This is a genomic window from Streptosporangium heterodermiicola, from assembly GCF_051390675.1.
Classification (GTDB): Bacteria; Actinomycetota; Actinomycetes; order Streptosporangiales; family Streptosporangiaceae; genus Streptosporangium.
Map to the genome: position 1 here is coordinate 286,659 of NZ_JBPJSR010000009.1, position 56,997 is coordinate 343,655.

Sequence of the window (56,997 nt, forward strand, 5' to 3'; positions counted from 1 at the left end):
GACCCCTCCCTGATCTCCCGCACCTCGTCGGTGATCACCTCGACGTTGTCTCTGCCCAGCGCCGGATAGTAGTCGCTGGAGATCAGGACGCGCTTGCAGCCGATCGTGTAGCCGGGGGTGAGCCTGGCGCGCAGCGCCGGGTCGGGGACCTGGGCGGCCAGATGGCGCAGGGCCAGCTCCCGGTGGGCCCCCATCAGGCGCGGGTCGACGGCGAAGCCCAGCGCCCGGCTCTCCAGGGCCCAGTAGATCGCGTCGCGCAGCGCGCGGGCGGCGCCGGGCAGGCCGAGGATCCGCTTCGCCCGGGGGGAGAAGGGGAAGTCGGGCTTGGGGTGGATCCAGGGAGGCGTGCGCTGGAAGACGTGCAGCCTGGAGACCCGCCCGGCGATCCGCGGGACGAACTGGACCGCCGACGCGCCGGTGCCGATGACCGCGACCCGTTTCCCGGTCAGGTCCGCCGAGTGGTCCCACTCGGCGGAGTGGAAGGACGGCCCCGCGAAGCTCTCGCGGCCGGGGATCGCGGGCAGTGACGGCACGTGCAGCGCGCCGGTGCCCGAGACCACGGCGTTGGTGGTGAAGGTCCCGCCCCCGGCGACGTCCACCCGCCAGTGGCGCGCCGCGTCGTCGTACTCCAGCCCGGCGACCTCCTCGCCGAACCGCAGGTGGGGGGAGAGGCCGTACTTCTCGACGCAGGCCCGCAGGTAGTCGCGGATCTCGGCCCGGGGGGAGAACATCCGCGACCAGCCGGGGTTGAGCTCGTACGAGAAGGAGTACAGGTGCGAGGGTACGTCGCAGGCGCAGCCGGGGTAGGTGTTGTCACGCCAGGTCCCGCCCACGTCTCCGGCCTTCTCCAGGATGACGAAGTCGTGGTATCCGGCTTCCTTGAGCTTGATCGCCATGCCCAGCCCGGCGAAGCCGGAGCCGATGATCGTGATCCCGGGGTGCGTGCTCATCGGGCCTCCTCGCTCCCCGTCGCCCTCCCGCCGGCCTCTCGGGCTCTCCCGCCGGTTCCTCGCGGTTCTTCGTGGTCCCCTGCCGGTTTCGAGCCGGTGGTGGCCCTCGTGACGGCGCGGGCTTCTCTTCGGTGCGGGCTTCTCTTCGGTTCCGGCCGCGGTGACGCGGGCGTTCGTGATGCTCGTTTCTATTGGATTATTGGTCCAATGTAATGAGCGGGGAGCGCGTCGTCCATCCTCGGGAGGTGACGGAGCGTTCCGGGCCGACCGGTCGGTATCCTTCCGTGCCCGGAAGAGTCCGGTAGTTCGGGAACGCGAAAAGCGCCGAGGGCGATGCCGTCGGCGCTGCGGACACTCCGGTCGTCAGTGCAGGTTGTTCGGAGCGGGTCGTTCAGAGCAGCAGGTACGCGGCCACGGCGACGACGACCAGCACCGCGACCACCACCGCTGCCGTGATCGGCAGGGCGAGCGACCGCTTCTCGGGAACGGCCTCCGGGTCCTTACGCTGGGCGAACGCACGGAACGCCTGGGTGTTGCCCGCGGGGTCAATCGGCTGAGGATCAGACATGGGGATGACTTTAGCGATACGGGATACCCTCCAACACTGATTTGTCCACTTTCACGGGAAGGATGTCCCGGTGCCTCGCCAAGGGCGGGTGCTGGGGACCGGACCGCCGACAGGGGCGGATAGCGTGGTGTCATGCTCCGGATCCTGTTCTCCGCCCGCGTGGTGGCGCTCCACCTGCTCGCGGTCGGAGCCCTCGTCGTGTGCGGCCTGCTGGGCAGGTGGCAGCTCGGCGTCTTCGAGGAGTCCGGCAAGCCCCAGTCGCTGCTCGACCCGGCCCCCGTGGCGGTCGCCACGCTCACCGCGCCAGGGGAGCACCTGACGACCGACAAGGCCAGCCGCCGGGTGACCGCCGAGGGCACCTTCGACGCCTCGAAGCAGATCCTGGTGGCCGAGCGCGACGGCGGCCTGTGGCTGCTCGCGCCGCTCGACCTCGGCGACGGCACCTCCATCCCGGTCGTACGCGGCTGGGTGGCCACGGCCGGGGACCCCGCCGTCACGGCTCCGGCCGGGGGCAGGGTGACCGTGAGCGGGCGCCTGCGGCCCTCGGAGGCCACCGACAGCGTCCAGCGCCGGGTCCGGCAGCTGCCGCCCGGACAGGTGATGACCGTCTCGTCGGCCGAACTGATCAACGTCTGGCGGGGTACGAGGCTGCGCGACGGGTTCCTGGTCGCCGCCACCCAGTCTCCGGCCCCCGAGGTCGCGGCCAGGCCGGTGAGCGTCGCCCCGCCGACCGAGCCGGGCGGGCTCACCTGGCGCAACCTCGCCTACGCCGCCCAGTGGTGGATCTTCGGGCTGTTCGCGGTCTTCATGTGGTGGCACTTCGTCCGCGACGCGCTGCGCGGCCGCACCCGGGAACGCGACCCCCATCCCTCTTCCCCCGCCGGTCCCGCCCCTGGGAACGCCGACGCCGGTCCCGGGGGCGACGCCGATCCCGGGGCGGGTCCGGGAGCCGAGCCGGAGATCCCCGCCCTACCAGCCCGCACCGCCCCGTGAACCGAACCCCAAGACCGAGGTAACCGACCGTGGAATCCGCTCTCAAGCCCTTTCGCATCCTGGCCTACATCGTCGGCGTGATGCTGCTCGTCCTGGTCACCTGCATCGTGCTCAGGTACGGCTTCGGCATCGAGGAGCCCTCGAAGATCGTCTCCCCGATCCACGGCTTCCTCTACATGCTCTATCTCGTGGCCACGATGAACCTGGGCATGAAGGCGCGCTGGACGTGGCCGTACATCGTCGGGGTGATGCTCGCGGGCACCGTTCCGCTGCTCTCGTTCGTGTTCGAGCGCAAGGTCACCCGGCGGGTGGAGTCGGAGCTCGCGACCGCTACCGCCTGATCCGTTCGGCCCGGTCCGGCCGGGCCGGGATGCGCGGGTCCGCCCGGAGCCCGTCACCGCCGCCTGACCGGTCCGGCCCGGAGACGCGGGTTCGCGTGGCCGGGCCGGACCGGTCGTGGCGGTCACGTGTGCCGCGTCAGCGGCCGAGCCCCCGGCGGCGCGAGCGCTTGAGGCGCTCGCGCTGGGACGGGTCGAGCATCAGGTAGCCGACGACCGGGGCGGCGACGACGCCCAGGAGGACCAGCAGCGTCACGAGACCTGGCAGGAACAGCCACGACAGGAACACCACCGCACCGGCGCCGATCGCGTACTTCTGGACGGGCGACATCCTCAACATCCTCCGAACGCGGGGCGGACGCCCCGTCTGTAGTTCATTGTGCGTCGCCGTTCCAACGTGTGGACCTACCGAGGTGGTTCCAACCGAGATATATCGTGATTTTGCCGTCGGATTTCGCTATCCGGCCAGTGCCCTGAGCGTCGCCACGCCGCCGGGGTCGGCGTCCGTGCTGACCGGGACCAGGGCCACCTCGTCCACGCCCGCGTCGGCGTAGGCGCGCAGGCGCTCGCGGGCCGCGTCCACGTCACCGAGCAGGGCGACCGACTCCAGCAGGCCGTCGGGGATGGCGGCCAGCAGCTCGCGGGGGTGCGGGCGGGTCCTGGCGAACGCGACCACGTCCCCGTACCCGGCCTCGACGAACATCTCGCCGTATCCGGGCGCGGCGAGATATCCCACGACGGCGCGCCGTATCCGGTCGACCGCCTCGCGTCCCGGGCCGATCGCGGCCGTCACCCAGGCCGCCACCCTCGGTCCCGCCACCGGTGCCGGGCCTTGCCCGCGGGCCGCGTCCCGCCCCCGCCCCCGCGTCGGTGTCGGCGCGGGGGCCGCGTCCGGTTCCGGTGCCGTCCGGGCCGCCGCGCGGAAATCGGCGGTGAGGCGGGCCGCGGAGGCGGGGGTGATCAGGTTGAGCACCATCCGGTCGGCCGTCGCGGCGGTCCGTACGGCGGAGGCGCCGAAGGCGGCCACGGTCAGCTCGGTGCGGGGCGCGGGAAGCCGGAGCCGATAGCCGCGACTCTTCACACATTCACCTGAAAAATCGGATTTGTCGCCATCGAGCAGCGGCCTGAGCGCCCGTACCGCCTCCCGCAGCACGGTGGCCGACCGCGCCCGTGACCTGCCGTGCCACTCCTCGACGACGAGCGGGCTCGACGTGCCGACCGCCACGTTCACCGGCCTCCCGACGAGACCGGCCACCGACGCCACCCCCATCGCGATCATCATGGGATCCCGTACGGCCACCGCCAGCGGTCCCACGGTGAGCCCGATCCGGCCGGTGGACAGCCCGATCGCGGTGGCCAGCGCGAAGGCGTCGTAGGTGGCCATCTCGCCCACCCACAGCTCGTCGTAGCCCAGCTCGTCGGCGGCCCTCGCGGTCAGCAGGGCCTCCTCCGCGGGCCGGTCCTGCCAGAGTCCCAGGGAGACGCCCAGCCTCACGCGACACGCTCCAGCAGCACGGCGGAACCGCTGCCCGCGGCCCCGCTCACCGCGGCGACGCCGTACCGGGCGCCGCGGCGTTCGAGCTCGTCCGCGCAGGCGGCGATGAGGACGGCCCCGGTGGCGCCGAAGGCGTGGCCCATCGCGATGGTGCCGCCGTTGACGTTGAAGCGGTCCTCGCCGACCTTCAGGTCCCGCTGGAACTTCAGGCACAGCGCGGCGAACGCCTCGGCGAACTCGTAGACCTCGACGTCGTCGGGGGTGAGCCCGGCCCCGGCGACGACCCGTTCGACCGCGAGCTGTCCCGCGGTGAGCATGGTGACGGGGTCGACGGAGGCGGTCGCGGTGCCCACGATCCTGGCCCTGGGCCGCAGGCCGAGCTCCGCGCCCGCCCGCTCGGAGCCGACCAGGAGCAGGCCCGCCGCGTCGCACAGGCTGGGGGAGGTGCCCCGGGTGTGCAGGTGGCGCAGCTCGCCGACCTCGGGACGGTGCCTGCGGACGATGGCGTCCTGGTCGTCCTGACCGGCGAAGGCGGGTCCCATCGCGGCGAGCGCCTCCAGGGTCACGCCCGGCCGCACGTGCTCGTCGTGCCGCAGGTCGTTGACCGGCACCAGCGAGCGGTCGTGGCGCCCGGCGGCCCACGCCTCGGCGGCCAGGGTCTGGGTGCGCAGGCCGTACGCGTCGAGCTCCTCGCGTTCGAAGCCCTCGACCGTCGCGACCAGGTCCGCCGCGATGCCCATGTGGATCGACCCGACCTTGTCCACCACCGCCGGGTCGGCCCACAGCGGCCCGCCGTCGGAGAACATCGGCACCCGGGAGACCGACTCGACCCCTCCGGCGACCACGACGCCGCTCTGCCCGGACTCCACGAGCGCGAAGGCCGTACGGACCGCGTCGATGCCCGAGGTGCAGTAGCGGTTGACGGTCATGCCGGGGGTGTCGAAGCCCGCGGTGAGCGCCGCGGTCCTGGCGAGGTTGCCGCCCTGGCCGGCGTTCTGCGAGGCGCAGCCGACGATCATGTCGTCCGCCCGCTCGACGCCGGTCCGCTCGCGCAGGGCGTCCAGGAGCCTCTCCAGCATGGTCAGCGGCGTCACGTCCGCCAGCCCTCCGCCGGGCCGCGCCTTGCCCCGGGGGGTCCTGACCGTCTCGTAGATGTGTGTCGTCATCTGTCCCGCTCCTGCCGGATGTCGTACGCGGTCCTCACGCGGTCGGTCCTCACGCGGTCACGTTTCACGCGGTCGAGCCCTTCAGCTGGTCGGCGCGTACCCAGGTGGCGTGGAAGCCGAGTGGCACCCGCTGGGGCAGGATGATCCGGGCGATCGGCCCGGCGGCCAGGTTCGCCGCGTGCAGGACCTGCACCTCGGAGGTGCCCTCGCGCTCGTCGGTGACGAAGCTGACGAGATAGCCGTCCTCCTCGTCCGTCGCGCCGTCGCGCGGCGCGAACGGGGCCTCGCTGCCGTAGCGGTGCTCGCCGTAGTAGTACGTCTCCTTGCCGCCCGTCACGTTGTCGTAGCGGACCAGGCCGTCGAAGAGGTTGGTCGTGGCGTCCTTGACGGACACGTTGTAGGCGTAGCGCGACCGCAGGCCCGTCAGCCGGGCGTCCATCGAGGGGAACTCGGTGTTGTGGTCCTCGTCCACGAAGCCCTCGGACGTGCGGCCGGTGCGCAGGTCGAAGCGGTAGCGGTACATCCGCGCGTCGAGCTTGAGGTAGGAGATCATGCGGGCCAGCGGGCTGCCGCTCCCGGCGGGCGCGGGCCGGCCCACCCTGCAGACGTCCAGGACGATCTCCCCGTCCTCCTCCCAGGAGTTGACGACGTGGTAGATGTAGCAGGGTTTCGCGTCGAACCAGCGGATCTCGTGCGCCTGCCCGCGCCGGGGGATGACGCCGAAGCGCGACGGCAGCTCCCGGTCGAACGTGAGCTTGTAGCGGCCCTGCCGGGCGGCGTCCATGTCCTGATAGAGCGGCAGGTCCATGAGGATCGCGTGGTTCTCGGTGATCGCCATGTCGTGCGGCAGCCGCGCCCCCGGCAGCTCCAGCTCCACGCGGTGCTCGACCTGCCCGCCCGCGCCGACCACCCCGTAGCGCAGGTACGGCCTGCGGGGCCCGTAGTCGAACCAGAACAGCTCCCCGGTCCGCTCGTCGACCTTGGGGTGGGCCATGAAGTCGCCGGTCAGCGTGTCGAGGAAGGTCTCGGCGCCGAGCGTCTCCAGGCTGAGGGGGTCCATGCCGTACGGGGAGCCGCACAGGTACCAGGTGGTGAGGACCTGGCCGCGGTGGAAGGTCACGTCGGTGTTGGCGGAGTCCTTGAGGCCGAGCCCGCGGGTGTTGCCGAACGGGTTGCCCTTCGGGTTCTCCATCACGCCGGTCCACAGCGACCGCCCGGCCGCCGACTCGGCCTCGAACGCCCTGGTTTTGACGTAGCGGTTGCGGTAACGGGCCCTGCCGTTCTCGAAGTGCATCGCGTGCACCATGCCGTCGCCGTCGAACCAGTGGTAGCGCCCCTTCATCGGGAACCGCGCGTTGGGCCCGTTGCGCAGGTAGACGCCGTTGAGGTCCTTCGGGATCTCGCCGACGACCTTCAGGTTCTCGGCCGTGATCTCGTCCTGGACCGGCGCGTAGACGCCCAGCAGGTACGGATTCGGCTCGCCCGACTCGTCCATGACCATCACAGGTTCCGCCATGTCCTGAAGCTACGATAAAAGAAGTCAGCTCGTCAATGACCGTTCTCCGCCGGTGGCGTGGACAGGAGGGGCGCCCGCGCTGTCCGCGCGATACCGGGTTGGTAGTTTGGCGGTTTCGCCGGGAGCGGGCACGGCCATACCTGATGGCGACGAACATGACCGTGTTCGTCGAAAACGGGTACGGACCCGCCTGCCGGCGGCGAGCACGACCACGCGACCATCCATCGGGAGGACAGGCTGTGAACGGCACTGAGCGGGAGCCGTCCCGGACCGAGCTCAGTGCGATCGGGCAGGCCCTGGTGATCCTGGGAGACCGGTGGGTGCTGCTGATCCTGCAGCGGGCGTTCCTGCTGCGGATCAGGACCTTCGCCGGCTGGCGCGACGCGCTGGGCATCTCCGAGTCGGTCCTCGCCGCCAGGCTGAGGGAGCTGGTCGACCACGGCATCTTCGAGCTGTCGGCGTACCGCGACGGCCGCACCCGCTACGAGTACCGGCTGACGGAGCGCGGGCTCCAGCTGTGGGCCCTGCTGGTGGCCATCCAGGCGTGGGAGCGCGACTGGGTCGCCCCGGGGCGGCTCCCGCCGCTGCTGCACGAGCAGTGCGGCCAGGACGCCAAGCCGTACCTCGGGTGCGGTTCCTGCCTGGAGCCGATGAGCGCCCGCGACACCCGGACCGAGCCAGGCCCGCTGGCCACGTTCTCCAGGATCGGCCCGCCGAGGCGGCACCGCCGCACGGTCCGCTCCGACGCCCCGCCCGACCTGATCGGCTACTGCCCGGCGTCGATGGAGATCCTCGGCGACCGGTGGAGCACCAGCGTCCTGGCCGGGGCGTTCCTGGGCACCCGCCGCTTCGTCGACTTCCAGTCCGGGCTCGGCATCGCGCCCTCGGTGCTCACCGACCGGCTGCGCCGCTTCGTCGAGCTGCGCGTCTTCGACGCCCGGCCCGACGGCTCGTACCGGCTCACCGACAAGGGGCTCGCCTTCTTCGAGGTGTTCGCCTTCCTGGTCGACTGGGCCCAGCGCGAGCTCCCCGCCCCCGGGGGGTCGGCCCTGTCGATCACCCACGCGCTCTGCGGCGCCACCTTCCAGCCGGTTCTGCTGTGCCGGGCGTGCGGCCGGCCGCTCCAGCGGCGCGAGGTCCGTTTCGTCCTACCCGAGTGACGGCGGCCCGGGACTCCTCCCCGGGTTCTCGTCTCCGGTCGTGCTCGTCTCCGGGCTTTCATCTCCGGCCGTGCTCATTTCCGGCCGCGCAGTGAGTCGACCGTCCAGTGGGCCGCCTGGACCGCCCCGGCGCGTCCCCTGCCGCCGGTGTCCGGAACGGTGAACCGGTGATACTGCAGGGCCGTCACGATGTTCCCCACCCGGACGACGACCACCGAGTTGACGCTCGAATGGCCGTTGCTGAGCTGGAAGAAGTAGGCCTCGTCCCCGAGACCGGGCACATCGGCCGGAGCGCTGATGACCCGGGTGTCCTTCGCGTCCTGCGAGCGGAGGCGGAGGTACTTCGTGTGCGCGAGTTTCGCCTCCGGTTCGCGGACAAGAGTGATCTCCAGCGTGTTCCTGAGGCCGCCGGGGGCCTTCGGGTCCGCCGCCGACCAGTCGCAGGTCGTTTTCCTCCTCGACGGGGAGGTCTTGAGATAGAGACGCTCGGCCCACTCCGCCGAGATCAGGGAACAGGGGTCCGGGGCCTTCGCGAAGAAGGTGGGCAGCGGAGCCGGGCTCGGCGGCCGGGCCTCGGGACGGGGCCACAACCAGAACGCCGTACCGCCGACGGCCAGGAGCAGGAGGACGAGCGCGGCGGCCACGGGGAGCAGGCGGCCGGGGCGGGACCTCGCGGGGCGGGAGGTGAGTCCCAGCAGGACCGTGCGGGCCGTGGTTGCGTCAGGGCGGTGGGCGGGGTCGGCCGCCAGCAGGCCCTCCAGCAGCGGGGCCAGCGGTCCGGAGTCCGCCGCGCCTGTGCCCCCCGCGCCCCCGGTGCTCCCGGTGACGGCGGGACCTGACCCGCCGGTCTCCCCCCGGGCCGGACCGGTGCCGTCCGCCGGGCGCGGTCCGGCGTACGGGCCGGTGCCCGGGGCCTGTCCCTCGACGGCGGTGAACAGCACGGCGCCCAGGTCGCGTAACTCGTCGGTGGCGTCGAAGGCGGCCAGGCCGGTGACGACGACCCTGTCGTCCGGGGTGAGAAGGACGCTCTCCGGGTCGGCCTGGAGGTGGACGCCTCGCCCGTGGGCGGCGGTCTGCGCGTCCAGGACGCGCAGCCCGACCTCGGCCGCCCGCTCGGAGGTGAGCGGTCCTTCGGCCCGGACGGTCCGCAGCACCGAGCGGCCTTCGACCGACTCCAGGATCAGCCACACCTGGTCGGGGAAGGAGACGACGTCGTGCAGGGTGATGACATTCGGATGCCTGAAGTCGGCCGCCGCACGGATCCGGCCGAGAAGCAGCTCACGGTGCGGGCCGGGCGGCGGGAGCGATATCCCGGTGATCGTGACGTCGCGCTGGAGCAACTCGTCGCGGGAACGCCAGCTGGTCCCGGCCCGGTCGCGACGCTCCAGCAGCCGGTAGCGACCGGCCAGCAGGTTCGGATCGGTCATGCGGGCCGTCCGGGTGCGGCGGGGTTGAGTCGCCCAGGTCGCCCGGGGGGCGCGGGACTGAGTCGTGCCGGTCGTCCGGGGGTGGTGGGAACGAGTCGTGCGGGTTCGAGGGGGCCGTACGCGGGCCGGGGGTGCTCAGTCACTGCTGTTCAGCTTCTCGGCGACCTGGCGGGCGACGCGGAGGGCCTGCCCGCGCAGCTCGGCGTCGGGACGATCGCCCTTCCGCGACACGTCGACCTCGACCAGCAGGTTGCTGATCCGGAAACGGACCGTGGAGTTGATCCGGTCCAGCGCGGTCACGTCGTAGGCGAAGGCCTCCGCGCCCAGCCTGCCGGTGTTCCGGACGGCGCCGGTCGTGCCGAAGACGCCGGACCCCCTGTCGGCGACGACCTTGGTGCGTTCGGAGACGAAGAACTCGTGGGCCACCTCCGGGGCGGCCTTCGCCCGCACGGGTGCCTTGCGGTCCAGCGAGAGCCGTAACCAGCGCGTCTCCGTCGGGCCGCCCCAGCCGCAGTACGACTCCCCTGCCTTCAGGTCGGTCGCCGCGGGTTCGGGGGTCGAGCCGGGCACCACGGCCCGGCTCTGGGCGCCGGCCAGCAGCGAGCAGGCGTCGGGCACGGTGGTGAACCGCCCGGCACCGGCCGCCGGCGGCGAGGGCTGGGACGCCTCGGGGTCGTCCGCGTTCGTCGTCAGCAGCACCGCTCCGATCGCCACCGCGGCCAGCGCGGCCCCGGCGATCAGACCGGTACGGCGGCGCGAGGCCACCCGTCTCCCGGGCACGGTCTCCTGCGAGGAGAGGGACGAGACGGGCGAGCCGGGCAGGGCGGGCGAGCGCTGGGAGAGCGGCTCCGCGGGCAGCCCCTGGGAGATCTGCCGCAGGGCGGCGCGCAGCCCGGCCTCTCCCGGGCGCCGCCGGGGATCCTTGACCAGCGTCGCGACGAGCACCGGAGTCAGCTCACCCGCCCGGCGGGGCGGGGGCGCCTCCTGGGTGAGGATCGCGCCGATGGTCGCGGCCGAGGTGTCGCGACGGAAGGGGCTGCGGCCCTCGACGGCCGTGTACAGGGTCGCCCCCAGGGACCACAGGTCGGTGGCCGGGCCGTCGTCGGTGCCGCGCAGCCGTTCCGGGGCCATGTACGCGGGGGAGCCGACCAGCGCGTCCGGGGAGGTGAGCTGGACGTCCCCCTCCAGGGTGGCGATGCCGAAGTCGGTGAGCAGCACCTCGCCGTTCCTGGCGAGCATGATGTTGGCCGGTTTCACGTCGCGGTGCACGATGCCCCGGCTGTGCGCGAGGGCGAGCGCGTCCAGCACGGCCAGGCCGATCATGGCCACCCGCCGTGGCGGCAGCGGTCCCTCGGCCTGGACCGCCTGTTCCAGCGAACGGCCGTCGACCAGGTCCATCACGATCCACGGCCTGCCGTCCTGAGCCACGACGTCGTGCACGGCCACGATGGACGGGTGCCCCAGCCGGGCGGCGGCGCGCGCCTCGCGCAGGGTGCGCTCCCGCGCCTCGGCGCGCTGCGCCTCGGGCAGGTTCGGGTCGAGCCTGACCTCCTTTATCGCCACTTCGCGGTGGAGCAGCTCGTCGCGAGCCCGCCACACCACGCCCATCCCGCCCGCGCCGAGCCTCGCGAGCGCCCGGTAGCGGCCCGCCAGCACGGGCAGCGGGCCCGCGACCCGATCAGTCATCGGTCTTCAGGGACTCGGTGAGCCAGCGGGCCACCTTCAGCGCGCCTTCGGAGATCTTGCCGTCGGGGTCCTCCTTGACGCCGCCGCGCTCGTAGTCGACCTCGGCGATCAGGTTGCTGATCCGGAAGACCACGGTCGCCTTGTAGGAGCCTCCGTACAGGTTGATGGAGTTGTACGCGCCGGAGGTGAACGCCTCCTCGCCGACGCCCCGCAGGTCCTTGGGCGGCAGGGGCTTGGGAGTGGTGAACTGGCCCTTGTCGAGGAGGTCCTTCTTCTTGCCCGACAGATACTCCCTGGCCCTCGCGACCTCCGACCCGTCCTGCCGCTGGGCGATCAACCGGACCCGCAGGTCGTACTTCTCGACGTTGGGCTTGCGCCAGTCGTGCTGGTTGAGCCAGTTGCAGACGGAGCGCTCGACCTCCGAGCTCTTGAAGCCCGGCACGACCTCGTTCACCTGCTTGTCGTCGAGCAGGCTGCAGGCCCGGGGGGCCGTGGCGAAGCGGCCCTTCGCGCCGGAGGGTTCGGCGGTGGAGAGGCCGTCGTCCGAGTTCGCGACCACGGAGGTGAGAAGGACGCCGATGGTGACCGCCATGCCGAAGAGCAGCACACCGGTCAGCGCCACGACCGGCCGGGGTACGAGCACCCCCGTCGTCCACGTCGACCGCTCGCCGGGTGTCTCTCCCGGTGCGGGGACGGGGAGGAGGGCCGGCTCGCGCGAGGTGGGGGCGTCCGGCGGGTTCGGGTTCGGAGTCGGATGTGGTGGCGTGGGGCCGGGCGCGCCGGGGTGAGGTCGTCCCCCCTGGGGAGGCCCCTGCGGAGGCGACTCCTGATGAGGCGGTCCCTGATGAGGCGGTCCCTGCGGGGGGAGACCGGGGTGGGGCGGGCCCTGGTGGAGGGTGTCCTGCTGCGACGGGGCCGAGGGCGGGACCGGGGACGGGACCGAGGGCGGGGCCTGCCAGATGATCGGTGTGCCCGGGGAGGAGGAGAGCGCGACCTGAGGAGGGACGGGGACGTCCTGGAGGGGGAGCCTCGCCGTGATGGCGGACATCTGCTCGGTCAGGTTCTTCCTGAAGGGCGCGGTCACCTCCCCGGGGTTGAGCGGAGCGGTCCCGCCGTCCCCCTGCCCTCCGGGGACGCCGGGAACGCCGGGGGCGCCCGGAGATCCAGGGGCTCCGGGGGCTCCAGGGGCTCCGGGACTTCCGGGCGGCACGGTCGTGTCCCACCCCTGAGGCCCGGCCGCGACCGGCCCCGCCGCCCCCGGTCCTGTCATCCCCGGTCCGGTCGCGATGGGTCCTGTCGTCCCCGTCCCCGTCGGCCCCGTCGGCCCTGTCGTCACCGGCCCGATCGCGGTGGGTCCGGTCGTGCCCGGTCCGGTCGCGGTGTGCGGTCCCGGCGTCCCGGGCGCTCCGGGCCCCTGGGCTCCGGGCCCTTGGAAAGGGGCCTGCCCGAAGGCCGCCGGGGTGCCGGGGGTGGCGGGAGGAAAGGGGACGGCAGGAGGGAAGGGGACGGAGGGGGCGGACGCTCCCGGGTCGGAGGTTCCCGGAACCTGGGGGAGCGGGCCCCCCGGGGGCGGGCTTCCCGGGGGCGGCGGGAGCGTGCCCGGCGGGAGCGTGCCCGGGGGTGGCGCGGCCGGAGGTTCGGGACGGTACTGGGAGACCTCGACCAGGGCGCCGCGCAGGGTGCCCGGGTCGGGCCGCTGGGCCGGGTCGCCCGCGAGCAGGTGGAACAGGACGGGCGCGATCGGGCCCGCGTTGTCCAGGGAGCCGCCGGGTGACGGCGGACGGCCCTCGACGGCGGTGTAGAGGGTCGCGCCGAGCGACCACAGGTCGGCGGCCGGGCTGGTCACCCCCTCGGGAGAGGTGAAGAGCGAGGAGGGCAGGGACGGCCCGGCGAGGACGATCTGCTCGTACGGGCCGAGCAGCACCGAACTCGGCCGCACGTCACCGTGCAGCATGCCCTGCCTGTGCATCGCGACGAGCTGGTCCAGCACGGCCACCCCGACCACCGCGGCCTGCTGCGGGGACATCGGCCCGAACCGGGCGACCACCTGTTCCAGGGAACTCTGCTCAAGCATCGGCGGGCCCTCGGCTCCGGCGATCCCGGGTCCCGGCGCGACGGGGACGGTGTGCCCGCCCGCGTGCCTGCCCTGCGATCGAGGGACGTCTGGATGGTTCATCCGCTCGCCTTCTGCTTGTTCAACGCGTTCGCGATCCACGTCGCGGTGGTGTGGGCTCCGGCCTGGATCGCCGGGCCGTCCTTGCTGCCGTCCACCACGGTGTAACCGACGTCGAGGACGAGGTTGTCCACGCGCATGACCACGTAGCTCTGCTCCAGCCTGCCTGTCTTGCGATTCTCGTAGACGTCGTAGCCGAACGCCTCGTCCCCGGCGGGTTTCACCGCCGTGGGCGCCGTGGAGCGGGAGGAGCGGATGCCGGCCTGGATCTCCGGCCAGCTCCAGGCGTTCTCCCCGCTCGGTATGACGCTCTGGCGCCGGTTCACGAACAGCTCGTGGGCCTGCCGGGGGCTCTTGCCCCACTGGTCGGCTCCGGAGAGACGCACCTCCAGCCCCATGCCGCCGGTCGCCCACTGGCAGCCGCCGTCGTTGGTCGGCTTGCCCTCGCCCGCCAGCGCGGGCAGCAGCTGCCTGGCCATCGCGCCGGGGACGAGCTCGCACACGTCCACCGGCGTGGCGAAGGCGCCGGGACTCTCGCTGAGCCTGACCCGCTTCTCGGCGGCCGTGGGGTCCGAGGTCAGCAGGAACGTCACCCCGAAGGTGACCGCGATGACCACCCCGATCCCGGCCGTCTCGACGGCGGCCCACAGCGCCGTGCGGCTCGGGCGCGGCGCGGGCGGCCGTACGGAGGCGGCGGCGGGGCCGGGGCCGGGGGACGGCGAGGGGGCGGGTGACGAGGGGGCGGGTGACGGGGCCGGTGTCCCGGTGATCGTATGACCGGCGGCCAGCTCTCCCAGCGAGCGGGCGACGGCCTCGAAGGACGGCCGGGCCTCGGGGACCGGGTCGAGCATGCGTACCAGCAGCGGGCCGAGCTCGCCCGCGCGCTCCGGCGGCCTCGGCGGCTCGGTGAGCACCCGGCTGATCGCCGCGATGGGGGTATCCGCCGGGTGCGGGGGCACCCCCTCGACGGCGAAGTAGAGCGTGGCGCCGAGGGACCACAGGTCGGAGGCGGGGCCGCCGCGCTCGCCGCGCAGCCGTTCGGGCGCGATGTAGTTGGGCGAGCCGACCAGGTGGCCGGTCCGGCCGGAGGTGGCCTCGCCCTCGGCGACCGCGAAGCCGAAGTCGGTGAGGACGGCCTTGCCGGTCCTGGTGAGGAAGACGTTGCCCGGCTTGACGTCGCGGTGGACCACCCCGGCGGCGTGGGCGGCGCCGAGCGCGCTGAGGATGCCCACGCCGATCCTGGCCGTCTGGTGCGCGGGGAGCGGGCGCCGGTCGCGGACGGTCTGCTCCAGGGACGAGCCCGACAGCAGCTCCATGACGAGCCAGGGCCGTTCCTGGTCGACGACCACGTCGTGGACTGTCACGATCGAGGGGTGCTTGAGCCGGGCGGCGAGGTTGGCCTCGCGGATCGCCGAGGAGAAGACCTCCTGCCGCCTGACGGGGTCGAGGTCGGCCGGGAGCCGTACCTCCTTCACCGCCACGTCGCGGCCGAGCGTCTCGTCGGTGGCGAGCCAGACCGTGCCCGCCCCGCCCTCGGCGAGAGGGTTGAGCAGTCGGTAACGGCCTGCCAGCACTCGAGTGTCGATCCCGCTCACCCCGTTCGCTTATCCCATCGCGGACAGCAACATAGTCACTTAGCGGCACATGAACCAATGAACAGTGATTCCGCCTCATCCATTGACCCCTGGCTTCTGTTTTCGTAGTGTCACGAACATCCTCACGACGCCCTTGGAGCCGCGATGAAGCGCCTGCACACGCAAGAGCGGATCGACCGCTACACCTCCGGCGGCTGGTGGACCGGAGACACGATCGACCGGCTGCTCCGTGCCCAGGTGAGCGCCCGTCCCGGTGCTCTCGCGATCGCCGACCCGCTCAACAAGGCCGACCTGCTGCCCGGTGAGGTCAAGCGGCTCACCTGGTCCGAGCTGGACGCCGAGGTCGACCGGGTGGCGGGGGTGCTGCGCGGCCGGGGCGTCGGCCCCGGGGACGTGGTCGCCGTCCAGCTGCCCAACAGCGTGGAGCTCGCGGTCACCTTCCTCGCCGCGATCAGGGTGGGCGCGGTGCTCACCCCGTTCCCCGTGCAGTACCGCGAGTACGAGCTGAACCAGCTCTGCGCCCTCGCCGGGGTCGTGCTCTTCGTCACCTCGACGACCGCCGCCGCCCGCGTGCCGGACGACATCCCGGCCCTCACCTGGGGCGCCGACCTCGACACCGCGACCGTCTCCCCGGACGCGGCACCGGGCGTCCCGTACGAGGCCCACCCCGCCGACCCCGTCACGATCTGCTGGACCTCCGGCACCGAGGCCACTCCCAAGGGCGTGCCGAGGTGCCACTACGACTGGCTCGCGGTCGCGTCCACCTGCGCGGACGCCCCCGGCCTCACCGAGGACGACGTCATCCTCAACCCCTTCCCCATGGTCAACATGGCCGGGATCGGCGGGGTCTTCCTGCCCTGGCTGAAGACCGGTGCCGTGCTCGTCCAGCACCACCCGTTCGACCTGCCGACGTACCTCAAGCAGATCGCGGCCGAGGGCGTCACCTACACCCTGGCCCCGCCCGCGCTGCTGACGATGCTGCTCCACCAGGAGGCGATCCTCGCCAGGACCGACCTCACCACGCTGACCCGCATCGGTTCCGGCTCGGCGCCGCTGCCGCCGCCGATGGTCAAGGGCTGGCAGGACAGGTACGGCATCGCGATCATCAATTTCTTCGGGTCCAACGAGGGCGTCGCGCTGCTCTCCGACCCGGTGCACATGCCCGACCCCGAGGACAGGGCCCGTTTCTTCCCCCGGCCCGACGCCCCGGGCACCAGCTGGCCCGGCACCCTCGGCGCGACCAGGACGAAGCTGGTCGACCCGCTCGGCGAGGAGATCGTCGAGGCCGGGGTCCCCGGTGAGCTCCACCTGTCGGGGCCGACCGTCTTCTCCGGCTACCTGCCGGGCACGGCCGCCGCCGACCCGTTCGACGAGGACGGATACCTGAGGACCGGCGACGTGTTCGAGATCGCCGGGGACCAGGGGCAATATCTGCGCTACGTCGACCGGGCCAAGGACCTGGTCATCCGGGGCGGCATGAACATCGCGCCCGCCGAGCTGGAGGCGCTGGTCTCCGGGCACCCGGCGGTGGCCGAGGTGGCGGTGGTCGGTTACGCCGACGAGGTCCTCGGCGAACGGGTCTGCGTCGTGCTCGTCCCCAAGCCCGGCGAGACCGTGGACCTCGCCTCGGTCGTGGACCACCTGCGGGGCAAGGGCATCGCCTCGTACAAGCTCCCCGAACGCCTGGAGGTCGTCGAGGCGCTGCCCCGCAACCCGCTGGGCAAGATCCTCAAGCGGGAGCTGAAGGAGTCGCTCGGCTGAGCCCCTCCACTGCCTCCCGGCGGCCGTGGTCCCCCGTGACCGGGCCGCCGGGAGGGCCGTTTCCACGGGTCAGTACGAGTCGGACCACTTCTCGTGGGCGGTCCACAGGCGCTGCCAGAGTTTGGCCCGCTCGACAGGGGTGACGTCGGGCAGGGACAGGCCGAAGACGTCGGCGAGCATCTCGAAGTAGTCGCGTTCTGTCCACGCGGTCTGGGTGTGCTCGCGGTCGCCGAGACGTGCCAGGACCAGGCCCCGCATGACGTCGACACCGCTCGCGTCGCGCCGCTGGACCGTGGCCACGCGTACGAAGCCCGACTCGGGCGAGGTGGAGAGGAACTCGTGCATCGCGGCGAACTCCGGCATCGAGGCGGGCCCGGCACGGAAGTCCATGCCGAGGAAGTCACCGCGCGGGTCGTGGTCGAACCGCCACCCGCCGGGCGCCACCTCGGAGGGACGCAGGCCGTAGGTGAAGGGACCCTGCCGGTACGTGCCCTCGACGAGCGGGAGCGGGTCGTGGATCGCGTCGCCCAGCCCCTGGTCGACCAGCCACCCCCCGCCGGGATTGCCCGGAGCGGGCAGCCCCGAGACGGTGAGCACCAGGTGGCCGCCGTCCACGTTCGCCGGGCCCCCGGCACGGCCCTGCACCCCGCCGAGGTGCCGGGTCACCCGATAGCCGAGCGCCTTCAGCAGCAGGGAGAAGGCCCCGTTCAGGTGGTAGCAGTAGCCGCCCCGGCCCCGCATGATCCGCGCGGCCGACTCCACCGGGTCGACGCTCGTCGGGCGGCCCAGCCAGATCTCCAGGCACTCGTACGGCACACGCTCCACGTGTGCCCGGTGCAACAGGTGCAGTGACTCCGCGCTCGGAGGTCCGTCGACCTTCACACCGATTCTGCGGAGATACGCGGTGACATCGATCACCCCGTCACGGTAACGCCGAGGCGGGCGCGGACCTAGCGTCGGACATGCGCTTTCCGGGGAACGGCCGTGAACGGCTGAGACGGTCGCGAACGGCCGGGGAGGGGTGAGGCGGCCGTGGACGGTCGGCCGTGAACCTCCGCCGCGTCCCGGCGGCGGAGGTTCACGGCGCTTCCGGCAGGCAGGGAGGTCAGGTGTGAGTCAGGGTGCGGCCAGGGGGTCAGGCGCGGCGCATGGCCCGGGTGCCGACGAGCAGGCCCAGCGCGGCCACGGCCACCGCCGCGACCAGGCCGCCGCCGGTGGCCGCCGAGACGATCTCGCCGTTGAACAGGGCGCGCTCGGCCTCCACGACGTACGTCAGCGGGTTGAGCCGCGAGAGAACCTGCAACCAGCCGGGGCCGCCGCTGACGGGCAACAGCATCCCGGCGAGCAGCATCAGCGGGAAGAGCAGGGTCTGCTGGACCCCCCAGAACATCCACTCGCTGTCCTTGGACGCCAGCGCCAGCGTGTAGGACAGCGCGCCGAGGCCCACGCAGAAGACGGCGAGGATCAGCAGGCCGAGGAGGGCTCCCGCGAGGTGCGGGCGGAACCCGAACGGGACGGTGACGGCGACGACGACCACCGTCTGGGCGAGCACCGGCACGATCTCCTTCAGGGCGCGCCCGACGATCAGGGCGGGCCTGCGCAGCGGGGAGACGAGCATCCGCTCGTGCGACCCGGTCTGGATCTCGAACAGCAGGTTCGCCCCGGTGGAGGAGGTGCCGAACAGGCAGGACATCACCACGATGCCGGGGACGAACCACTGCAGCGCGGACCCGCCCTCCACGGCCGGGAGCAGGGGCGCGAACAGCGCCAGGAAGAACAGCGGCTGCACCATCGTGAAGATCACGGAGAACGGGTTGCGCAGCACGGGGCGCAGCTCGCGGTTGAAGACGGTGAGGGTGTCGGTGACCATGGTGGTGCCGCTCATGCCGGGTTCTCCTCGGTGGTGGTGACGCCGGACTCGGCGGTGTGCCTCGCGGTCGCGGATCCCGTGGTGCCGGGTTCCGTGGTCCCGGGTCCGGCGGTGCCGTCCTCGCGGAGGCTGCGGCCGGTCAGGTTGAGGAAGACGTCGTCGAGGGTGGGGCGGGTGACCTCGACACCGGTCACCTCGACGCCCGCGTCGTCCAGGCCGCGCAGCAGCTTCGGCGCGAGCTGGACGCCGCCGGCCACCTCGATCACGACCCGCGCGCCGGTCCGCTCGACCCGCGCGCCCGCCACGACGCCCAGCGACTCGGTGACGGCCCGCCCGGCGTCCCGCTCGCCGCCGAACGTCAGGGTGACGCGGTCGCCCGCGTGGTCGGCCTTGAGCCGCGCGGGGGTGTCGTCGGCGATGATCCGCCCGTGGTCGATCACGATGACCCGTTCGGCCATCTGGTCGGCCTCGTCGAGATAGTGGGTGGTCAGGACGATCGTGGTGCCGTGCTCGGCGCGCAGCGCGCGGATGTGCTCCTGGAGGTTCGCCCGGTTCTGCGGGTCGAGGCCGGTGGAGGGCTCGTCCAGGAACAGCAGGTCGGGGGCGTGGATCAGGCCCATCGCGATGTCCAGCCGCCGTCGCTGGCCGCCGGACAGCGACGACACCGTCCGGTCGGCGACGCCCTCCAGGTCCAGGGAGGCGATCAGCTCGGCCGCCCGGTCGCGTGACGCGCGGGCGCCGAGCCCGTGCGCGCGGCCCTGGCTGATCAGCTCGTCACGGCCCCGCTGGCTGTGCGCGGCCCCGTTGCCCTGGCCGGTGTAGCCGATCCGGGAGCGCACGCCGCGCTGTCCGGTCCTCACGTCGTGTCCGGCGACCTCCGCGCTGCCCGAGGTCGGGGGGAGCAGCGTGGTGAGCATCCGCAGGGTGGTCGACTTTCCTGCTCCGTTCGGTCCCAGCAGTGCCACCATCTCGCCGGAGGCGACATGCAGGTCGAGGCCGCGTACCGCCTCGACCGTCTCTTTCCTGACGGTGAAGTGCCTGGTCAGCCCGCTCGTGCGGATCATCGTGCTGTTCATGTGGACCACGCTAAAATCCATTCAGGCCACTTTCTGACCGGAATGAACGAGAATCTGGATCCATGGCGAACACGAGTGCGCGGATGCTGCGGTTGCTCTCCCTGCTGCAGACCCATCGTTACTGGCCGGGCGGTGAGCTCGCCGACCGGCTGGACGTGAGCGAGCGGACGCTGCGGCGCGACGTCGACAGGCTGCGCGAGCTGGGCTATCCGGTCGACGCCAACAGGGGTGTCGCGGGCGGCTACCAGCTCCAGACCGGTGCGACCATGCCGCCCCTGCTGCTCGACGACGAGGAGGCGGTGGCCATCGCCGTCGGGTTGCGCACGGCGGCCGGGGGCGCCGTGGCCGGTATCGAGGAGACGTCGGTCCGGGCGCTGACCAAGGTCGTCCAGGTGATGCCGCCCCGGCTGCGGCGGAGGGTCGACGCGCTGCGGGCCTACACCGTCCCCGCCGTCATGGGCGGGGGACCCACGGTCGACTCGCTCGCCCTGACGGTGATCGCCCAGGCGTGCCGGGACGACGAGCGGCTGCGGTTCGAGTACACGGCGCGCGACGGCGACCGGACGGCCCGGCTGGCCGAGCCGCACCGCCTCGTGTCGCTGGGACGCCGCTGGTATCTCGTCGCCTGGGACGTCGAACGCCACGGCTGGCGGACCTTCCGCGTCGACCGGCTGTCCGGCGCGGAGTCGACCGGTGCCCGGTTCCGCCCGCGCGAGCTGCCCGGCGGCGACGCCGGGGCGTTCGTCCGCGACAGCATCACGTCGATGCCGACGCAGTACCAGGTGGTGGTCGTCGTACGGGCGACGGTCGCCGAGGTCGAACGGGTCGTGTCGCCCTTGGGCGGGACGGCCGAGGCCGTCGGCGACCGGTCGTGCCGGCTGCTGATGAACGCCGACGGGCTGGAGTGGCCGGTCCTGGTCCTCGCCGCGCTGGGCGCCGACTTCGAGGTGGTCCAGCCGGAGGAGTTCCGGGACTACCTGCGCGCGACCGGCGAACGGTTCGCCCGCGCGAGCGGCGGAAGCGGTTTATCCGGTTGAGGCCGGGGTGGACGCGCCGGTAGCCTGACCGTCCCTTCGAGTGTGAGGAGGTGAGGAGCACATGTTCGCCATCCTGGTCACGCGCTCCCGCCTCGGGCGACAGGCCGCCTGAGCCCGGGAAGCGCACCCGCTTTCTGGAGTTTCGCTTGTCCGAGCTTTCCCTGCCCGACCTGTCCGACCTGTCCGACCCGTCCATGCCCGAGGTGAGGTTCCGTCCGCTCGAAGCGGGCGAGTTCGACCTGTTCCACCGCTACGGCCCGCTCCCCGCCTCCGGCGTCGGTGCCCGCCACCTGCCCTTCGACGAGCTCGGCTACCGGCCCGGATGGGTCTGGGTCGCGCTGCGCGGCGACGAGGTCGTCGCCAGGGCCGCCTTCTGGGGGCCGCCGGGTTCCGAGCACCCCTTCAGCCTCGACTGGCTCGACCCCGGGTCCGGCCCCGACCGGATCGAGGTGGGGGCCGCCCTGCTGCGCGCCGCGTACGCGGCCCTGGTCACGCCCGGGTACGCCACACCGTCCGGGGCGCGGCCCGACTACCACCTGTTCCTGCCCGCCGACTGGCGCGAGCGCCCCGACGCGTTCGCGGACGCCTCCGACCGGATCGCCGCCGCCGAGAAGGCCGGGCTGCGGCGGTCCGTCGAGCGGCTCAACCTGCGCTGGCTCCCCGAGTACGGCCTGCCGCCCAGGTCGGCCCGGCTCACCTTCGCCCCGGTCGGCGACGACGAGGCGGCGGTGAACCTGCTGGCCCGTGTCGCCGAGGGCAGCCTCGACGACTGGGACCGGCGCAACCTCGCGGAGAGCGGCGCGAGGGCGACGGCCGAGAAGACCTTGGCCGAGGTCGCGGACATGCCCGGCGGGCGCGGGCGGTGGCGGCTCGCCCGCGACGCGTCGGGGGAGCTCGTCGGCATCGTGATGGCGACGCGCAACTCCAGGAACGCCACGATCGGCTACCTCGGGGTCGACCCGGCCCACCGGGGACACGGCTACGCCGACGACCTGGTCGCCGAGGCGCTGCACATCTTCGCCGCCGAGGGCGAGCCCGAGGTGAAGGACAACACCGACGTGGGCAACGCGCCCATGGCGGCCTCGTTCGCCCGGACCGGCTACCGGATCACCGGCCGCCGCCTGATCCTCGTCTGACCTGGGCTCGCTTCCTGCTCCGATCCCGGCCGGGTTCCCGTTTGATCCTGGCCGGGTTTCCGTCTGATCCCGGACTCTCCGGCCGGGGCCCTCGCACGAGCGAGAGTCCCGGCCGGTAGGCCGGCCTCGCCGCCGGGTGCGCAGAACCTTCACAATTCACCACAGGTCTTCTGCACGGCTCCGGTCTACGCTGCCGGGCATGGCAACCCCTCAACAACGACGTGTCCTCGTGGTCGAGGACGACGAGACGATCGCGCGGGCCGTACGCCACAGGCTGGCCGCCGAGGGTTTCGACGTGCAGGTCGTCGGGGACGGCCAGGCGGCCCTGGCCGCCTACGCGAGGACGGGACCCGACGTGGTGGTGCTCGACCGGCTGCTGCCCGGCCTCGACGGGCTGGAGGTGTGCCGGAGGATGCAGGCGGCCAGGCCGGTGCCGGTTCTCATGCTCACCGCGCTGGGCGAGGAGACCGACCTGCTCGTGGGACTCGGGGTCGGGGCCGACGACTACATGGCGAAGCCGTTCAGCATGCGCGAGCTGGTCGCCCGGGTGCACGCCCTGCTGCGCAGGGTCGAGCGGGCCTCCCAGCTGGCGGTGAACGACACGGTCATCCGCCTCGCCGAGGTCGAGATCGACACCGCGGAGCGCCGCGTCTACGTGCGGGGCACCGAGGCCCAGCTGACCAGGACCGAGTTCGACCTGCTCTGCCGCCTCGCCGAACGCCCCGGCCAGGTCTTCGAGCGCGAGCGGCTGCTGGCCGACATCTGGGGCTTCTCCGAGGCCGCCGCCACCCGCACGGTCGACAGCCACGTGCGGGCCCTGCGGCGCAAGCTCGGCCCCGGCGTCGTCCGTACCGTCCACGGCGTCGGTTACGCCCTCGTCAAGCCGTGAACGGGTCTCCGGTCGCGGCCGGTGAACACGCGCTCGGGTACGGCCGTGCGGAGGCGTGCTCGTACGCCCCGGGAACGGCGGCACTCGCGTCCGGAGCGGCGGCACTCGCGTCCGGACGAGAACCGATCGTCCTCTTCGTCACTCAGACACTCATGTGCCCTTCAACTCCAACACCGGGACGCGTCGACCATTGAGACCTCTCGACTTCCTGGGCCGGATCAAGATAAAGCTCGGGATAGTGATCCTGCTGGCCGTGGTGGCGGCGTTCGTCGTCAACGAGGTCGGCATCAACGCCGGATACTCGCGCAACGTGCGCGTCGCGGTGGCAGCGGTGTTCGCGCTGATCCTGGTGCAGCTGCTCGCGCGGGGGATGACCAAGCCGCTGCGCGAGATGGCCGCCGCCGCGCAGACCATCGCCAAGGGCCGGTACGGCCTGCGGGTCACCGCCTCCTCCCGTGACGAGGTCGGTGAGCTCGCCCGCGCCTTCAACGCGATGGCCGCCGACCTGGGCGAGGTGGACCGGCAGCGACGGGAACTGGTGGCCAACGTCAGCCACGAGCTCCGCACGCCGATCACCGCGCTCCGGGCGGTGCTGGAGAACGTGGTCGACGGGGTCTCTGAGCCCGATCCCGTCACCCTCGGCACCGCGCTCGCCCAGACCGAGCGGCTGGGCCGCCTGGTCGCGCAGCTGCTCGACCTGTCCCGCCTGGAGTCCGGGGCCCGGCTGATCGAGCGCGAGGACGTCGAGCTGCGCCAGCTGTGCGAGCAGGCTCTGCGGGAGGCCGTACTGGCCAGGGAGGGGGTGGTGGCGCGCTGCGAGGTCCCCGAGGGGCTGAGCCTGCGCGCCGACCCCGATCTGCTCGCGCAGGTCCTCGCCAACCTGCTGGACAACGCGGTGCGGCACAGCCCCGACGGCGGGGTGGTGGTGCTCGCGGCGACGGCCAGGGGAGAGGGCGTCCGGCTGAGGGTGAGCGACCAGGGGCCGGGGATCGCGGCCGAGGACCGGGCGCGGGCGTTCGAGCGCTTCTCGCGCCTGGACGCGGGCCGGGCCGCCGACGACGGCGGCGCCGGGCTGGGCCTGGCCATCACCAAGGAGATCGTCGAGCTCCACGGCGGCTCCATCCACGTCGACGACGGGGTCGGCTGCCACGTCGTGGCCGACCTTCCGGAAAGGATCGAGATGAACCCCCCGTCTCTCCCCGCCAAGGGGGCCCACCCCGTCGAGGTGGACGCCGTCACGCCGGGCAAGGTCCCCCCGGGCGGAGCCTCCGTGGGTACCGCGGCCGGTGTGCCGTCCGGACATCGCGAGGCAACCGAGGTCGCCGGGGGTTCCGGGGGTTCCGGATCCGACGAACCGGTGGAATCCGGTCGGGTGTCCGGGGCTGATCAGGGGGCAGGGGCCGTCGAACCGGTTGAACGGGGTGAACCGGTGGAGACCGGCCGGGCGCCTGAAGACCGTGAGCTGGTCGGGGCCGGGCAGGTGCCCCGGTCACGAGAGGTCGCGGCGACCGCTTCCGCTTCCGCGTCCGGCTTGGTGACCGGTTCCACGGCCGACCCGGTGACGGGCCCGGCGACCGGCTCGGTGACAGGTTCTGCGAGCGGTCCGGCGACCGGATCGGTGACGGATTCCGTGACCGGACCGGCGACCGGTCCCGTGCCGGGTCCCGGGGGCGGCCCGGCCCCCAGCTCGGTGACCGCGTCGGTGACCGGCTCGGCAACCAGTTCGGTGGCGGGCTCGGTGACCGGTCCTGGCCCCGGTCCCGGTGGGCAGGCCGGAGTCGTTCAGGCCGCCGGAGCCGCTCAAGGGGCCGGACCTCGTGAGACCGGCGAAGGGGCCGGCGCCTCCGACGCGGCCACGGGCGGCCCCGCCTCCGGCGCCGGGCCCGGTGTGACGTCCAGGCCGGTGCCCGCCTCTCCGGAGCCCGGAGCCGCCGTCCCCGTCACACCCTCTCCACAGCCGTACCCTCCGAGGCCCGTGCTCGCCCGGGACGGGGGCGCGCGTCAGAGGCCGGTCGTGATGCGGAACTGGCCGGGGGCGGTCATCGGGGTGTTCCTCGGTGGCGTCGGGGGGCTGGTGTGCGCCGCGATCGTGGGCATCGCCCTCGCGAGCATCGCCCCCCTGCTGGGCATGCTCGCCGTGGCCGCCATCGTCACCGTCGGCGCGTTCGTGGGCACGGTCATCGGCGCCACCACCCCCACCGACGACATCCTGGCGGCCCCCTCGGAGCGGCTCCCGCACCGGCCTCCGGCGCAGGGACCCGTCGCGCGGCGCGTCACCGTACCGGGCCCCGAGGCCCCGCACAGGGAGCACAGGGAAGGGGCGGCGAGTTCGACGGCGGTCTCCCGGACTGGAGGGCCGGGGGAACACGGAGACAGGCCCGGAGGGCGGGGACCCGGCACCCCCGGCGGGTACGAGGCGCCGGGCGGCGGGAAGGGGCCGGGGGCTCCCGGCGGGTACGAGGCTCCGCCGATCTTTCCCCGGCCCGAGCTGCCGGACACGCCCCGGTGGGTGCTGCCGGTGTCGGCCGCCGTCGGGGCGCTCGCCGCGGTCGCGGTGCCGTATGGCAGGGCCGGGCTGGGGCTCGTGCTGGTGGCCGCGGCGATGGGGGTGGCGACGATCCCCGCGGCGCGCAGGAGGATCAACCCGTGGTCGGCCGGGATGGGGGCGATCGCCTACGGGCTGGTCGCGACGGTGATGTTCAGGGACGCGGACTGGCTGGTCGGCGTCCTCCTGCTGGCCGGGTTCCTGACGGCCGCGCTCGCCCTGTCGGGGGCCGGGCGCGGCTGGCTCGGGGTGGTCAGGGGCGGCGCGTCGGTGGTCCTGGGCCTGCTGCCGGTGCCGTGGTTCCTCGGGGCGAGGCTGAAGGGCCTCGCGTCCCGCCGCCGGGTGATGCCCCTGCTGCTGGGGGGCGGGCTCACCGTCGTGCTGCTCGCGGTGTTCGGGGCGCTGTTCGCCTCGGCGGACGCGGTCTTCGCCGAGGCCGTCGAGCGGGTGTTCAGCGCGCAGGCGTGGGCGGAGTCGATGCCGCTGCGCATCCTGCTCTTCGTCGTCTTCGCGGTCGTGGTCGCCTCCTCGGTGCTGGTCGCGCTGCGACCGGTGGCCGAGCCGAAGGCCCCCGACCTGAGGGTCACGGTCGGCCGGGGTCTCTGGGTGACCCCGCTGACGGCGCTCAACCTGCTGTTCGCCACGTTCGTGGGCATGCAGCTGACCGTGCTGTTCGGCAGCACCCGGTGGGTGCTGGAGGCCACCGGGCTGACCTACGCCGAGTACGCGCGCTCCGGGTTCTTCCAGCTCGTCGTCGTCAGCGTGTTCGTGCTGGCCATCGTGGCGGTCGCCTCGGGGACGCTGGAGCTGCGGGGAGCCGACCGCTGGCTGATGGCCGGGCTGCTCGGCGTGCTCTGCGTGCTGACCCTGGTGATCCTGTTCTCCGCGCTGCACCGCCTGGACCTGTACGCCGACGCCTACGGGCTCTCCCGGCTGCGGGCCTCGGTGTCGGCGACGGTGCTGTGGCTGGGCGGGATCTTCGCGCTCGTCCTCGCCGCGGGCGCGGCCCGGCTCACCGGGCGCGGGCACGCGCGCTGGCTGCCCAGGACCGTCGTCATCATGACGAGCGCCTCCCTGCTGGCGTTCGCGGTCTGGAACCCCGACCTGCGGGTCGCGGAGACCCAGATCGCCGTACGGGGCGTGGAGCGGGTCGACCTCGCGTACCTGGGCGACCTCGGCGCGGAGGCCGTGCCCGCCCTGGACAGGCTGCCGGAACCGGCCCGCAGCTGCGTCCTGCGGGACGTGGTCGCGGCCAACGAGCTCTCCGGGCCCGACCCGTGGAACGGCTGGAACCTGGCCCGCCGCGAGGCGAGGGAACTGCTGGACCGTCGTCCGGTCGACAGGGGCGCCTCCTGCCCCCAGACACCCTCCCGGCTGGAGACTCCGTACCAGGACTGAACGTCCCGGCGGGCAGTGGAGCCGACGTCCGCGACCGCGGCGTCGGCCTCACTGTTTCGGATAGACCGTCGTCGGCACCAGGATCTCCGTGGGGACCCGTTCTCCGGAACGCATTTTCAGAAGGGCGTCGACCGCCACTTCGGCGATATGCCGGGGGTCCTGGATTATGGTCGCCCGAAACGGAGCCGTGTCCACGTTGATGGCCGCGACCGCTTCGGCGATTCCGTCGACGCCGATAATCACGAGTTCGTCGAGGCGGTTTCCCGCGGCCAGGTGTTCCTGCACCGCGTCCGCCGCGCCCAGTGCCATTTCGTCGTTCGTGCAGAAGATCGCGTCCATGCCGTTTCCCGGGCGAAGGCGGCGCAGGTGATGGCCGACAACCTTTCGCGCCTCTTCGCGGGAGAAGAAACCCAGCAGATTGATCTCCAGCTTCGCGGACGGCAGCATTTCTTCGATTCGCTCCGCGAATGTCGTGTGCCGGCCGTCCTGCGCGTCCCCTGTGACGACGAGTACGGCCGGGTTCTCGACGCCCCGGTCGATCAGGTCCTTGGCCACCCACTGCGCGGCCTTCGCCCCCATCTCGTTGGCATCGCATCCGACGAACGCGGTCCGGGCGGGGTATTCGCCGAGGTCGGGAAATGGCGGTACGTCGATGAAGACGACGGGCCGTTTGACGGCCTCGCAGGAAGCCGCCAGCTCACGCCCCGCCTGCCGGGTCTGTGCGAGGATGACGAAACCGCCGATGTAGGAGCGTCTTCTCTTCCGCAGTGACGCCAGGTAGGCAAGCTGGTTCCGGCCGCTGTGATCGTGCGGGGGGAGCTTCACCACCAGGTCGATCCCGTGCCGGTCGAGTGACCGCGAGAGATGTTCCAGGACGTCGCCGAGCCAGCGCGTCTGCGTGAACGCCGACATCGTGATGAACGCCTGGTTCGCGCCCCCGTAAAGACGGCGTGCGAAAAAGAACGCCAGCAGAGCCGTCGTCGGCGTGATCGCGATGAACACCCAGGTCATTGGCGATCCGTTGAGACCGGGCATGACCATCGTCAGCGCCTTGGCCCCCAGCGCCAGAATGGTGCCGCTCGCCAGAGATATCAACAGGTCGGCGAACAGGCCCTTTCGCTGGTTGTTTACGGCTTTCAATCTGGCTCCCGGCCTGATTTCCGCTGATACCGCTACTTTGACCCAGTGCCCGGAGTGCTGTAAAGGGCATATTCGCGTCCGGTGCATGCGGAAAACAAATTTCGGCGACTCGGTGACTCAGTGACTCGGCGACACGGCCCGGACGGCCCCGGTGATGTCCGTCATTCGCCCACTCGCGAAACCCGCGTCCGGGATGCGGGGTTCACAGCGTCGAACCGTCCGGCGTGTTCGGTCAGGTGTGGTTTCACGAACGGGAACGCGAAGCTCCCGGAAGGCGATGCCGGGACTGACGAAAACACGACCCCCGCCCCGAGCGCGGGGGTCGCGTCGCGTCAAGTGAGGGTCAGGGCACCCAGTGGTTGCCGGTTACGGTGATCATGACCTGGAGCTGGACGCTGGTCGAGTAGTAGTCGCTCGCGGTGAACGGGGTGTTGACCATCTTGTTCCACAGGGCGTCCAGCCAGGCCTGGCTGCCGGAGTCGGTCATCGCCGCCACCGCGAACGGGGCGAAGTAGGCCGGTTCGCTGCCGCTGGAGATCTGGGTGCCGTTGAGGGAGTAGCCGACCGCGATGTTGTTCGGGTTGCCGCCGGTCTTGCCCTTGATCCAGGTGTTGAGCTTGCGCGCGGCGGCGAGGGACTTGGCGTCGCCGCTGGTCACCGCGTCGTTGCCGATCCGCCACGGGTCGCGGCAGGCGTTCCACCAGAACTTGCCGTCGTTGGCGTCCTCCAGCACCTGGCCCGGCGCGGGCTTCGGGGTGGTGTTGGTGTTGACCACGAAGTCGGCGAGCAGGCCCGTGCTCGGGGCGTAGGTCGACTGCTGGGAGGCGATCAGGTTCTGGTGGTTGGTGCGGACGGTGTCCCAGGTCGTGTCGCCGGTGGCCTTACGGAACGCCCTGAAGTGGTCGATCATCCAGTCCGAGGAGCGGCTGATCCAGTAGTACTGGTCGCCCGAGCTGCTCCAGTCGCCGAGCTTCATGAGCTTGGTGGTCGCGTTGACCTCGCCGGACTTGATGGCGTTGATGTGGTTGATCGCGAGCTGTTTGTAGTTGTAGGTGCCCGAGCTGCCCCACTGCCGGTCGGCGAGCAGCAGCCCGTAGGCCACGTCCAGGTCGCCGTCAGTGGCGGAGTCGCCGCCGTTGACGCTCTGGCAGGCGGTGTTCTGCTCGGCGGCGAGCAGGCCGGGGGTGATCGACGACGGGTGGGCCAGGACGTACTTCACCAGGCCGTCGAAGATCTTCTTCGCGTCGGGGTCGGCCCCGGCCATCGTGGCGGTGATCACCATGCCGTAGCCCTGCGCCTCGGCCACGTACGGGTGGTCGGCGTCGGGGGAGATGATCTGGTACCAGCCGTTGCCGCAGTTCTGCTTGACGAACGCGGCCTTCCACGCCCTGTAGTAGTCGACGACCTTCTGGTCGAGCGTCGCCTGGGCGCCGGTCGGGCGCAGGATCCCGGAGGCGTAGGGGATCGTGTGGGAGCCGAACGGCACGCCGGGGCCGCCGGGGGGCGGGGTGACCGTGGGAGTGGGTGTGGGAGTCGTGCCCCCTGTACTGCCGTAGACCTCCATCTCGTACAGCGAGTACCCGTAGGAGGTGCCCCGCGCGGTCCCGTACATCCGCACGTAGCGGCCGGTGCCGGACAGGGTCAGGTCGTCGACGCCGCCGTCGCCGGTGGTGGTCGAGTAGGCGGGGGTCCAGGTGGAGCCGTCGGGCGAGACCTCGACGCGGTACGACTTCCCGTACGCGGCCTCCCAGGTCAGCTTGACGCGGGAGACGGTGGCGGAGGCGCCGAGGTCGACGCGGATCCACTCGGGGTCGTGGCCCTCGGCGGAGGCCCAGCGGGTGCCGGTGTTGCCGTCGAAGGCGGCGGCGGGGAGCAGCGTGGAGTCCTCGTTGGAGGACGAGGCGGCCGGGCGGCCCTGGGAGAGCAGGGAGTCGGCGGCGAATCCGGGCGGCGCCGCCAGCACGAACAGCGATGCGATCAGTGCCGACGCCAGTGTGAGGACGAGGGCGGTCGAGGGGGGTAGGGGGCGCTGGAGGCGTTGGGGGCGCGATCTCGGATGCACAGGGGGTGCCCTCTCTGCGATCAACTAGTTAGGAAAGGTTCCTAACTAGTGAAAGATGGCACCATCCCTGACACGTCACGGTCAAGGGGGTGCGGGGCCCAAATTCCCGCACTTCGTGATCGAGGGGAAATCCAGGACATGGACTGGCGGAACGAAGGCGATCGCTGGATGTGGCGAAGACCTTCCGGGTGATTGAATCCCGGCATGTCGTTCGATGTATTGATCAGGGATGGCTGGGTGCTCGACGGCACCGGAGCCCCGGCCTGCCGCGCCGACGTCGGTGTCAACGGTGACCGGATCACCGCCGTGGGCCGCCTGGACGGCGTGGACGCCACGACCGTCGTCGAGGCCGCCGGGCGCCACGTCATGCCCGGCCTCGTCGACTGCCACGCGCACGGCGACGCCCTCGTCCTCGACAAGGAGGTGCAACTCGCCGCGCTCCGGCAGGGCGTGACGACGTTCGTCCTCGGCCAGGACGGGCTCTCCTTCGCCCCCTCCACCACCCCGGAGACCTTCGCCTACGCCACTCGATACTTCGCGGCCGTCAACGGCGCCCATCCCTCGGCCGACGGGCCGATCGGCGTCGGGGAGCTCCTCGCGGGCTACGACCGGTCGACCGCGCTGAACACCGCGTACCTGCTGCCGCACGGCACGATCCGCCACGACGTGATGGGCGCCGCCGAGCGGGCCGCGACCGCGGACGAGCTGGCCGCCATGCTGGCCCGCGTCGAGCGCGGCCTGTCGGAGGGCGCCTGCGGCCTCTCCACCGGCCTGGAGTACGCCCCGGGCCGCTACGCCGACGCCGCCGAGATCGCCGCGCTCTGCGCGCCGCTGGACCACCTGCCGTACGTGACGCACATGCGCGGGTACGGGGCCGCGGCCCCCGCCGGGATGGCCGAGGTGACGGACATCGCCCGGCGCTCGGGCGCGGCCGTGCACGTCTCGCACTACCACGGCCCGGCCGCCACGCTCCTGCCGCTGGTCGATGAGGCCCGGCTCATGGGGGTCGACATCACCTTCGACACCTACCCCTACCTGCGGGGCAGCACGATCCTCGCGATGGTCGCGCTGCCCTCGTGGGTCCCGGCCGCCGACATCGACCGCACGCTGGAGCTGCTGGAGTCCGAGCCGATCGAGTGGGACGAGACGCTCTGGCCGAGGATCACCTTCTCCCACGTGCCCGGCGCCGAGTGGGCCGAGGGGATGACGCTGCCCGACGCCGCCGCCGAGGCCGGGCTGGAGCCGGGCGAGTTCTGCCGCAGGATCCTGATCGACACCCGGCTGGAGGCCGGATGCGTGTCGGCCCGTCCCGACGAGGGCCCCGAGGGCGAGGCGTCGGTCCGCGCGATCCTGCGCCACCCGGCACACACCGGCGGCTCCGACGGCATCTACGTGGGCGGCCACCCCCACCCCCGGGGCTACGGGGCGTTCGCCAGGATGCTCGGCCACCACGTCCGCGAGACCGGCGACTGGACCCTGGAGCAGGCCGTCGTCCACCTCGCCTCGCACCCGGCCCGCCGCTTCGGCCTCGAAGGGCGGGGCCTCGTCCGCCCCGGGCAGGTCGCCGACCTGGTCGTCCTCGACGCCGACGCGGTCGCCGACCTGGCCACGTACGCCGTCCCGCGCACCCCGGCCACCGGGATCGGGGACGTCCTCGTCTCCGGGGTCCCGGTCCTCGCCGGAAGGGAGCTCACCGGCGCCACCCCCGGCAGGGCGCTGCGTCCCTAAGGGCACGCCTCCGAAGGCACGGCCCTGAGGGCACGCCTCCGAAGGCACATCCCTGAGAGCACGCCTCCGAAGGCACGGCCCTGAAGGGGCCGCCGTGGGGATAGGGTCCTCGGGGCGGCCAAGAGGGGACGCGATCTCCCACGCCCGGATCCGGCGGCCGGCGAGCCGGCGGATCCGCCGAGGCGACCAGAGGGGGACGGGACGTGAAGGGGATCGTGGATCCCGGGGCCGCGCTGGGGGCCTCGCTGTTCGGCGGGACGTTCACCTTCCCCGTGATGGTGGCCCACCGCGACGCGCTGGAGCACAACATCGCGACCCTCGCGGCCTTCACCAGGGAGTACGGGCTCACCTTCGCCCCGCACGCCAAGACCACCATGTCGCCCGAGCTGGTCGGGGCGCAGCTCGCCGCGGGCGCGTGGGGGCTCACGGTCGCCACCCCCAGCCAGGCGCTCACCCTGCGCGAGTTCGGCGTCTCCCGGATCGTCCTCGCCAACCAGGTCTTCGACCCGGCCGGGCTGACCGCCCTCGCCGCCCAGCTGGCCGGGGACCCGGCGTTCGAGTTCCTCTGCTTCGTCGACTCGGTCGCCGGGGTCGAGGCGCTCTCCCGGCACGCAGGGACCAGGCCGTTCCGGGTGCTGGCCGAGCTCGGCCACGAGGGCGGGCGGGGCGGCAGCCGTACCCTCGCCCAGCTGCTGGAGGTCGCCTCGGCGGCGCAGGCGGCCGAGGGCGTGGAGCTGGCGGGCGTCGCCGGGTACGAGGGGTCGCTGGGCTCGGCCGGGGAGGTGCGGGCCTACCTGGGCAGGCTGCTGGAGGCGCTGGAGCACCTGCGGGTGCGCGACCCGATCCTGTCGGTGGGCGGCAGCCAGTGGTTCGACGTGATCGGCCGCGAGCTCGCCGCCTGCCAGGCCAGGGTCATGCTGCGCAGCGGCGCCTACGTCTCCCACGACGACGGTTACTACCGCGAGCGCACCCCGTACACCCGGATCGACGGGGAGCTGCGCGCGGCGCTGGAGATCTGGGCGCACGTGCTGAGCGTCCCCGAGCCCGGCCTGGCCGTGGTCGGGTTCGGCAAGCGCGACGCCCCCTTCGACGAGGGGCTGCCGATCCCGCGCGGAGCGGTCTCGGACGCGACGGTGCTCAAGGTCCAGGACCAGCACGCGGTCCTGAGACTGGCGCCGGGCTCGCCGGTGAGGCCCGGGGACCTGGTGTCGTTCGGCGTCTCCCACCCGTGCACCGCCTTCGACAAGTGGCGGGTCATCCCAGTGGTCGACGAGGAGTACGTCGTCGTCGATCTGATAAACACCTTCTTCTAATGTCACGTTTTTTCCGTTGTGAGGAATGCTGAGATGAGCGACAAGCAGGAACTGAGGACCGACGAGGGCGCCGCGCCCGTCGGGGCGTACTCGCAGGGCCTCGTGGTCGGCGACTTCGTCTACACCTCGGGAATGGGGCCGCTCAGCCCCGAGACCGGCGAGGTCGTCGGGACCGACGTGGCCGAGCAGACCCACCAGGTGATGCGCAACCTCGGCGCGATCCTCGCGGCGCACGGTCTCGGCTTCGACGACGTGGTGAAGTCGACCGTGCACCTGGAGCACCTCAAGCGTGACTTCGCCGCCTACAACGAGGTGTACAAGTCGTATTTCACCCGCCCGTACCCGGTCCGCACGACCGTCGGCTCGGACCTGATGGACATCCTCGTCGAGATCGACTTCGTGGCCCACAAGCCGCGTTAGAGTCTGACCGACTTCGTGGGAGGGCGGCGGCTTGGACAGCTCGCTATACGTCTACGTCGAGGACGTGCGCGGGGAGGGCCTCGACGCGGTCCTCGACCGGATCACCGGATACGGCGTGACGGGCGTGACCGTGGCCGCGGCCTACCACCGTGCCCGCGACGTCACCCCGCACGGCCGCTCCCGGGTGACGCTCCGCAGTGACGGCGCGCACTTCACGCCGCCCGCCGACCTGTTCGGCGGGCTGCGGCTCGTCCCGCCCGTCCAGGCCGGAGCCGAGGACGAGCCGCTCGCCGTCCTGCGCGGGGCCACCGCCGAACGCGGGCTCGCGCTGCACGGCTGGACCGTCTTCCTGCAGAACACCACGCTCGGGCTGGCCGACCCGGACGTGACCGTGCGCAACTGCTTCGGCGACCGCGGCTCGCCCGCCGACCTGTGCCCCTCCCACCCCGACGTGCGCCTGTACGCGGTCGCGCTGGGCCGGGCGGTGGCCAGGCAGGGCGTCGACAGCGTGGTGGCCGAGGCGCTGCACTACGGGACCTTCGGCCACGGCTACCACCACGAGCGCAGCTTCGTGCCACTCGGGCCGATGGACGCGTTCCTGCTCGGCCTGTGCTTCTGCGGCTTCTGCATGCGCCGCGCCGCCGACCTGGGCGTCAACGCCGAGGTGGCGCGCGAGGAGTGCTGCAGGATCGTGGGCGCCGTGCTCGACGGCGATCCGCCCGCCCAGGGCGAGGTGACCCGCGCCGCCCTCACCGCGTACGCGGGACCCGAGGTGGTCGCCTACGCGCGGGCCCGCTCCGAGGTGGTGACCTCGCTGGTCTCCGAGGTCTCCACCGCCGTCACCGACGAGGGCTCGCGCCTCGTCTTCCTCGACGCCACCGGCGCCGTCAAGGGCTACGCCGACGGCCTGCCCTCACCGGGGCTCGCCGCGCACGACTCCTGGCAGCTCGGCGTCGACCTGGTCGCCCTCGGCGACCTGGTGCCCTCGCTCGGCGTGCTCGCCTACGCCCGCGACGCGGCCAGGGTGGCCGACGACGTGGTCGCCTACCGGCGCTCGACGGGCAAGGACAAGGAGCTGCGGGTCGTCCTGCGGCCCGGCCTGCCCGACACCGACTCGGCCGACCGCCTCGCCGCCAAGGTCCGCGCCGTGCGGGCCTCGGGCGCGGACGCGGTCGACTTCTACGCGTACGGGCTCATGCCCTACCCGATCCTGGACCGCATCCCGGGCGCGCTCTCCGCCTGATGCCGTCCTGAAGCGGTGGGGGCGCCGTCCAGGACGGTGCTCACGGCGCGGGCGGCGAAGCCCTCGTCGAGGGGCAGGCCGCGGAAGACCGCGCGCAGCCAGACCGCTCCGGCGAGCAGGTCGACGATCAGCATGGGGTCGGCCTCGGCGGACAGCTCGCCGCGCCGCCGCGCACGCTCGAAGACGGCCTCCTCCCGCGCGAACCGGTCGGCGAAGAAGCGCCGGGCCGTCTCGCCCAGCTCGGAGTGGTGGACGGCGGCGCCGAGGGCCGCCACCGCGACGTCCGAGGCGGGAGGACGGGTGAGCAGGGCGGCCATCCCGCCGACCAGGGCCTCCAGGTCCCCCCTGAGGCTTCCGGTGTCGGGGGGCTCCATCGCGAGCAGGTCGGCCTCGATCAGGGCGGCGGCCAGCAGCGCGGCCTTCGACGGCCACCACCGGTAGATCGTGGTCTTGTTGACTCCCGACCGTTCGGCGACCCCCTCCACCGTGAGGCCCTCGTAGCCCTTGGCGGCGAGCAGTTCGAGCGTCGCCTGGAAGATCTGCTGTTCCTTGCGCGGTGCCATGCGGGCGACTATAGCAACGCAACGGTGCGTTGTGTTTTAATCGAGGCAGCTTCCTGACCGGGTACCTCTCCGCTCGGGACGACTCCCCGGTCTCCTTGGAGGCGCGCCATGCTCCCTGTGCTCCCCGTCGTCCTCATCCATGGCATCCGGCTCAGCGCGACCATGTGGGACCCCGTCGTCTCCCACCTCTCCCGTCTCGGCCGTCCCGCGACGGCCGTGGACCTGCCCGGCCACGGCACCCGCGAGGGCGAGCCGTTCACGATGGACGCGGCGACGTCGGCGGTCGCGGACGCCGTCGACGCCCTGGGCGGCCGGGCCCTCGTGGCCGGGCTCTCCCTCGGCGGATACGTCGGCATCGCCGTCGCCGAACGCTTCCCCCGCCGGGTGGCCGGGCTGGCGGCCATCGGATGCACCGCCCTCGGCTCGGTGGCCGGACCCCACCGGTTCGCGGCCTCGCTCGCCGCGCGGAACCCGTCGCTCGCGAACCGGATCAGCTCCTACGGCCTCCGCCGCCTCCTGCCGGGCCCCGCCGGGGAGGCGATGGTGGCGGGAGGACTCTTCTGCGAGGTCATGCCACAGGTCGTCGACGCCGTCACCGGCCACGACCAGCTCGCGGCGCTGGCCGCGTACCCGGGACGCGTGTGGCTGGTCAACGGCACCCGGGACCCGTTCCGGGTGCACGAACGCGACTTCCTGCGCGCCTGCCGGAACGGGCGGCTGATCCACCTTCCCCGCCGGGGCCACCTGGGCGTGATGGCGGCCCCGGGACCGCTGGCCAGGCTGGTGGGCGACCTGTGCGACCAGGTGGACCGCTGCTCGTACGCCGAGATCGACCCGCGCGTCTAGACGTCCGGACGGTTTCGTACGTCCGGACGGCTTCGTACGTCCAGACGGTTTCGTACGTTCAGACGGAGCGGCCGGAGAGGGCGGTCGCGACGCCGAGGCCCAGGTAGACGACCCCGCTGAACCGGCCGATCAGGGGTGCCCTGTTCCTCAGCCGCCCGCCGACGGCGCCCGCCGCCATGGCGTAGACCATGTCGGAGAGCAGGCCCAGGAGCAGCAGGGTCCCGCCCAGGACGGCGATCTGCAGCGGTACCGCGCCCGCCTCGGGCTCCACGAACTGGGGCAGGAACGCCAGGAAGAAGAGGATCACCTTGGGGTTGAGCACGTTGACGACCACGCCCTCAAGGAAGATCGCCCGAAGCGGCTGTGGCGCGGCCTCCCGGCTCGCGAGCTCCTGCCTGCTCGTCAGCGCGCGGACGCCCAGATAGACCAGGTAGGCCACCCCGGCCCACTTGATCACGTTGAACAGGGTCGCCGAACGCGCGATCACGTACGAGAGACCGGCCGCCGCCGCGGCGATGTGCACCAGCGTGCCCACCTCGACGCCGAACGCGCTCGCCACGCCGGCGGCCCGGCCCTGTGAGACGGCGCGGGTGATGATGTAGATGTGGTTCGGGCCCGGTACCAGGACCAGTGCCAGCGAGGCGAGCGAGAAGATCAATAACGTGGACGGCGAGATCATGCCCCGACCCTAAGGTCGCCCCGGTCCTCGCCGTCAGGGCCAATGCGCGGACCCTTTGGTGTACCAATCGGTCCAGGTTCGTCCCTTGTTGGGGTACCAATGGGCCCTCGTCACCGGGATGTCGATTCCGTCGGTAGCCCGTGCGATACTCGCCGACGTGGGGTGGCAAAGCACGCGAAGTGTTCTGATCGGGCGGTCGGTGGAGCTCGATCGCCTCACCGCCGTGCTCGACACCGCGGCCACGGGGCAGGCCGGGGTGGCCCTCGTGGGAGGTGACGCGGGCATCGGCAAGACCCGCCTGATCACCGAGCTGGCCGGACGTGCCGAGGCCGCCGGGTTCGCCGTGCTCGTCGGCCAGTGCGCCGAACTCGGCGACGCCCTCCCCTACCTCCCGCTCGCCGACGCCCTGCGCTCGGCACGCGGGGAGCTGCGCGCGGCGCTCGACGCGCGGCCGGTCCTCGGCAGGCTGCTGCCCGGCGGCACCGACCCGGGCAGGGAGAGCCCGTCGGGCCTGACGCAGCAGCAGCTCTTCGGCTCGGTGCTCGGCTTCCTGTCCGCGCAGCCCGTGCTGCTCGTCCTGGAGGATCTGCACTGGGCCGACCAGTCCACCCGCGACCTGCTGGTCTTCCTCAGCCGGATGCTGCAGACCGAGCGCGTCTGCCTCGTCGGCACCTACCGCACCGACGACCTCCACCGCCGCCACCCGCTGCGCCGGGTCCTCGCCGAGCTCAAGCGCCTCCCCTCGGTGACACCGGTGGAGCTGGCCCCTCTCGACCGCCACGAGATGACCGACTACCTGGCCGCCCTCGGCGGCACCGACACCGGGGTGGTGCGGAAGGTCGTCGACCGGGCCGAGGGCAACCCCTTCTACGCCCAGGAGCTGCTGGACGCCGCCTCCGAGGGCTCCTCGATGCCCGACGGCCTGGCCGGCCTGCTGCTCTCCCGGGCGGAGCTGCTCTCCGACCCCGCGCAACGGGTGCTCGGCGGCGCGGCCGTCGCGGGCCGCCGGGCCGACCACGACCTGCTCCAGCAGGCCTCCGGCCTCGACGACCTGGCCTTCGAGGAGGGCATGCGGGAGATCGTCTCGCGCGGCCTGCTCCGCCCCGACGGTGAGTACGGCTACGCCTTCCGGCACGCGCTTCTCCAGGAGGTCGTCTACAACGACCTGCTGCCCGGCGAACGCACCAGGATGCACGCCGAGTTCGCCCGGCTGCTGACCGCCCGGGAGGGTGCGGCGGCCGAGCTCGCCCACCACTACCTGGCGGGCCACGACCTGCCGGGGGCGCTGGCCGCGTCCGTGGAGGCCGGGCGCAGGTCCGAGCGGCTGGGGGCTCCCGCCGAGGCGCACCACCACTTCGACCGGGCGCTCGGGCTCTGGGACCGGGTTCCCGACGCCGAGCGGCTGGCCGGGATCGACCACGTCGCCCTCGCCGCGCGCAGCGCCGCCGCGGCGGCCGACAGCGGCGACAACCACCGGGCGATCTCCCAGCTCCGGCGCCTCCCGCCCTCCGCCGAGATCAACGAGCGGCTGTCGTACTACCTCATCGACACCGAGGACGTCGAGGGCTCGATCGCCGCCGCGTACGCTGCCGTCGAGACGGCGCGGGAGGGGCCGGTGCTCGCCCGCGCGCTCGCGACCTACGCCCGCTCGCTCTACTGGACCGAGCGGCACGACGAGGTCGAGGCCCTGGCCCGCCGCGCCCTGGAGACGGCCCGCGCGAGCGGCGCCGCCGACGCGGAGACCAGCGCGCTGATCACCCTCGCCGCTCTGGCCGCGCTCGCCGACGACATCCCCCGGGCCAAGGAGCTGCTCGCCTGCGCGAGCGCCGAGAGCTCGGGCAACCTCGCCATCGACCTGCGGGCCATATTCACCTACGCCCGGGTCCAGTACGAGAGTGGCGACCTCGCCGAGGCGGCGACCACCGCCGACCGGGGGCTGCGGATCGCACGCGAGAGCGGCCTCAACTGGAGCACCTACGGCACCGACCTGCGCTTCCTGCGCCTCCTGATCCACTACGTCGCGGGGGAGTGGGACCTGGCGGAGAAGGTCGCCTCCGGGTTCGCCGTCCGCGTCGGCACCCCGCCGGAGGCGCTCCTGTCGTCCTTCGCGCTCTTCGTCGAGGTGGCCAGGGGCCTGCCCGTCGTCGAGGAGCGCCTGTCCTGGCTGGAGTCCTTCTGGTCGGGTGACACGACGGTCGCCGCCATGAGCCGCGGCCTGGCCGCCGAGCACGCCCTGTGGCGCGGCGACCCCGAGACCGCGCTCGAACACGCCCGCGCGGGGCTCGACGCCCTGCTCCCCAACGACCCCGCTGTGATCCGGCTCAGCGGCACCGCCCTGTGGGCGCTGACGGACCTGGGACGCGGGGAGGAGGCCGACGCCTTCCTGGAGCGGGCCAGGGTGCCCGCGGCCGTCGGCCCCGGCTCCGTGCGGCGCGGCCCGCTCGGCCCCGAGGGTCTGGCCTGGCTGGCCAGGGCCGAGGCCGAACGGCACCGCGCGCACGGCCGCCACGACGTCACGGCGTGGCGCGCGGTGGTCGAGGCCTTCGACTTCGGGTTTGTCTACGAGGTCGCGCGCTCGCGGTGGCGGCTCGCCGAGGCGCTGCTCGCCGAGGGCGACCGTGCCGACGCCCTGAAGGAGTGGAAGCTCGCCGTCGAGGCCGCCGAGTCACTGGGCGCCCAGCCGCTCGGCGCGGCTCTGGCGGAGCTGGGACGCAGGGCGCGCTTCACCACCGCACCGCCGACCGTGCTCACCTCCCGCGAGCAGGAGGTGCTCGCCCTGGTGGCCGAGGGCCTGCCCAACCGCGAGATCGGCGAGCGGCTGTTCATCGCGCAGAAGACGGTGAGCGTGCACGTCTCCAACATCCTGGGCAAGCTGGGCGTCTCCTCCCGCACCCAGGCGGCCGCCGTGGCCCACCGGGACGGCCTGCTCTGACCGCCGCGCCCCGTCGAGGCCGTCAGGGGACCTCTCGCTCAGGGACGGTCTGGGGTGCGATCGCTCGAAGCAGAGGCGGTGTGGTGAGCACCGCGAGCGCGACAAGGAGTGCGCTGACCCATATCGGGCCAAGATCACCAGCGCCGGCTCCGAGGGTCGCCGCCGCGATGGCGGGACCACCCGCCGCGCCGATGTTGAGTGCCGCGGTCGCGTATGACCCGCCCATGGTGGGGGCGTCCGCCGACTCGTGGAGCACCCTGGCGATCAAGGTGCCGCCCACGGCGAAGGACAGCACACCCTGCACGAACACGAGGACCAGAAGCGCCACCGGCTGGGCGGCGACGGTCGCCGACGTGACCCAGCCGAGCAGCAGTGTCGGGCTACCGATTCCGATCACGACGCCGGGACGCCGATCCGAGAGCCGGCCCGCGAGATTGACGCCAGCGAAGGACCCCGCGCCGAAGAGCACCAGCACCACCGAGACCCAGAGCCCGCCCAGGCCCGCGGTGTCGGTCACGATCGGCGCCAGGAAGGTGAACGTGGCGAATGTGGCGGCGTTTTGACCAGGGCGCCCAGCGGCATGACCAGGACCAGCCCGGGCATCGCGAGCTGGGCGATCTCGGTCCGTGGAGAGGGGGACCGGCCGGAGCGTCCCGCATGATCCCTTCGACGTGGTCCGGGATGCCTCTCACGATGCCGAAGGCGGCGGGAAGGCAGAGCAGTGCGATCGCCCAGAAGGTCGCCCGCCAGTCGAGCAGCGTTCCGAGCACCGCGCCGCCCGGAACCCCGGCGACGGTGGCCACGGTCGTGCCGGAGAGCAGTACCGCCAGCGCACGTCCCTTTTGTGCGGCTGGGACGAGGGTGGTCGCCGTACTCAGCGCGACCGCCAGAAAGCCCGCGTTGGCCAGGGCGGCGACCACGCGGGTGGACAGAAGAACCGGGAAACTCGCGGTGAGGGCGCCCGCGACATGGGCGCAGGCGAACACCAGCACGAAGCCCAGCAGACTGGCCCGGGTGGGCCACCGGCGTGCGAGCACCGCCATCAGTGGCGCCCCGAGGATCATTCCGACCGCGAATGCCGAGGTCAGCAGCCCGGCATTTCCGACCGGCACATCCAGGCCGGCGGCGATGTCCGGCACCAGGCCGGAGAGCATGAACTGCGAGGTGCCCATGGCGAAGACCGCCACGGCAAGCAGGTAGAGCGGGAGAGGCATCGAGAACTCCGAGGTGGGAGAACGAGAGGAAGGACCTCTCGTCACCGCGGCCAGCACCCAGCACCCAGGGGGGCGCGCACTCACCCCGCTCGGCGAGGCCGCCGGGGAGTGGACTACGAACTCAGTGGTTCAGGGGGCTGACGGCGTGACCGAAAGCCCCTGCCTTGGATGCCTCAGAGCTCGACATGCCACGAACGCTACTCGAACCCACCGGTTGTCACGCAAACGGATTTCGCCTGGAGAAGGTGTCGTCAACGTCCCGCCCCGCACCAACCGGTCGTGATCGGCTCGCGCGTCAGGTGTCGCCCTGATCGGTCCCTGAGGCCGGTCCTGATCGGCTCCGCGAGGTCACGCCTCGCCCTGCGCTGCGCGCGGTCAGGGCCAGCTCGCGGACGACCTGGATCAGCTCCGCCGGGTCGAAGGGTTTCGTGAGGTAGGCGTCGACCCCGATCCCCAGGCCCCGCCGCTTGTCGTCCTCCTGTGCCCGCGCGGTGATCAGGACCACCTTGATGTGGCTGGTCCCCTCGTCGTTGCGCAGCCTGGTGGCGGTCATCCAGCCGTCCAGTCTGGGCATCATGACGTCCAGCGTGATGACGTCGGGCATCACGTCCAGCACCCGATCCAGGCAATCCTGCCCGTCGGAGGCCGTATCCACCTGAAACCCCTCCAGGGTCAGGTTGACCGCGATGAGCTGCCGGATGACGTCGTCGTCATCCACTACCAGAACCCTGCCCAGAACCTCTCCCACGGCGTGAGGCTAACTCCTCTCCCTCGCCCCCGTGCGGGTTTCCGAGGATGTGTACGCACAGCTGTTCAGGGGTGACAGATGTTTCCCGCTTTTCCCCGAGAACTCGGGGCTCGGTGAACCCGCCGCGGGAGAGGCGGGAAGGCGGCCGGAGAGGTACAGAGGGAGAGGGGTGAGAGGCGAGAGGTCCCGGACACCGGCGGCCACGGCGGCTGCGACCACCGGCCACTGGTTACAGTCGTTGGTCGTTGGTCGTTGGTCACTGTCATTGGTCATGGTCACCGATCACGGTCACCGGCTGCGGCGGCCAGGGCGGCCGGCGCCCGGTGATCATCGGCCCTCCTCCTCGGTGAGCCGGGCCAGCAGGGCGAGCCCGTGACGGTCCACCGAGACCGAGGTCGCCGACATGACGACCACACCGGTACCCGCCGCGCGGTCGATCCCGAGCCACGTACGGAAACCGCCGGTGCCGCCGTTGTGCCAGGTGATGGAACGCTTCTTCACCTCGACGGTGATCCACGCGGCGCCGATGCGCACCCCCGGCCCGGAGAGGTTCGCCACGGGATCGAGGGCCGCGATGCCGGGGGCCGTGCCGTCGAGCAGGGCGGACGCCAGGCGAGCCATGTCCTCGATCGACGCCCGGATGCCGCCCGCCGGTCCGAGAGCCTCACCCGTCCACGGCTGCCGTACCCGCCCCGACCTGCTCCTGCCGACGAGCGCGCCGGGCAGCAGCTCGTCCGGATTCGAAGGCGTGTAGAACACGCCGAGTCCCAAGGGTTCGGCGATCCGCCTGTGGACGAGATCGCGGTAACTCGTCCCGGCCGCTCGCGCGATCGCGTGGCCGAGCAGCTCGAACCCGAAGTTGGAGTATCGGGCCCGCGGTTTCCCGATCCTCACCCCCTGTGCCTGGGCGAGGAGCTGCTCAAGATTCTCACCGTAGGGATTCGTCCCGTGCCGCCACAGCGCGAGGGTCCGCCGCCACGGTTCCGCCGACCTGGGCAGCCCCGGCAACCCCGAACGGTGCGTGCTGACCGACGCCAGCGTCACCCCCGCCGCCGCTGTCCCGTCGAGCCGCAGGAACTCGCCCAGGGTCGACGTCGTACGGATCTCTCCGCGTGCGAGCGCGTCGGCGTAGAGGAGGCCCGTGACCCCCTTCGAGATCGAGCCGATCTCGAAATCCGCGCTCAGGGGCACACCCACGCTTGTCACCGTCGTCCCTTGGGGCGAGACCATCGCGACCGCGATCACAGGGTGCCGGTCGCCCACGAGATCACGGAGCCGCACCGCGAGTTTCTCGTCACCGTACGAGTCTGCTGGCCGCCTGTCGTCCATGCGTCAACCCTAGTTGACGTACATCTAGACGGCAATCATGCATGGCTGAGACGACCGAGCGTTCCAGGGGCAGCCTGCCCGTGCCCTTGGGGCGGTTCCCTCACTGGACGTGAGTACTCGCGGTTGTCCACAGGGAGGTGCCATTCCGCGGGGTTATTCACAGAACCCGATTCGGCCCGTTGGTGATCACCTTCCCCCGCCGATCCTGGGGCCTCGATCCTTCATCGAGCCCAAGGAGGGCTTGCGTGATCACGACACTCGTCACCGTCACCATCCTCTCGGCGGCCGTCGCGGGAAGTTCCCAGTTCCCCGTGCCCCGTCTCTCCCCGGAAGCCTGTGACGCCTGGGGCCGCCTCCTCTCCCTCTCTCCGGCAGCCCCGCCTGACGGCACCCCTCACTGGTTGCCGAAGGAGATCCGCGCCGCCCTCGCCGCCGCCTGCGAGTCACGGCTCCTGTCCTCTTCGGACTCGAACGGCGGCCGATCGACGACGTCCCCACGAGGCTCCTTCCCGGGCTCGGCCCCGATTCCTGGGGTGGCGCCGACCCCGCCTCTGGGTCCGGTCGGCGAATGGTCGGCGGGGCTCTCGGGAGCGGATGCCGAGTGGGTGCGTGACCCTTCCGATCCGAAGACGGGAAGGCCGATATGGCCCCTGGAGATGGGAAGGCAGGTGTGGCCTCTGGAGACAGGAAGGCCGGTGGATCCTTCGGACACCCCGGATGTGTGGGTCGGCTCGTCCTCTTCAGCGGAGCGGAGAGATCCCCGGGCCTTCTCCGGGCCGGAGTCCTCGCGGGCGGGCGCCAAGTGGTCCCAGCGCCCCTCGGAGGGGCGGAAAGCGCCCTCCAACCTCGGGAGGGCGTCATCCTCGGGGAAGACGTCCTCCCGAGGAAGAGCCCTCTCCGGTGGGCGGGCGGCAACATCACGAGGGAGGGGAGTGTCCTCGCGCGAAGGCGCCCTGGCCCTGCGAGGCCGGATCGCGGCCGACGCGGCACTCCGCCAGGTCGGCAGGCCATACGTGTGGGGCGGCGGTTCGAGCGCGGGCCCGACCGGCGGGGGCTTCGACTGCTCGGGGCTCGCCCTGCACGCCTGGGCCAAGGCCGGGGCCAGGCTCACCCATTACACCGGCACCCAGTTCAAACAGGGCCGTCGAGTGCCCTTCTCCCGGCTCCGCCCGGGAGACCTGGTCTTCTTCGGCGGAGGCACCGGAGACCCCACTCACGTGGGCGTCTACGTCAAGGACGGCGTCATGGTCCACGCCCCCAAGACCGGCGACGTCGTCAGGACGGCCGACTTCGCCGCCTCCCCCTACTACCTCTCCCGCTATCGAGGCGCGGTCCGCCCCACTCCTCGCTGACCCGCCCCACCCTCCGCTGACCCGCTCCGCCCCGCTGGCTCGCCTCACCTAGCGTTGGTCCGTCTCGCCTTGCTGACCCGCCCCCCGTTGACCGGCCTCACCTTGGACTGACCCGTCCTGCCCAGCGCTGACCCGCCTTGTCCTGCCTCACCTGGCGCCGTCTCGACCCTGTCAGGCGGCGCCCGGTCCGGCGCGGCGCAGGCTCGTGCCGCGCCGCCGACGCCCGGCCGTCTTGATGACCTTTCACCCTTGTTCCTCCTGTTGTCCCCGGCCCTGCTCCGGAGATCACTCGCTTCCCTAACCGAGTGTCGGTTTCCCTCAGGATGCTGGTAATGTAATCACGCGTTGGCCCCCTTAGCTCAGGGGATAGAGCACCGGCCTCCGGAGCCGGGAGCGCAAGTTCGAATCTTGCAGGGGGCACTCTCGATCGGCATCGCAAGATGCGCTGGGACCCGCGGAAACGCGGGTCCTTCTGCGTTCCGGGATATGCCACCCCGTTTCCCCTGTGACCTCGATGGAAGGGGGCGTCCATGATCGCGTACTGGACACACACCGATCATGGATCTGGTTGGAGTCTGATGGCCGCCGCTCTTATCCTTCTGGCGGCCTTCGACATCTTCCGGCGGTTTCGGGATGTACGGGGTCTCATGATCAGCCGCAGGTCGCGAGGCAGAACCTGGCTTCGGGGTAGCGCGGTGACGGTCCCTCCAGGAGGGGCTGCGGCCGCGATTTCAGGTGCCGGTCGAGGAAGGCCGCCACGTACGTGCGGGTGAGCTCGGCGCCACGGGCCGCTGGCAGCATGCCAGGGAGAGGTTCGATCCCGAGGACGTCCGCCAGCAGCGGGATGTCGGTGAAGGACTGGTGTTCGGCGTCCGTCAGGACGAGCCATCGCTTCCACCCGGTCAGCAGCTTCCAGTCGCGGTCCCAGGAGGTGTCGCGGCCGCCCGGGACATGCTCCCGCGAGCCGAGGAACATGAACGGCCGAGGGAGTCCGCTCTTGGGGATGCGGGCATAGCCGGTGCCGTCCATGTCGATCCCGGCGCGGATCCGGGGGTCCTTCACCATGGTCGCCAGGGCGGCGGCCCCGCCGATCGACTGGCCGACCATCGCGATCCTTTCGCGATCGATCAGGTAGGAACGCTTCCATTCGGAGGTCAGCTGGTCGAGGACGAAGGAGACGTCGGCGGCCCGGCCCTGGACCAGCCCGGCGCCGAAGCCGGGATCGGTGTCGCTGTCGCAGGCGAGGCATTCGGCGATTCGTCCGTCGGACAGGGTGGTGGCGTAGCTTTCGTGGGTGTGGTCGATCCCGGCCACCACGTACCCTCGGCTGGCCAGGTCCTCGGCCAGGGAGGTGAGGGTGCTCATCGGTTTGGTGAAGCCGGGGGAGAGCACCACCAGCGGAAGCTCGCGCCCTGAGGGATCGGCGTCCTGGATGGCGTTGGTTCGTGTCCTGCTCAGCGTGTCGTACGGCGCGGTCGAGATCCCGGAGTCTTTCAGGAGGAGCTTCGCTTCCTCGGCCGTCATGTAGGGCGCGCGATCCCCCTCGCGCTGCTTGGTCGGGTACCACAGGGTGACCTTGAGCTGCCTGGCGTCGGCGTCGGGGTTCCAGGGGTCGGGGCGGGAGGTGTCGGTCAGGTGCAGGACGGTGGTGCCGACCGGATCGGGTCCGGTGGGGGCGGGCAGGGTGATGGGGCCGGTCGGTGTGGTCTGCGGAGCGTCGGCTCTGGGTGGTGCGGGTGCGGAGCAGGCGGACGTGGCGAGAACGGCCAGTCCCGCGACGGCCGCCAGGAGTTGTCTCATGGAGGGGTTCCTTTCACGTCCGCAGTAGGGTCAGGGCTTTGGCCAGTGCGGGGTCGTGTCCGGTGGCCGCGTCCTTGGGGGTCAGGGGGACGTGGTGGTCGGGGGGCACGCCGATCTTGTCGATCACCTCGCGGTCGGGTCCGAGGTGGTGTTTGTCGGGGAAGCTCAGGAGGGTGTTGTCGGCGAGCAGGTATGGCTGGGCGGGGCCGGAGATGAGTCCGGCGGTTCTGGTGCCGACGAGGTGTCCGGCGCGCAGGTCTTTGATCGCGGAGGTGAAGTGTTCGCAGGCCGAGGCGCAGCCGCGGTCGGTGAGTACCGCCAGTGGCAGGCCGAGGAGTTCGACGGTGTCGTCGGTGCGCATGGCCTGGCAGGTGCCGTCCACGGTGCATTGGTAGGCGGTGTTCTTGCCGTGGGCGAAGGCGCTCAGCAGCCGGATCGCCTCGGTGGGGCTGCCGCCGCCGTTGCCGCGCAGGTCCAGCACCACGCCGGACAGGGTGCGGCCGGTGCGTAGCCGGGCGATGGCCTTGAGGGCCCGGTTGGCGGAGTCGGGGGCGAAGCCGGTCATCCGTACGTAGGCGATGTCGTCGTCCAGCAGCTTCGATTGCACCACTTGCAGGGTGGTCAGGTCGCGTTGGAACAGGCCGGGTGTGAGCGTCACACTCCAGCGGCGGCCGGTGGCTTGTCGCAGCAGCCGCAGTCGCACCGGCCGTGCTTCCGGATACTCGGGGTAGAGGGCGGCGATCGCAGGAGTGGCTTTCCCGCCGATGAAGGGCGCTGATCCGTTGATCGCTTCGATGAGGTCACCTGGGCGTAGGCGGGCGGTTTGGGCGGCGCCGCCGTGCACGGTGGTGACGAACAGCGGGGGGAGGGCGGTGCCGGGGTTGGCGTCGGCTTGGAGGCCGGTGACGTTCGCTTCGAGGCCCAGGCCGTATCCGTCGCCGTCGTAGTAGTCGGGGGGTCGTTTGACGTCGTGTGTCCAGCGGGCGTGGTTGTCGTCGAGGGCGGCCACGATGGCTTCCAGGGTGACGTCGGCGAGGTGGTCGCGTAGGTGGGGGACCTGGTCGGTGACCTTCCTGTAGACGGTTTCGAAGGCGGTCCAGTCGGTTGCGCGGTCGCCGCTCAGGGCGGGCATGGTCGCTTCGGGTACGTCGTGTCCGGTGCGGTTGAGTTCTTGGGTCAGGGCGGCGAATCCGGCGCTCAGTAGTGGGCGGGTGTCGAGGGTGGCACCGCTGTAGTAGGTGCCGAGGATGCAGCGGTAGGCCTGTTCGATGACGTCGATCGTGGTGGGCTTCTCCGCGCCGGGTGGTCCTTGGGGAGGGGCGCAGACCGCCGGGCCCGCTGTGCCTGCCTGGATGCGTGGCGGCACCGGTGTGGTGCAGGCCGCCGCCAGCAGGAGGGCGAGCCCGGCGGCGGTCCTGGCCACGGTCCTGGTGGTGGTCATGACAGGCGCCTTCGGGCCCACCAGAAGCAGAACCAGGTGAGAGCGGTGGTGAGCAGGGCGTAGATGCCGGTCTCGATCCACTGGAAGGGCCAGAAGCGTTCCAGGGGCTGGTAGGTCGCCTGCTGCCGGTAACCAAGCCGGTTGATCTCGGCTACGCATCCCCCCGCGAGTAGTCCCTGCGGTGAGCAGGGTCCTGACGTCGTGGAGACCGGGACGGCCCGCACGATCGTCGACGACGGTCCCGAGCTCCCGTCTCCGCTGGAGGTCGTACGTCCGGACGGATCGACCAGCTTGCTGGACAGGACCCAGGCGCCCGCGTGGCCGGGAACGGCCGACGTCCTCAGGAAGACTTGCAGGGATCCGCCCTGTGGCGCGCCGAGGCCGTCCATGTTCTCCCGGCTCAGCTCGAAGGTCCCGGCGACCGGGGGCATCAGGTGGGGCCGGACGAGCAGCGGCATGGCGATCTGGATCGCGGCGAAGACGGCCAGGGTGAGGGCCATCGCGGGCAGCGTGCGGCGTACCAGCATGCCCACGGTCACCCCGAGGACGAAGGCGAAGGCCGCATACCCCATCGGGGCGATGCCGCGCGCACTGAACACCAGGGGAGCCATCTGCGCCATTTCCGGAACGGCCGACCTGTCCAGGGGGGCGGACCACCAGGTCACCGCGAGGCCGCACAGGCAGGCGGCGGTGACGGCCACCACGCCGGTGAGGCCGAGTTTGACCGCCAGCCAGCGGCCGCGGGTGATGCTCTGGTTCCACACCAGCAGGTGCGTGCCCGCCTCCAGCTCCCGCGTGATCAGCGGCGTTCCCCAGAAGAGCCCGACGAGGGCGGGCAGGAGCAGCACGACGAGGGTGAGGGCGAGGAAGAGGAGGTCGTACTCGCCGAAGAAGCGGTCGAAGAAGTCGAGGCAGGTGTTGTCCGGGGTGCAGCCAGCGATCCCGGCAGCGTAGTCGGAGGCCAGGTCCGGGCCGGTCAGGGCCAGGGTGGTGACGAGGACCACGAGGACGCCGGCCGTCATCGTTGCCGAGCCGCGGAACTGGCGCCAGGTCAGCCAGATCATCGCCGCACCTCCAGGGCGGGTCGCCGGTTCTCGGCGGTGCGCTTCTCCATGTAGGCCAGGACGAGGTCCTCCAGGCCGAGCCGGCTGACCGTCCAGGCGGGGTCGAGGATCGGGGTGTCGGTGCGGACCACGTACGTGCTCTGCCGGTCGGTGTGGCGCGCGGAGACCACGTGCTGGTCGGCGGGGAGCCGGTCGGGGTCGCGGCGCGGATCGGTGAGGCGGTCGGTGAGCCGGTCGGGGTCATGGCGCGGGCCGGTGAGGTGGTCGGGGTCATGGCGCAGGCCGGGGAGCCGGTCGGGGGCGCGGCGCGGATCGGTGAGGTGGTCGGGGTCATGGTGCAGGCCGGGGAGCCGGTCGGGATCACGGTGCGGGCCGGTGAGGCGGTGATGGGTGGACAGCAGCTTGTCGACCTCCCCGGCGACCTGGACGCGGGAGTCGACCAGCACGATCACGTAGTCGCAGACCCGTTCCAGGTCGGAGACCAGGTGGGAGGAGAGCAGCACGCTCAGCTCGTGCTCGACGGTGGCCTCCATCAGCCCCCGCAGGAACTCGCGGCGGGCGAGCGGGTCGAGCGCGGCGACCGGTTCGTCGAGGATCAGCAGTTCGGGGCGTTTGGCCAGGCCGAGGGTGAGGGCGAGCTGGGCGCGCTGGCCGCCGGACAACTTGCCCGCCCGCTGGGTGAGGGCGAGGTCGAGCCGCGCGATGCGCTCTTGTGCCATGGCGCTGTCCCAGCGGGGGTTGAGGCGGGCGCCCAGTCGCAGGTGTTCGGCGACGGTGAGTCCCGCGTAGACGGGGGTGTCCTGGGCGACGAACCCGACCCTCGCCAGCTGGGCGGGCGTGCCCCCGGGCCGCCCGCCCAGCACGGTGATGTCGCCCGAGGTCGGTTCCAGCTGGCCGCAGGCCAGCTTCAGCAACGTGGTCTTTCCGGCTCCGTTGGGGCCCACCAGCCCGACGACGTGGCCCGCCGGGATGTCGACGGTGCACTCGCGCAGCGCCCAGCGTCTGCCGTACTTCCTGCCCAGTCCCTGGGCTTCCAGGACAGCGGTCACGCTATGTCCTCCTGATAGGTGATCGTGAACAGCGCCTCGACGCTTCGCGGCGGTCGAGGTCGCGGCTCCGGAGCGGTGTGATGGCGGGAACGAAACTAGGCACCGCCCTTGCCGGTGCGCGTCGGCCGTCATGCCGAGATCGCGTACCTCCCGAGGACGAGGGGCCGCCAGGTCATCCCCGCGATGTACTCCCCGAGACCGTGGGTCTCGTCACGACGGCCGATGTGGGAGGGACGGGCAGGCGTGACAATGTGCCGGTGGAAACCGGTGAACGACCGCCGTGGTGGCGGCATGTGCTCGACCTGGACGGCCGGCTGGACGAGGACCGGCCGGACCGGCGCGGCGTCCGGGACACGCCGGGGTCGAGGGGCGACGGACCCCCGCGGCCGTCTCGCGGAGCACTCGCCGCCGACGCGGTGGTCGCGCTCGTCCTGACGGTCGTCGCGGTGACCGTGTCGGTGAGGTATCCGGTGACCGGCTCTGTCGCGGGTCAGCCCGAAGTGATCGAGTACTTGCGGCTCCGGCCCACCGTCCCGCCCCTATCGCCGATTCCCGATCTCCCGGATATACCCGACCTGCCAGATATGCCGGATGCTCATGATTCCTCGCCCGGCCACCCGCCACCTCCCGGCGTCCTGTCCGACGACCCGTCCGGCATCGTGCAGGTCCGGTACCCGCGCTACGACGATCCGCCCGTGTTCCTGGTGGCGCTGACGACACTGCCGCTGGCGGTGCGGCGCCGGTACCCGCTCATCGCCTTCTGGGTGGTGCTGCTGGCGGCGCGGGCCACCCACGACGCCGCGACCTGGATCACCGTGCTGGCCTGCGCTGTCGCCGCGTACGGTGCCGTCGTCCACAGCCGTCACCGCGTCCTGGCGATGGGGGGTCTCGTGTGCGCGGCCGGGCTCGCCGGTAGCGCCTTCCGGGACGTCGCGCCCGGGTTGCCGAGTTGGATGGGGCCGTTCGTCGTCCTGCTGAGCGCCGGCGTCTTCGGGAGCTTCGTCCGTGTCTGGCGGCGACAGCTGGGAGCCAGCCGGTACCGGCTCGCCGAGCTGCAGCAGGCGCAGGAGGACGCCATGCGCAGGGCCGTCGCGGAGGAGCGCTCCCGGATCGCCGCCGAACTGCACGACGTGGTGACCCACAATGTCAGCGTGATGGTGATCCAGGCCGGGGCGGCGCGCAAGGTCATGGACGTGGAGCCGGAACAGTCGAAGCAGGCCCTGCTCGCGATCGAGTCCGGCGGCCGGGCCGCCATGGCCGAACTGCGCAACGTCATGGGCCTGCTCGCCGGTCCGGGCGGCGAGCGTCTCGACGGGCCCTCCGACGGGCTCGAACCCCAGCCCGGCCTCGACCAGCTCGACGCCCTGGTGGAACGGGTCCGCGCCGCCGGCGTGCCGGTGAGCGTCGAGGTGTCGCCACCCGGGCCGCTGCCTCCCGGGATCGACCTCGCCGCCTACCGCGTCGTGCAGGAGGCCCTCACCAACACGATCAAGCACGCGGCCGGGGCCGCCGCGTTCGTGACGATCGGCCATGACGGCGACCGGCTGGAGATCGAGGTGACCGACACCGGCGGGGCACGGAGCGCCGGGCCGCGATCCGGCGACGGCAGGGGGCTGATCGGGTTGCGCGAGCGGCTCGCCGTCTACGGCGGGACCCTGGACGCCGGACGGACGGCCGGGGGCGGATTCCGGATCATGGCCCGCGTCCCGTGGAGGACGTCATGACCGAGCCGTTGCGCGCCGTCATCGTCGACGACCAGGCTCTGGTACGCACCGGATTCCGCATGATCCTCGCCGCCGACGGCATCGAGGTGGCGGCCGAGGCCGCCGACGGGGAGGAGGCCGTCGCCGCGGTCCGCCGTACCAGGCCCGACGTCGTGCTCATGGACATCCGGATGCCTCGGATGGACGGCCTCGAAGCCACCCGGCGGATCCTCGCGGGCGGCGCCGAGGACACCCGTGTGCTGATCCTGACCACTTACGACCTCGACCACTACGTGTACGCCGCGCTCGCCGCGGGGGCGAGCGGGTTCCTGCTCAAGGACGTCACCCCCGAACACCTGGTGGCCGCGGTGCGTCTGGTGCGCTCCGGCGACGCCCTGCTCGCGCCCACCATCACCCGCCGCCTGGTCGAGCGTTTCGCCCGCCGCGACAACGTGAGCCCCACCCTCCACCGTGATCTGTCCCGGCTGACGCCCCGGGAACTGGACGTGTTGCGCATGCTCGCCACCGGCCTGAGCAACACCGAACTCGCCGACCAGCTGAACCTCAGCGTGGCCACGGTGAAGACCCACGTCGCGCGCATCCTGTCCAAGCTCGGCCTGCGTGACCGTGTCCAGGCGGTGGTGGTCGCCTACGAGACCGGCCTGATCTCTCCCGGCGGCACCGGCTGACGGATGAGACCTTCCGGGGCTTGAGTGGTCGTCGGATTCCGGAACGGTACCGGGGGGCGGTTCGTTACACGGACACCGAGCATCCGGCCGACGCGGCAGGGTGTGACGAGGGGCGGCCGGGGGCTCGGCTGGACTCGGCGGGACGACGGCGGGGCGGTCGTCGCCTCGGTAAGGACAATCTTTACCCGTCTCATGGCGGTGAAGTGATTTCGCGGGGTTTCCGTTTCCGAAGGGGTGCTCGATGCGTGTTACCACGGACGCCGACGTTCGGCGGGTGTTCGACCGGATGGCGGATCGGTACGACGACCAGATGCGGGTCTGGGAGCGGCGCCTGTTCCCGGGGAGCCGGGAGTGGGCCGTCGGGCAGGCGCGCGGCCGTACCGTGGAGATCGCGGTCGGCACCGGGCTCAACCTGCCGCTGTACGACGCCGACGTCGAGGTGGTCGGGATCGAGCTGTCCGAGCGGATGCTGGAACTGGCGCGGCGGCGGGTGGCGCGGGAGGGCCTGGGGGAGCGGGTGGAGGTGCGGCAGGGCGACGTGCAGCGCCTGGAGTTGCCCGACGGCCTCGCGGACACCGTGCTGTCCACGTTCACGATGTGCACCATCCCGGACCCGGCCGCCGCGGCGCGAGAGGCTTATCGCGTGCTCAAGCCGGGCGGGCGGTTCGTGCTGGCCGAGCACGGGCCGTCGAGCAACCCGGTCATCCGGGCCGGGATGCGGCTGGTGGAGCCGGTGTTCGTACGGTTCGAGGCCGACTATCTCACCCGCGATCCCCGGCCGTTCCTTGAGCGGGCCGGTTTCCGGATCGAGTCGGTGTCCCGGATGACGCGCGGCGTCAGCTTCCGGGTACTGGCCGTCAAGCCGTGAGCCGACGGCACCCCGTCGCAGCGTGATCGCAAGGCCGCCGCTCGTCCGATGACGTGGTCGAGGTGTTCCGGAGGAACACGTCAACCGGGTGCGGGAACGGGTCATGAGCCTGCGGTGGGACAGGAGCCGCCCGAAGCCTGTGAACAGGCCGCCGGATATCGCCGTCCCCTAAAGGAGGTGATATCCGGCGGCTCTTCGACCCGACGATCTATCGGCGTTCTGGGAACAGATCGCGGTTCGCCGATTCTCAGGGAACCACGTAAGGGCTGTAGTAGAACCCGCCGTTGGTGATGTCCTGCATTCGCACCCGGCATGACCCCTGGTTGCCGACCGCGAAGACGAAGCTTCTCACCTGGCCCGCCGCGATGGTGAAGGCGCCGTTGTCGTTTTTCTGGAAACCGTTTAAGCACATCAGGAAGAATCGTCCCTTGAACGTGGCGCCCTCGTTCTTGTAATAGGCCACGTTGTAACCGCCCGGACTGCCGGTGATGCCGCGCGCGCACAGTTCGTTGTTGCTGATCGGCACACACTTCACCGGGCCGCGAGCTGCTGCCGTGCCGCCGGTGCCGGCCTGGGCCGCGGACGCGGAAAGGGTGGTCAGCGGCACAGTGGCGCACACTGCCGCGAGCGCGATGGCGCTGATTCGACGAGTGATCACTTGTTGATCCTTTCCAGGATGAACCGTTGTCATATGGAACCTGGGCGTTTCGTGAGGCCCCTGCGCGCACAGGGGGCCGGGAAGGCCGCGAGGCCGGTCATCGAGGCGGCTGTCACATGGGCCGCGCCGCCCCTTGTGTGAGAATCGATGATCCGGATGAGTAACTCGGACTCTGTAAAGGAGTATCGAGGATTCTCGGGCCGTCTGGTTGACCGTGTGCGCACAGGTCCTTGCACAATTGCGTCAACCGCGCTCAGGAGACAACGGCCATTTTTTCGAGGTAGGGAGGCAAGGGCCGGCTGCCCGCGTGTGGCGTCGGCGAGGCTTACCCGCGGGTCGTCGAAGACCGGCTCGTCACCCGGATTCGACCGCGAGGTGACCGGCCGGTCCAATCCCGGGCCCGGGTGATGGCCCGGACGCCGAAGCCGCGGACGGACGAACGTCCGAGGCCCGGCAGAACGACGACTCCGCCCGGTCTCCTCGGTCGCGTGATCGCGGGCCGGTGCGTCGCTGCCATCGGGAGGCCTACCGGCACCTTGGGCGTCACGTCGGCGAACGACTTGGACGGCGGTTTGGTCGCGCGCACCGCCGCCGGTTTTCGGATCTCGACCACATCGGCACCGACGCCGCTCGGGGGCTCGTGACACGTTGCTCACCGGCACCCCCATCGGGATCGTCGAGTGGCTGTTCCTGGGTGGTGATGGCCATGTGACCGATTTTTAATGATTGAAATGGTCGCTTTTCGTGCACAAGCGCGCAATTCTGTGACGAAACGAGAGGAGGGGACGAACCTCGCGTGCTGGCATGAGTCCTACGGTTATGGGCCTTGTCACTCCGGCGCCCGTGGCGAGGGCGTTGGCGGAGAGTGCGGAACAGTGCGCAGGCCACCATGAGTCCGAACTCCGTTCAGAGGAGTCACATGCGTCTCCGAGCCACCGTCTCCCCGGCCCTTCCCGCCGCCCCGGATTTCCTGACCGCCCCCGTCCCCGCCCCGGTGACCGCCCCCGTCCCCGCTCACGACCGGGGCCAGGGCCGGGTACGCGCGTCCGACGCCCCGAGGTGGAGGCTCGATCCGGAGGCCTGCCCGCGTTCTTCGGGCGGGTGAGGCGCGCGGGGGCCACCACGTCGCTCGACACGAACGACGACCCCGAGGGGAGATGGCTCGGCCTGGACGAGGTCCTGGCCGTCACCGACGTCCTGCTGCCCAACGCCGCCGAGGCGCTGGCCATCGCCGCCGCGGGAGCCGTGGTTTCCCCGGCCCGAGATGTCCCGGGGGCGGATGCCCTGGAGAGGGCGGTGGAGGCGCTCGCCGGGCTTGGGCCGCTGCCGGTTGTCAAGAACGGGGCCGCGGGTACTCTGAGCTGGGCCGATGGCGGACTGGTGCACGTCGGTGCGCCGCCCGCCGACCCGGTCGACACGGTGGGCGCCGGTGACAGTTTCAACGCGGGCCTCCTCGCCGCCAGGCTGCGTGGCCTGACGTTGCGGGCGAGCATGCGCGTGGCCGCGGCCTGCGGCTCCCTATCCACTCGCGCGGCGGGCGGCACGGCCGCCCAGCCCGGCTGGGACGAGGTTCACTTCCCATGAAGATCACATTCCTCGGCGCGGGCAGCGTCGAGTTCACCCAGGGCCTGCTGGCCGACCTGTTCGCCTTCCCGGACCTGGACGGCCTGGAGATCGCCCTGCACGACATCCACCCCGAGCGGCTCGACACCGCCGAGGCGGCCGCCCGGGTCATCGCGGGGACGGGGACGAGGCCGGGCGGGAGGACGGCGAAGATCTCCGCGCACCTGGAGCGGCGGCGCGCCCTTGAGGGCGCCGACTTCGTCGTCAACATCATCCAGGTCGGCATGATCGACGCGACCCGGATCGACTTCGAGATCCCCGCCCGTTACGGCCTGCGCCAGACGATCGCCGACACCATCGGGGTCGGCGGGATCTTCCGGGCGCTGCGTACGTTCCCGGTGCTGGAGGGGATCGGCAGGGACATCGCCGAGGTCTGCCCGGACGCCTGGCTGCTCAACTACACCAACCCGATGGCCATGAACGTCTGGTACCTGGCCGCGGCGACGCCGGTCCGCAACGTCGTGGGACTGTGCCACTCGGTCTTCTGGACCGCGCACGACCTGGCCGGGCTGGTCGGCGTGCCGTTCGAGAAGGTGAACTACCTCGCGGCGGGGGTCAACCACCAGGCGTGGATGCTGCGCTTCGAGTCCGGGGGCGAGGACCTCTACCCGAGGCTCGACGAGGCCGTCGCCCGCGATCCGGAGCTGCTGCGCCGGGTGCGCGTCGACATGTACCGGCGGCTCGGCTACTACCCGACCGAGACCAGCGAGCACTCCTCCGAGTACGTGCCGTGGTACCTGCGCGACCAGGCCGAGGTGGAGCGGCTGCGCGTCCCGGTGAACGCCTACCTCGGCATCAGCGAGGAGAACGTGCGCCGCTACGAGGCGACCAGGGACGCCCTGCGGGCGGGCAGGTCCCTGGAGGTCGAGGCCACCATGGAGTACGCCCCGCAGATCGTGCACAGCATCGCGACGGGGACACCCCGGGTGATCCACGGCAACGTGGTGAACAGGGGGCTGATCTCCAACCTGCCGGACGGCTGCGTCGTCGAGGTGCTGAAGAAGCTGACAGCGGAGTACAACGCCGCCCACCCCGACGTCAAGATCGTCGCCGCCGTCGGCACCACCAACGTCGACGACATGCTGCAGAAGGTCCAGGCCGCGCTGGCCGGGGGCAAGGCGCCCGACATCGCCTGCATGTACGGGTCGTGGATGGCGCACCTGGCCAAGAGCCCGCAGGTGTACGACCTGGCCCCGACGGTGAAGGACCCGGCGTTCGGCTGGGACGACTTCTGGCCGCCCGAGCGGGCCGTGTCCGAGGTGGACGGCAAGGTCGTCGGGATCCCGGCGGTCGTCGACAACCTCGCGGTGATCTACAACAAGAAGCTCTTCGACGCCGCCGGGGTGCCCTACCCCTCGGCCGACTGGACCTGGGACGACTTCCGCGCCGCCGCGGCCGAGTTGACCCGCGACGGGGTGTACGGCACCGCCTACCCGGTCGCCGGGGGCGAGGACACCGTGTGGCGGTTCTGGCCGCACCTCTGGCAGCAGGGCGGGAGCATCCTGTCGCAGGACGGGAGGAAGGCGGCCTTCAACACCCCGCAGGCCGTCCAGGCGCTCGACCTGTGGGGCGCGATGGCCCGTCAGGACAAGTCCGTCTATCTCGACCAGAACGGGGAGAAGTTCCTGCCCCTCTTCCAGAGCGGCAAGGTCGGGATGATCGTCGCGGGGCCGTGGGCGCTGTTCGACATCATCGAGCACAAGGTCTCGTACGGCGTGCAGGTCCTGCCCGGCCACGCGGGCAACCACGAGACC

General features: G+C 71.8%; 45 protein-coding genes, 1 tRNA gene and 1 pseudogene (2 of these 47 running past the window's edge). 21 read left to right on the forward strand and 26 right to left on the reverse strand.

All coding sequences use genetic code 11. The features are described from left to right. Positions 1–950, reverse strand: partial view of a flavin-containing monooxygenase gene (locus ACSC1Q_RS21480; protein ID WP_436760478.1) — the 5' portion only. 508 nt of this gene lie to the left of the window's left edge; 950 of the gene's 1,458 nt are visible here — the first part of the coding sequence; its start codon is at positions 948–950; its stop codon lies beyond the left edge, outside the window. 391 nt (positions 951–1,341) lie between these two features. Then, positions 1,342–1,518: a hypothetical protein gene (locus tag ACSC1Q_RS21485; RefSeq protein ID WP_436760479.1), complete on the reverse strand. Its 177-nt coding sequence runs from the start codon at positions 1,516–1,518 to the stop codon at positions 1,342–1,344. A gap of 132 nt (positions 1,519–1,650) precedes the next feature. Between ACSC1Q_RS21485 and ACSC1Q_RS21490 the strand changes: the two genes are divergently transcribed. After that, positions 1,651–2,511: an SURF1 family protein gene (locus tag ACSC1Q_RS21490; RefSeq protein WP_436760480.1), complete on the forward strand. Its 861-nt coding sequence runs from the start codon at positions 1,651–1,653 to the stop codon at positions 2,509–2,511. A gap of 29 nt (positions 2,512–2,540) precedes the next feature. Further along, positions 2,541–2,852, forward strand: a complete 312-nt coding sequence (locus ACSC1Q_RS21495) for a DUF3817 domain-containing protein (protein ID WP_436760481.1) — start codon at positions 2,541–2,543, stop codon at positions 2,850–2,852. Between the two features lie 136 nt (positions 2,853–2,988). Here the strand turns inward: ACSC1Q_RS21495 and ACSC1Q_RS21500 are convergent, their stop codons facing one another. From ACSC1Q_RS21500 to ACSC1Q_RS21515, 4 genes are all read right to left on the reverse strand, one after another. Continuing rightward, positions 2,989–3,180, reverse strand: coding sequence for a tail-anchor membrane protein (locus tag ACSC1Q_RS21500; RefSeq protein ID WP_436760482.1), 192 nt, complete (start codon positions 3,178–3,180; stop codon positions 2,989–2,991). Between the two features lie 126 nt (positions 3,181–3,306). Next, a complete protein-coding gene (locus ACSC1Q_RS21505; protein WP_436760483.1) occupies positions 3,307–4,344 on the reverse strand; it encodes an LLM class F420-dependent oxidoreductase in 1,038 nt (345 codons plus the stop codon). After that, complete coding sequence (locus tag ACSC1Q_RS21510) at positions 4,341–5,510, reverse strand: acetyl-CoA C-acyltransferase (RefSeq protein ID WP_436760484.1); 1,170 nt, start codon at positions 5,508–5,510, stop codon at positions 4,341–4,343. Before ACSC1Q_RS21510 ends, ACSC1Q_RS21505 begins: the two co-directional genes overlap by 4 nt. A 64-nt stretch (positions 5,511–5,574) precedes the next feature. Beyond that, entirely contained in the window at positions 5,575–7,026 is a 1,452-nt protein-coding gene (locus tag ACSC1Q_RS21515) for a carotenoid oxygenase family protein (RefSeq protein ID WP_436760485.1), read from the reverse strand. A 239-nt stretch (positions 7,027–7,265) separates the two neighbouring features. Here ACSC1Q_RS21515 and ACSC1Q_RS21520 point away from each other — a divergent pair, with 239 nt between their 5' ends. Then, positions 7,266–8,186, forward strand: coding sequence for a winged helix-turn-helix transcriptional regulator (locus tag ACSC1Q_RS21520; protein ID WP_436760486.1), 921 nt, complete (start codon positions 7,266–7,268; stop codon positions 8,184–8,186). A 74-nt stretch (positions 8,187–8,260) separates the two neighbouring features. On the opposite strand, the gene ACSC1Q_RS21525 is transcribed toward ACSC1Q_RS21520, so the two are convergent. From ACSC1Q_RS21525 to ACSC1Q_RS21540, 4 genes are all read right to left on the reverse strand, one after another. Next, positions 8,261–9,613 carry a protein kinase family protein gene (locus ACSC1Q_RS21525; RefSeq protein WP_436760487.1) on the reverse strand — a complete coding sequence of 451 codons (1,353 nt, stop codon included), beginning with the start codon at positions 9,611–9,613 and terminating at the stop codon, positions 8,261–8,263. Between the two features lie 135 nt (positions 9,614–9,748). Next, a complete protein-coding gene (locus tag ACSC1Q_RS21530) occupies positions 9,749–11,299 on the reverse strand; it encodes a serine/threonine-protein kinase (RefSeq protein WP_436760488.1) in 1,551 nt (516 codons plus the stop codon). Next, complete coding sequence (locus tag ACSC1Q_RS21535) at positions 11,292–13,475, reverse strand: protein kinase family protein (RefSeq protein WP_436760489.1); 2,184 nt, start codon at positions 13,473–13,475, stop codon at positions 11,292–11,294. Before ACSC1Q_RS21535 ends, ACSC1Q_RS21530 begins: the two co-directional genes overlap by 8 nt. Beyond that, positions 13,472–15,046 (reverse strand): serine/threonine-protein kinase, encoded by a 1,575-nt coding sequence (locus ACSC1Q_RS21540; RefSeq protein WP_436760490.1) that lies wholly within the window; start codon positions 15,044–15,046, stop codon positions 13,472–13,474. Before ACSC1Q_RS21540 ends, ACSC1Q_RS21535 begins: the two co-directional genes overlap by 4 nt. A 165-nt stretch (positions 15,047–15,211) precedes the next feature. Here ACSC1Q_RS21540 and ACSC1Q_RS21545 point away from each other — a divergent pair, with 165 nt between their 5' ends. Further along, on the forward strand, positions 15,212–16,828 hold the full coding sequence (locus tag ACSC1Q_RS21545; RefSeq protein ID WP_436760491.1) for a class I adenylate-forming enzyme family protein: 1,617 nt from the start codon (positions 15,212–15,214) through the stop codon (positions 16,826–16,828). A 69-nt stretch (positions 16,829–16,897) separates the two neighbouring features. Here the strand turns inward: ACSC1Q_RS21545 and ACSC1Q_RS21550 are convergent, their stop codons facing one another. The 3 genes from ACSC1Q_RS21550 to ACSC1Q_RS21560 all read right to left on the reverse strand — a co-directional run bounded on the left by ACSC1Q_RS21550 (position 16,898) and on the right by ACSC1Q_RS21560 (position 19,762). After that, positions 16,898–17,746: an arylamine N-acetyltransferase family protein gene (locus tag ACSC1Q_RS21550; RefSeq protein ID WP_436760492.1), complete on the reverse strand. Its 849-nt coding sequence runs from the start codon at positions 17,744–17,746 to the stop codon at positions 16,898–16,900. 217 nt (positions 17,747–17,963) lie between these two features. Then, entirely contained in the window at positions 17,964–18,713 is a 750-nt protein-coding gene (locus ACSC1Q_RS21555) for an ABC transporter permease (protein ID WP_436760493.1), read from the reverse strand. Beyond that, the gene (locus ACSC1Q_RS21560; protein ID WP_436760563.1) at positions 18,710–19,762 is read right to left on the reverse strand and encodes an ABC transporter ATP-binding protein; all 1,053 of its coding nucleotides are present in this window, start codon (positions 19,760–19,762) and stop codon (positions 18,710–18,712) included. The genes ACSC1Q_RS21555 and ACSC1Q_RS21560 overlap by 4 nt, the downstream gene beginning before the upstream one ends. 74 nt (positions 19,763–19,836) lie before the next feature. On the opposite strand from ACSC1Q_RS21560, the gene ACSC1Q_RS21565 reads away from it, so the two are divergent. The 4 genes from ACSC1Q_RS21565 to ACSC1Q_RS21580 all read left to right on the forward strand — a co-directional run bounded on the left by ACSC1Q_RS21565 (position 19,837) and on the right by ACSC1Q_RS21580 (position 26,779). Next, positions 19,837–20,811, forward strand: a complete 975-nt coding sequence (locus tag ACSC1Q_RS21565) for a helix-turn-helix transcriptional regulator (RefSeq protein WP_436760494.1) — start codon at positions 19,837–19,839, stop codon at positions 20,809–20,811. A gap of 146 nt (positions 20,812–20,957) precedes the next feature. Further along, positions 20,958–21,947, forward strand: coding sequence for a GNAT family N-acetyltransferase (locus ACSC1Q_RS21570; protein ID WP_436760495.1), 990 nt, complete (start codon positions 20,958–20,960; stop codon positions 21,945–21,947). A 199-nt stretch (positions 21,948–22,146) separates the two neighbouring features. Further along, complete coding sequence (locus ACSC1Q_RS21575; RefSeq protein ID WP_436760496.1) at positions 22,147–22,836, forward strand: response regulator transcription factor; 690 nt, start codon at positions 22,147–22,149, stop codon at positions 22,834–22,836. A gap of 190 nt (positions 22,837–23,026) precedes the next feature. After that, positions 23,027–26,779, forward strand: coding sequence for a DUF4153 domain-containing protein (locus ACSC1Q_RS21580; RefSeq protein WP_436760497.1), 3,753 nt, complete (start codon positions 23,027–23,029; stop codon positions 26,777–26,779). Between the two features lie 48 nt (positions 26,780–26,827). On the opposite strand, the gene ACSC1Q_RS21585 is transcribed toward ACSC1Q_RS21580, so the two are convergent. After that, positions 26,828–27,919 (reverse strand): sugar ABC transporter substrate-binding protein, encoded by a 1,092-nt coding sequence (locus tag ACSC1Q_RS21585; RefSeq protein WP_436760498.1) that lies wholly within the window; start codon positions 27,917–27,919, stop codon positions 26,828–26,830. A 343-nt stretch (positions 27,920–28,262) separates the two neighbouring features. Continuing rightward, positions 28,263–29,981, reverse strand: a complete 1,719-nt coding sequence (locus ACSC1Q_RS21590) for a glycosyl hydrolase family 8 (RefSeq protein WP_436760499.1) — start codon at positions 29,979–29,981, stop codon at positions 28,263–28,265. A 204-nt stretch (positions 29,982–30,185) separates the two neighbouring features. Between ACSC1Q_RS21590 and ACSC1Q_RS21595 the strand changes: the two genes are divergently transcribed. The 4 genes from ACSC1Q_RS21595 to ACSC1Q_RS21610 all read left to right on the forward strand — a co-directional run bounded on the left by ACSC1Q_RS21595 (position 30,186) and on the right by ACSC1Q_RS21610 (position 34,685). Continuing rightward, positions 30,186–31,709 carry an N-acyl-D-amino-acid deacylase family protein gene (locus ACSC1Q_RS21595; RefSeq protein WP_436760500.1) on the forward strand — a complete coding sequence of 508 codons (1,524 nt, stop codon included), beginning with the start codon at positions 30,186–30,188 and terminating at the stop codon, positions 31,707–31,709. Positions 31,710–31,912: 203 nt separating this feature from the next. Beyond that, the gene (locus ACSC1Q_RS21600) at positions 31,913–33,022 is read left to right on the forward strand and encodes an alanine racemase (protein WP_436760501.1); all 1,110 of its coding nucleotides are present in this window, start codon (positions 31,913–31,915) and stop codon (positions 33,020–33,022) included. 33 nt (positions 33,023–33,055) lie between these two features. Beyond that, positions 33,056–33,442, forward strand: a complete 387-nt coding sequence (locus ACSC1Q_RS21605) for a Rid family detoxifying hydrolase (protein ID WP_350971200.1) — start codon at positions 33,056–33,058, stop codon at positions 33,440–33,442. A 31-nt stretch (positions 33,443–33,473) separates the two neighbouring features. Continuing rightward, positions 33,474–34,685 carry a hypothetical protein gene (locus tag ACSC1Q_RS21610; protein WP_436760502.1) on the forward strand — a complete coding sequence of 404 codons (1,212 nt, stop codon included), beginning with the start codon at positions 33,474–33,476 and terminating at the stop codon, positions 34,683–34,685. Here ACSC1Q_RS21610 and ACSC1Q_RS21615 read toward each other — a convergent pair. Beyond that, positions 34,643–35,248: a TetR/AcrR family transcriptional regulator gene (locus ACSC1Q_RS21615; RefSeq protein WP_436760503.1), complete on the reverse strand. Its 606-nt coding sequence runs from the start codon at positions 35,246–35,248 to the stop codon at positions 34,643–34,645. The two genes, ACSC1Q_RS21610 and ACSC1Q_RS21615, sit on opposite strands and share 43 nt — an antisense overlap. A 108-nt stretch (positions 35,249–35,356) precedes the next feature. Between ACSC1Q_RS21615 and ACSC1Q_RS21620 the strand changes: the two genes are divergently transcribed. Next, on the forward strand, positions 35,357–36,094 hold the full coding sequence (locus tag ACSC1Q_RS21620) for an alpha/beta fold hydrolase (protein WP_436760504.1): 738 nt from the start codon (positions 35,357–35,359) through the stop codon (positions 36,092–36,094). Positions 36,095–36,152: 58 nt separating this feature from the next. Here the strand turns inward: ACSC1Q_RS21620 and ACSC1Q_RS21625 are convergent, their stop codons facing one another. After that, the gene (locus tag ACSC1Q_RS21625; protein ID WP_436760505.1) at positions 36,153–36,773 is read right to left on the reverse strand and encodes a LysE family translocator; all 621 of its coding nucleotides are present in this window, start codon (positions 36,771–36,773) and stop codon (positions 36,153–36,155) included. A gap of 118 nt (positions 36,774–36,891) precedes the next feature. Here ACSC1Q_RS21625 and ACSC1Q_RS21630 point away from each other — a divergent pair, with 118 nt between their 5' ends. Continuing rightward, on the forward strand, positions 36,892–39,705 hold the full coding sequence (locus ACSC1Q_RS21630; RefSeq protein ID WP_436760506.1) for a helix-turn-helix transcriptional regulator: 2,814 nt from the start codon (positions 36,892–36,894) through the stop codon (positions 39,703–39,705). A 22-nt stretch (positions 39,706–39,727) separates the two neighbouring features. On the opposite strand, the gene ACSC1Q_RS21635 is transcribed toward ACSC1Q_RS21630, so the two are convergent. The 4 genes and pseudogenes from ACSC1Q_RS21635 to ACSC1Q_RS21650 form a co-directional block, all read right to left on the reverse strand. Further along, positions 39,728–40,102 carry a hypothetical protein gene (locus tag ACSC1Q_RS21635; RefSeq protein ID WP_436760507.1) on the reverse strand — a complete coding sequence of 125 codons (375 nt, stop codon included), beginning with the start codon at positions 40,100–40,102 and terminating at the stop codon, positions 39,728–39,730. Continuing rightward, on the reverse strand, positions 40,086–40,919 hold the full coding sequence (locus tag ACSC1Q_RS21640) for an MFS transporter (protein ID WP_436760508.1): 834 nt from the start codon (positions 40,917–40,919) through the stop codon (positions 40,086–40,088). The genes ACSC1Q_RS21635 and ACSC1Q_RS21640 overlap by 17 nt, the downstream gene beginning before the upstream one ends. Before the next feature lie 367 nt (positions 40,920–41,286). Next, positions 41,287–41,655, reverse strand: a pseudogene (locus ACSC1Q_RS21645) (response regulator transcription factor); the annotation flags it as partial. A 339-nt stretch (positions 41,656–41,994) separates the two neighbouring features. After that, positions 41,995–42,996 carry a serine hydrolase domain-containing protein gene (locus ACSC1Q_RS21650; protein ID WP_436760509.1) on the reverse strand — a complete coding sequence of 334 codons (1,002 nt, stop codon included), beginning with the start codon at positions 42,994–42,996 and terminating at the stop codon, positions 41,995–41,997. Positions 42,997–43,928: 932 nt separating this feature from the next. Here ACSC1Q_RS21650 and ACSC1Q_RS21655 point away from each other — a divergent pair. Next, a complete protein-coding gene (locus ACSC1Q_RS21655; protein ID WP_436760510.1) occupies positions 43,929–44,348 on the forward strand; it encodes a C40 family peptidase in 420 nt (139 codons plus the stop codon). 348 nt (positions 44,349–44,696) lie between these two features. Further along, positions 44,697–44,768: transfer RNA gene (locus ACSC1Q_RS21660), tRNA-Arg, on the forward strand. A 231-nt stretch (positions 44,769–44,999) separates the two neighbouring features. Here the strand turns inward: ACSC1Q_RS21660 and ACSC1Q_RS21665 are convergent. From ACSC1Q_RS21665 to ACSC1Q_RS21680, 4 genes are read right to left on the reverse strand one after another with little or no spacing between them, the layout of a single operon-like run. Continuing rightward, complete coding sequence (locus tag ACSC1Q_RS21665; RefSeq protein WP_436760511.1) at positions 45,000–46,148, reverse strand: alpha/beta hydrolase family protein; 1,149 nt, start codon at positions 46,146–46,148, stop codon at positions 45,000–45,002. Positions 46,149–46,161: 13 nt separating this feature from the next. Then, on the reverse strand, positions 46,162–47,589 hold the full coding sequence (locus ACSC1Q_RS21670) for a S41 family peptidase (RefSeq protein ID WP_436760512.1): 1,428 nt from the start codon (positions 47,587–47,589) through the stop codon (positions 46,162–46,164). Then, the gene (locus tag ACSC1Q_RS21675; protein ID WP_436760513.1) at positions 47,586–48,653 is read right to left on the reverse strand and encodes an ABC-2 membrane transporter-related protein; all 1,068 of its coding nucleotides are present in this window, start codon (positions 48,651–48,653) and stop codon (positions 47,586–47,588) included. Before ACSC1Q_RS21675 ends, ACSC1Q_RS21670 begins: the two co-directional genes overlap by 4 nt. After that, the gene (locus ACSC1Q_RS21680) at positions 48,650–49,702 is read right to left on the reverse strand and encodes an ABC transporter ATP-binding protein (RefSeq protein ID WP_436760514.1); all 1,053 of its coding nucleotides are present in this window, start codon (positions 49,700–49,702) and stop codon (positions 48,650–48,652) included. The genes ACSC1Q_RS21675 and ACSC1Q_RS21680 overlap by 4 nt, the downstream gene beginning before the upstream one ends. Positions 49,703–49,959: 257 nt before the next feature. On the opposite strand from ACSC1Q_RS21680, the gene ACSC1Q_RS21685 reads away from it, so the two are divergent. The 3 genes from ACSC1Q_RS21685 to ACSC1Q_RS21695 all read left to right on the forward strand — a co-directional run bounded on the left by ACSC1Q_RS21685 (position 49,960) and on the right by ACSC1Q_RS21695 (position 52,962). Further along, positions 49,960–51,426, forward strand: a complete 1,467-nt coding sequence (locus tag ACSC1Q_RS21685; RefSeq protein ID WP_436760515.1) for a sensor histidine kinase — start codon at positions 49,960–49,962, stop codon at positions 51,424–51,426. Further along, the gene (locus ACSC1Q_RS21690; RefSeq protein ID WP_436760516.1) at positions 51,423–52,094 is read left to right on the forward strand and encodes a response regulator; all 672 of its coding nucleotides are present in this window, start codon (positions 51,423–51,425) and stop codon (positions 52,092–52,094) included. Before ACSC1Q_RS21685 ends, ACSC1Q_RS21690 begins: the two co-directional genes overlap by 4 nt. A 241-nt stretch (positions 52,095–52,335) precedes the next feature. After that, on the forward strand, positions 52,336–52,962 hold the full coding sequence (locus ACSC1Q_RS21695) for a class I SAM-dependent methyltransferase (RefSeq protein ID WP_436760517.1): 627 nt from the start codon (positions 52,336–52,338) through the stop codon (positions 52,960–52,962). Between the two features lie 247 nt (positions 52,963–53,209). On the opposite strand, the gene ACSC1Q_RS21700 is transcribed toward ACSC1Q_RS21695, so the two are convergent. Further along, positions 53,210–53,620: a hypothetical protein gene (locus ACSC1Q_RS21700; protein WP_436760518.1), complete on the reverse strand. Its 411-nt coding sequence runs from the start codon at positions 53,618–53,620 to the stop codon at positions 53,210–53,212. Positions 53,621–54,679: 1,059 nt separating this feature from the next. On the opposite strand from ACSC1Q_RS21700, the gene ACSC1Q_RS21705 reads away from it, so the two are divergent. Beyond that, the gene (locus ACSC1Q_RS21705; RefSeq protein WP_436760519.1) at positions 54,680–55,204 is read left to right on the forward strand and encodes a carbohydrate kinase family protein; all 525 of its coding nucleotides are present in this window, start codon (positions 54,680–54,682) and stop codon (positions 55,202–55,204) included. Continuing rightward, on the forward strand, positions 55,201–56,997 hold the 5' portion of the coding sequence (locus tag ACSC1Q_RS21710; RefSeq protein ID WP_436760520.1) for an extracellular solute-binding protein. The gene runs 378 nt beyond the window's last position; 1,797 of the gene's 2,175 nt are visible here — the first part of the coding sequence; it begins with the start codon at positions 55,201–55,203; the stop codon falls past the right edge of the window. Before ACSC1Q_RS21705 ends, ACSC1Q_RS21710 begins: the two co-directional genes overlap by 4 nt.

Excerpts from the sequence above, each read along its gene's own strand:
- ACSC1Q_RS21615 (WP_436760503.1), bottom strand. The coding sequence starts at position 35,248 with ATGGCACCGCGCAAGGAACAGCAGATCTTCCAGGCGACGCTCGAACTG.
- ACSC1Q_RS21675 (WP_436760513.1), bottom strand. The coding sequence starts at position 48,653 with ATGATCTGGCTGACCTGGCGCCAGTTCCGCGGCTCGGCAACGATGACG.
- ACSC1Q_RS21665 (WP_436760511.1), bottom strand. The coding sequence starts at position 46,148 with ATGAGACAACTCCTGGCGGCCGTCGCGGGACTGGCCGTTCTCGCCACG.
- ACSC1Q_RS21575 (WP_436760496.1), top strand. The coding sequence starts at position 22,147 with ATGGCAACCCCTCAACAACGACGTGTCCTCGTGGTCGAGGACGACGAG.
- ACSC1Q_RS21510 (WP_436760484.1), bottom strand. The coding sequence starts at position 5,510 with ATGACGACACACATCTACGAGACGGTCAGGACCCCCCGGGGCAAGGCG.
- ACSC1Q_RS21545 (WP_436760491.1), top strand. The coding sequence starts at position 15,212 with ATGAAGCGCCTGCACACGCAAGAGCGGATCGACCGCTACACCTCCGGC.
- ACSC1Q_RS21605 (WP_350971200.1), top strand. The coding sequence starts at position 33,056 with ATGAGCGACAAGCAGGAACTGAGGACCGACGAGGGCGCCGCGCCCGTC.
- ACSC1Q_RS21560 (WP_436760563.1), bottom strand. The coding sequence starts at position 19,762 with ATGATCCGCACGAGCGGGCTGACCAGGCACTTCACCGTCAGGAAAGAG.
- ACSC1Q_RS21595 (WP_436760500.1), top strand. The coding sequence starts at position 30,186 with ATGTCGTTCGATGTATTGATCAGGGATGGCTGGGTGCTCGACGGCACC.
- ACSC1Q_RS21535 (WP_436760489.1), bottom strand. The coding sequence starts at position 13,475 with ATGAACCATCCAGACGTCCCTCGATCGCAGGGCAGGCACGCGGGCGGG.
- ACSC1Q_RS21555 (WP_436760493.1), bottom strand. The coding sequence starts at position 18,713 with ATGAGCGGCACCACCATGGTCACCGACACCCTCACCGTCTTCAACCGC.
- ACSC1Q_RS21650 (WP_436760509.1), bottom strand. The coding sequence starts at position 42,996 with ATGGACGACAGGCGGCCAGCAGACTCGTACGGTGACGAGAAACTCGCG.
- ACSC1Q_RS21640 (WP_436760508.1), bottom strand. The coding sequence starts at position 40,919 with ATGCCTCTCCCGCTCTACCTGCTTGCCGTGGCGGTCTTCGCCATGGGC.
- ACSC1Q_RS21620 (WP_436760504.1), top strand. The coding sequence starts at position 35,357 with ATGCTCCCTGTGCTCCCCGTCGTCCTCATCCATGGCATCCGGCTCAGC.
- ACSC1Q_RS21565 (WP_436760494.1), top strand. The coding sequence starts at position 19,837 with ATGGCGAACACGAGTGCGCGGATGCTGCGGTTGCTCTCCCTGCTGCAG.
- ACSC1Q_RS21525 (WP_436760487.1), bottom strand. The coding sequence starts at position 9,613 with ATGACCGATCCGAACCTGCTGGCCGGTCGCTACCGGCTGCTGGAGCGT.
- ACSC1Q_RS21695 (WP_436760517.1), top strand. The coding sequence starts at position 52,336 with ATGCGTGTTACCACGGACGCCGACGTTCGGCGGGTGTTCGACCGGATG.
- ACSC1Q_RS21690 (WP_436760516.1), top strand. The coding sequence starts at position 51,423 with ATGACCGAGCCGTTGCGCGCCGTCATCGTCGACGACCAGGCTCTGGTA.
- ACSC1Q_RS21515 (WP_436760485.1), bottom strand. The coding sequence starts at position 7,026 with ATGGCGGAACCTGTGATGGTCATGGACGAGTCGGGCGAGCCGAATCCG.
- ACSC1Q_RS21625 (WP_436760505.1), bottom strand. The coding sequence starts at position 36,773 with ATGATCTCGCCGTCCACGTTATTGATCTTCTCGCTCGCCTCGCTGGCA.
- ACSC1Q_RS21485 (WP_436760479.1), bottom strand. The coding sequence starts at position 1,518 with ATGTCTGATCCTCAGCCGATTGACCCCGCGGGCAACACCCAGGCGTTC.
- ACSC1Q_RS21630 (WP_436760506.1), top strand. The coding sequence starts at position 36,892 with ATGTCGATTCCGTCGGTAGCCCGTGCGATACTCGCCGACGTGGGGTGG.
- ACSC1Q_RS21670 (WP_436760512.1), bottom strand. The coding sequence starts at position 47,589 with ATGACCACCACCAGGACCGTGGCCAGGACCGCCGCCGGGCTCGCCCTC.
- ACSC1Q_RS21490 (WP_436760480.1), top strand. The coding sequence starts at position 1,651 with ATGCTCCGGATCCTGTTCTCCGCCCGCGTGGTGGCGCTCCACCTGCTC.
- ACSC1Q_RS21500 (WP_436760482.1), bottom strand. The coding sequence starts at position 3,180 with ATGTCGCCCGTCCAGAAGTACGCGATCGGCGCCGGTGCGGTGGTGTTC.
- ACSC1Q_RS21530 (WP_436760488.1), bottom strand. The coding sequence starts at position 11,299 with ATGACTGATCGGGTCGCGGGCCCGCTGCCCGTGCTGGCGGGCCGCTAC.